Annotated in this window: 41 protein-coding genes and 1 pseudogene (1 of these 42 only partly in view); 5 read left to right on the forward strand and 37 right to left on the reverse strand. The window is 28.0% G+C overall.

Annotated elements, in window-relative coordinates:
• Nucleotides 1-297: the end of a hypothetical protein gene (locus GXK56_RS16270; protein WP_160689273.1), read on the forward strand. It extends 414 nt beyond the left edge of the window; 297 of the gene's 711 nt are visible here — the last part of the coding sequence; its start codon lies off the left edge, out of view; its stop codon occupies nt 295-297.
• Nucleotides 298-344: 47 nt separating this feature from the next.
• Here the strand turns inward: GXK56_RS16270 and GXK56_RS16275 are convergent, their stop codons facing one another.
• The 3 genes and pseudogenes from GXK56_RS16275 to GXK56_RS16285 form a co-directional block, all read right to left on the reverse strand.
• Complete coding sequence (locus GXK56_RS16275; RefSeq protein ID WP_160689275.1) at nt 345-1,145, reverse strand: leucine-rich repeat domain-containing protein; 801 nt, start codon at nt 1,143-1,145, stop codon at nt 345-347.
• A 63-nt stretch (nt 1,146-1,208) separates the two neighbouring features.
• A complete protein-coding gene (locus tag GXK56_RS16280; protein ID WP_160689277.1) occupies nt 1,209-1,844 on the reverse strand; it encodes a hypothetical protein in 636 nt (211 codons plus the stop codon).
• A gap of 333 nt (nt 1,845-2,177) precedes the next feature.
• Nucleotides 2,178-3,320: pseudogene (locus GXK56_RS16285) on the reverse strand (cell shape-determining protein); the annotation flags it as partial.
• A 595-nt stretch (nt 3,321-3,915) separates the two neighbouring features.
• Between GXK56_RS16285 and GXK56_RS16290 the strand changes: the two are divergent.
• A complete protein-coding gene (locus tag GXK56_RS16290) occupies nt 3,916-4,794 on the forward strand; it encodes a radical SAM protein (RefSeq protein WP_160689279.1) in 879 nt (292 codons plus the stop codon).
• A 30-nt stretch (nt 4,795-4,824) separates the two neighbouring features.
• On the opposite strand, the gene GXK56_RS16295 is transcribed toward GXK56_RS16290, so the two are convergent.
• Both GXK56_RS16295 and GXK56_RS16300 read right to left on the reverse strand, forming a co-directional pair.
• Nucleotides 4,825-5,793, reverse strand: coding sequence for a serine hydrolase (locus GXK56_RS16295; RefSeq protein ID WP_160689281.1), 969 nt, complete (start codon nt 5,791-5,793; stop codon nt 4,825-4,827).
• A complete protein-coding gene (locus GXK56_RS16300) occupies nt 5,790-8,156 on the reverse strand; it encodes an excinuclease ABC subunit UvrA (RefSeq protein WP_160689283.1) in 2,367 nt (788 codons plus the stop codon). Before GXK56_RS16300 ends, GXK56_RS16295 begins: the two co-directional genes overlap by 4 nt.
• A 566-nt stretch (nt 8,157-8,722) precedes the next feature.
• On the opposite strand from GXK56_RS16300, the gene GXK56_RS16305 reads away from it, so the two are divergent.
• Entirely contained in the window at nt 8,723-13,804 is a 5,082-nt protein-coding gene (locus tag GXK56_RS16305; protein WP_160689285.1) for a diguanylate cyclase, read from the forward strand.
• 64 nt (nt 13,805-13,868) lie between these two features.
• Here GXK56_RS16305 and GXK56_RS16310 read toward each other — a convergent pair whose 3' ends face one another.
• The 9 genes from GXK56_RS16310 to GXK56_RS16350 form a co-directional block, all read right to left on the reverse strand.
• The gene (locus GXK56_RS16310) at nt 13,869-14,222 is read right to left on the reverse strand and encodes a DUF1667 domain-containing protein (RefSeq protein ID WP_160689287.1); all 354 of its coding nucleotides are present in this window, start codon (nt 14,220-14,222) and stop codon (nt 13,869-13,871) included.
• 1 nt (nt 14,223) lies between these two features.
• Complete coding sequence (locus GXK56_RS16315) at nt 14,224-15,477, reverse strand: FAD-dependent oxidoreductase (protein ID WP_160689289.1); 1,254 nt, start codon at nt 15,475-15,477, stop codon at nt 14,224-14,226.
• A gap of 15 nt (nt 15,478-15,492) precedes the next feature.
• Nucleotides 15,493-16,920, reverse strand: coding sequence for an NAD(P)/FAD-dependent oxidoreductase (locus GXK56_RS16320; RefSeq protein ID WP_160689291.1), 1,428 nt, complete (start codon nt 16,918-16,920; stop codon nt 15,493-15,495).
• Between the two features lie 237 nt (nt 16,921-17,157).
• Nucleotides 17,158-18,657: a glycerol kinase GlpK gene (gene glpK, locus GXK56_RS16325; protein WP_160689293.1), complete on the reverse strand. Its 1,500-nt coding sequence runs from the start codon at nt 18,655-18,657 to the stop codon at nt 17,158-17,160.
• A 303-nt stretch (nt 18,658-18,960) separates the two neighbouring features.
• Nucleotides 18,961-19,518 (reverse strand): glycerol-3-phosphate responsive antiterminator, encoded by a 558-nt coding sequence (locus GXK56_RS16330; protein WP_160689353.1) that lies wholly within the window; start codon nt 19,516-19,518, stop codon nt 18,961-18,963.
• A 201-nt stretch (nt 19,519-19,719) separates the two neighbouring features.
• Complete coding sequence (locus GXK56_RS16335; RefSeq protein ID WP_160689295.1) at nt 19,720-20,424, reverse strand: MIP/aquaporin family protein; 705 nt, start codon at nt 20,422-20,424, stop codon at nt 19,720-19,722.
• A 728-nt stretch (nt 20,425-21,152) separates the two neighbouring features.
• Entirely contained in the window at nt 21,153-22,682 is a 1,530-nt protein-coding gene (locus tag GXK56_RS16340; protein WP_160689297.1) for a PAS domain-containing sensor histidine kinase, read from the reverse strand.
• Nucleotides 22,683-22,741: 59 nt separating this feature from the next.
• The gene (locus GXK56_RS16345) at nt 22,742-24,100 is read right to left on the reverse strand and encodes an FIST N-terminal domain-containing protein (protein ID WP_347707962.1); all 1,359 of its coding nucleotides are present in this window, start codon (nt 24,098-24,100) and stop codon (nt 22,742-22,744) included.
• Nucleotides 24,101-24,343: 243 nt separating this feature from the next.
• Nucleotides 24,344-25,639, reverse strand: coding sequence for a homoserine dehydrogenase (locus GXK56_RS16350; RefSeq protein WP_160689299.1), 1,296 nt, complete (start codon nt 25,637-25,639; stop codon nt 24,344-24,346).
• 421 nt (nt 25,640-26,060) lie between these two features.
• Between GXK56_RS16350 and GXK56_RS16355 the strand changes: the two genes are divergently transcribed.
• Both GXK56_RS16355 and GXK56_RS16360 read left to right on the forward strand, forming a co-directional pair.
• Entirely contained in the window at nt 26,061-27,143 is a 1,083-nt protein-coding gene (locus GXK56_RS16355) for an LCP family protein (protein ID WP_160689301.1), read from the forward strand.
• 199 nt (nt 27,144-27,342) lie between these two features.
• On the forward strand, nt 27,343-29,034 hold the full coding sequence (locus tag GXK56_RS16360) for an ABC transporter ATP-binding protein (RefSeq protein ID WP_160689303.1): 1,692 nt from the start codon (nt 27,343-27,345) through the stop codon (nt 29,032-29,034).
• 21 nt (nt 29,035-29,055) lie between these two features.
• Here GXK56_RS16360 and GXK56_RS16365 read toward each other — a convergent pair whose 3' ends face one another.
• The 23 genes from GXK56_RS16365 to GXK56_RS16475 all read right to left on the reverse strand — a co-directional run bounded on the left by GXK56_RS16365 (nt 29,056) and on the right by GXK56_RS16475 (nt 51,428).
• Complete coding sequence (locus tag GXK56_RS16365; protein ID WP_160689305.1) at nt 29,056-30,006, reverse strand: hypothetical protein; 951 nt, start codon at nt 30,004-30,006, stop codon at nt 29,056-29,058.
• Nucleotides 29,994-30,515: a lasso peptide biosynthesis B2 protein gene (locus GXK56_RS16370; RefSeq protein ID WP_160689307.1), complete on the reverse strand. Its 522-nt coding sequence runs from the start codon at nt 30,513-30,515 to the stop codon at nt 29,994-29,996. Before GXK56_RS16370 ends, GXK56_RS16365 begins: the two co-directional genes overlap by 13 nt.
• Nucleotides 30,490-30,765, reverse strand: coding sequence for a lasso peptide biosynthesis PqqD family chaperone (locus GXK56_RS16375; RefSeq protein WP_160689309.1), 276 nt, complete (start codon nt 30,763-30,765; stop codon nt 30,490-30,492). The genes GXK56_RS16370 and GXK56_RS16375 overlap by 26 nt, the downstream gene beginning before the upstream one ends.
• Before the next feature lie 91 nt (nt 30,766-30,856).
• Nucleotides 30,857-30,994 carry a hypothetical protein gene (locus GXK56_RS16380; RefSeq protein WP_160689311.1) on the reverse strand — a complete coding sequence of 46 codons (138 nt, stop codon included), beginning with the start codon at nt 30,992-30,994 and terminating at the stop codon, nt 30,857-30,859.
• 24 nt (nt 30,995-31,018) lie between these two features.
• Nucleotides 31,019-32,983, reverse strand: coding sequence for an asparagine synthase-related protein (locus GXK56_RS16385; RefSeq protein ID WP_160689313.1), 1,965 nt, complete (start codon nt 32,981-32,983; stop codon nt 31,019-31,021).
• A gap of 149 nt (nt 32,984-33,132) precedes the next feature.
• Entirely contained in the window at nt 33,133-34,326 is a 1,194-nt protein-coding gene (locus GXK56_RS16390) for a nucleotidyltransferase family protein (RefSeq protein WP_160689315.1), read from the reverse strand.
• A 52-nt stretch (nt 34,327-34,378) separates the two neighbouring features.
• Nucleotides 34,379-35,056 (reverse strand): CpsD/CapB family tyrosine-protein kinase, encoded by a 678-nt coding sequence (locus GXK56_RS16395; RefSeq protein ID WP_160689317.1) that lies wholly within the window; start codon nt 35,054-35,056, stop codon nt 34,379-34,381.
• A 47-nt stretch (nt 35,057-35,103) separates the two neighbouring features.
• Complete coding sequence (locus GXK56_RS16400) at nt 35,104-35,832, reverse strand: Wzz/FepE/Etk N-terminal domain-containing protein (protein WP_160689319.1); 729 nt, start codon at nt 35,830-35,832, stop codon at nt 35,104-35,106.
• A gap of 478 nt (nt 35,833-36,310) precedes the next feature.
• On the reverse strand, nt 36,311-36,820 hold the full coding sequence (locus tag GXK56_RS16405; protein WP_160689321.1) for a VanZ family protein: 510 nt from the start codon (nt 36,818-36,820) through the stop codon (nt 36,311-36,313).
• 12 nt (nt 36,821-36,832) lie between these two features.
• Nucleotides 36,833-38,290, reverse strand: coding sequence for an oligosaccharide flippase family protein (locus GXK56_RS16410; protein WP_160689323.1), 1,458 nt, complete (start codon nt 38,288-38,290; stop codon nt 36,833-36,835).
• Nucleotides 38,291-38,307: 17 nt separating this feature from the next.
• Nucleotides 38,308-39,420, reverse strand: a complete 1,113-nt coding sequence (glf, locus tag GXK56_RS16415; protein WP_243156151.1) for a UDP-galactopyranose mutase — start codon at nt 39,418-39,420, stop codon at nt 38,308-38,310.
• 102 nt (nt 39,421-39,522) lie between these two features.
• Nucleotides 39,523-40,518 (reverse strand): glycosyltransferase family 2 protein, encoded by a 996-nt coding sequence (locus GXK56_RS16420; RefSeq protein ID WP_160689325.1) that lies wholly within the window; start codon nt 40,516-40,518, stop codon nt 39,523-39,525.
• 55 nt (nt 40,519-40,573) lie between these two features.
• A complete protein-coding gene (locus GXK56_RS16425; RefSeq protein ID WP_160689327.1) occupies nt 40,574-41,674 on the reverse strand; it encodes an EpsG family protein in 1,101 nt (366 codons plus the stop codon).
• A 159-nt stretch (nt 41,675-41,833) separates the two neighbouring features.
• Complete coding sequence (locus tag GXK56_RS16430) at nt 41,834-42,976, reverse strand: glycosyltransferase family 4 protein (RefSeq protein WP_160689329.1); 1,143 nt, start codon at nt 42,974-42,976, stop codon at nt 41,834-41,836.
• Nucleotides 42,977-42,993: 17 nt separating this feature from the next.
• Nucleotides 42,994-44,097: a glycosyltransferase family 1 protein gene (locus tag GXK56_RS16435; protein ID WP_160689331.1), complete on the reverse strand. Its 1,104-nt coding sequence runs from the start codon at nt 44,095-44,097 to the stop codon at nt 42,994-42,996.
• Nucleotides 44,098-44,114: 17 nt separating this feature from the next.
• Nucleotides 44,115-44,870, reverse strand: a complete 756-nt coding sequence (locus GXK56_RS16440; RefSeq protein WP_160689333.1) for a WecB/TagA/CpsF family glycosyltransferase — start codon at nt 44,868-44,870, stop codon at nt 44,115-44,117.
• A 17-nt stretch (nt 44,871-44,887) separates the two neighbouring features.
• Nucleotides 44,888-45,538 (reverse strand): SIS domain-containing protein, encoded by a 651-nt coding sequence (locus GXK56_RS16445; RefSeq protein ID WP_160689335.1) that lies wholly within the window; start codon nt 45,536-45,538, stop codon nt 44,888-44,890.
• 34 nt (nt 45,539-45,572) lie between these two features.
• On the reverse strand, nt 45,573-46,859 hold the full coding sequence (locus GXK56_RS16450; RefSeq protein WP_160689337.1) for an HAD-IIIA family hydrolase: 1,287 nt from the start codon (nt 46,857-46,859) through the stop codon (nt 45,573-45,575).
• Between the two features lie 110 nt (nt 46,860-46,969).
• Nucleotides 46,970-47,953 (reverse strand): kinase, encoded by a 984-nt coding sequence (locus GXK56_RS16455; protein WP_160689339.1) that lies wholly within the window; start codon nt 47,951-47,953, stop codon nt 46,970-46,972.
• A gap of 217 nt (nt 47,954-48,170) precedes the next feature.
• Nucleotides 48,171-48,785, reverse strand: coding sequence for a sugar transferase (locus GXK56_RS16460; protein WP_243156152.1), 615 nt, complete (start codon nt 48,783-48,785; stop codon nt 48,171-48,173).
• Nucleotides 48,786-48,870: 85 nt separating this feature from the next.
• Nucleotides 48,871-49,662, reverse strand: a complete 792-nt coding sequence (locus tag GXK56_RS16465) for a CpsB/CapC family capsule biosynthesis tyrosine phosphatase (RefSeq protein WP_160689343.1) — start codon at nt 49,660-49,662, stop codon at nt 48,871-48,873.
• A gap of 143 nt (nt 49,663-49,805) precedes the next feature.
• On the reverse strand, nt 49,806-50,573 hold the full coding sequence (locus GXK56_RS16470; protein ID WP_160689345.1) for an alpha/beta fold hydrolase: 768 nt from the start codon (nt 50,571-50,573) through the stop codon (nt 49,806-49,808).
• Between the two features lie 159 nt (nt 50,574-50,732).
• A complete protein-coding gene (locus GXK56_RS16475; RefSeq protein ID WP_160689347.1) occupies nt 50,733-51,428 on the reverse strand; it encodes a DUF554 domain-containing protein in 696 nt (231 codons plus the stop codon).
• Nucleotides 51,429-51,608: the final 180 nt, after the last annotated feature.

A 51,608-nucleotide genomic window follows, 5' to 3' on the forward strand; every position in this document is an offset into this window, starting at 1 on the left:
TTAAAAGATGCCAAGGATAAGATAGATATATTAGAAGACAAAATCGCAAACTTAGAAGAAGGTATAGCAAATTTAATATATCAAAGCCAAAGTCCAAATAACTCTTTAAATAATATGATGAATTTATCAACATCAACAGATAGTATCTGTTATGATGAATTAAAACATATGTTTGATAATACTAATCGTTTTGAAAGACTTAAAAACAACTCTGAACAACAAGTTGAAGGTGTTATTAGCATAGACGAAATAAATAGACAAAAAAGATTAAAAGAATTAGAAGAAGATGGATTTTAAAAAAAATGTATGGTTTTATCTAAGACCATACATTTTTTCTTAAGAAACTAATAAATATTACATTCAGGTAAAGCATTTTGCAATGCTTGTTTATCAGCATCACTTATTTTGTTGTCAGATAAACCGATGCGTTGTAAATTAGTTAAATTTTTTAATGCATTTATATCTTTTATTTGATTATTTCTTAAATCAAGTTGTTTTAAATTAGTTAATCCCTTTAATACACTTACATCACTTATTTTATTGTTCCTCAAATCAAGGTTGTCCAATTTGGTTAAACCTTTTAATGCACTTATATCACTTATTTGATTGTCAGATAAAAAAAGCCATTGTAAATTACTTAAACCTTTTAAGGCATTTATATCTTTAATTTTATTGTTGCCTAAATAAATATTTTGGACATTAGTCAATCCTTGCAATGAGCTTATATCATTTATTTGATTATCAGATAAAAAAAGAATTTGTGCATTAACTAATCCTTTTAATGCATTTATATCATTTATTTTGTTATTACCTAAGTTAATAATCTGCAAATTGGTTAATCCTTTCAATGAACCTATATCACTTATTTGATTTGCACTTAAATCAAGAGTTTGTAGATTAGCTAAATTTTCAATGCCACTTATATCTGTTATCTTTTGAACTTTTAAGCTTAACGAATTAATACTTTTAACATCACTTTTATTAATATCTCCTTTAGATTTATTCGCTTGTTGTCTTATAGCTTGTTCTAAATTCTTATCCTTAAATGTTACTGTATTTCCCATAGTAACTTGACTCCCACAGCCTGAAAGAGATAGTATCAATATTACTGTACATAAAATAGTTCCAAGCTTTTTAAATCCCATAATAAATCCTCCTTATTTATCCCTCAATATATATTATTAATTATTTAAAAACTATTTATTTTCCTACTTATTATAACCATCAGTACCTTTTCTTATAAATAAAATTGTTCCTTGTGTATTACTTGAAATAGTAAATTTATTTTTAGTATAAAAACTCAACGTACCATTAATAGTGTAGTTTTCGCTTTTATTATTTAATTTTATAGTGTCTTGGTCAATACTATATGTACCAAGCACTTTATCGTTATTATCTGTAATTGTGCCATTGTCAAGAAACTTAACACTGTAGAAAATTTCCTTATTAGTATTAACATCCGTACCAACCCATTCACCAATGATTGTTATAGGTGCATATGGTAAATACCCATCTAAACTTCCATCTTCCTTATATACAAGTCCTTCAATTCGTTTTCCATCTTTATAATAACCATCAAACATAAGCTTTCCATTGTCCCAATACGTTTTTGTATATCCATTTAAGTCAGGTTCTCCATTTTTGAAATTGCCTTCAAAAAATAAAACCCCTTTATCATAGGCTATTCCTTTTCCATTAGGCTTACCATCTTTTAATTCTCCCTCGTAACGTAATTTACCATTTTTATCATATAATTTGTTAGAATCAACTTTATTTTGACAACCTATAAAGTTTAACAAGATTACTGATATAAAAATTGCTAAAAATATACTTGCTTTTTTCACATTACTCTCCCCCAAATACATAAAATTCATCTTTCATATTTTTTTATTATAACGCTTTAATTAGCGTATAAAGTAAGTAAACGTTCATAACGATACAATAGTTTTATTATACCATTATATTCAATATATATCCATTTAAAGCATTATCACCAAGTGGAACGTTTTTATATAATGAGTTATACTTAGGTTATAAATTTGAGCAAAAAAAAAAGACCTTCTAAGTCATATTTATTGTTTTATTCAACACTTTTAAATTCATCAACTGTCGAATACTTACACACACTTGATATACACTTATATTATTAAATTCAACACCTCATTGTCAATAACATTATATTGTTGAACTTTACCCTCTGCTGATTTCATGCTTGCTTCTTCTGTGGCACCGGAAGTCTTATATAACTTTGTTTCACCTGTTCTTGTATTAGTTAAAGTAAATCCAACAAGTGATTCATCACTTCCTACAGAAGTTATTCCAGTATAATAATAACACTTTTCTTTATTATAAATTATATTCATACCGCCTGTTGATTTTAATTTATCTTTATCAGTAAAATTCAAAACTCCATGAACTAATTCTCCCCATTTATTTATATATCTATCGATATATTTCATTGGTTGTATTCTATCTACCCAGCTTGGCAAATTATTTATATCATATACATTTGATTCTCCAGTTTGTGCGTCCATTATTAATGCTCCAACTGCCTTAGCTTCTGTAATTCCAATGCCAGTATCATATCTTGTAATCACCCAATATGGTCTTCCACTATCGTCTAACTCAAAAGTAAAATCAGTATGTCCAGCTTTCATATCTCTAAAATAAGCTGCCCTATTTAAATCACTTAAAATATATGCTGAATTTAAATACTTAAGTTTAATATCTTTTTCACCAAGCTTAGTTACTAATTGAACATCATTTTGATTTGTAGCACTTACCTTAATATATCCTATTGTGCCTTCTCTATTTGTAAGCCATTTAAGAAATGATGAATGTTCAAGAGGCCCTACATAATACAATTGTCCATTTACACTTTGGAGGTCTAATTCTCCAACAGTGACTTGGCTTCCAAGGCTAGATATTTCACCTAATTTCTTATCTGCCAGCTTATTTGCAAGTTCTTCATCTATTATAGGAAGCTGGTTAATATCCATATATTCTATTTGACTCGAAAAATCAACTTCTTCAATATTGCCAATTAAATTTCTATGTTCTTTGTAGCTTATTAATGGGCTAAAAAATATTGCAAGTAATACATATATTATTGCAACACCAATGGCTGCAGTAATATATTTTCTGTTTCTAATAAATATACCATATCCAAATGTACATACTGAAAATATTCCTGTAATTGCCATTGCATTAAGACTCAAATCGAAAATTAATGCACTATTTAGCAATGCAATTAATCCTATTACAATGTATGTTCCTAATAATATTTTTAAATATTTAATCAAATTTTCCTTATTATTCATGCACTCTGCCTCCTTAATAATTTAATTTAAAGATACAAATGTTTTTATTTGATTATAACACAAAAAAAGTCCTCTGTATTTTGAAGCTATTTAAAATACAGAGGTTCAATATATTATTAAAAGGTAATATTCTAAATAATATAGTGGTTAATGTGTGGAAACTATATTATAAGGATATTAAGAAATCCATGGCATAGAATCTCCCATTATCTTAGAAATATTCCTTTAGGGGCTTATTTAATCAATAATGTTTTAATAATTTTAAAAACTCATTGATACTGATCTAAAAACAAAATAGAGATAATAAGGCCTTGTTTTATGCGAGACCCCATTATCTCTCTTACTAATATATTTGTATGATAACAAAGATTTCATTTGTGTTCAATATTTAAGAAAAATTCTTAATAAAAGTAAGTAAACTTATTCCTTAACTAAATAATATTAATTTTTTTCTTAGTTTTACCTTAAAATATAAATATTTTTTTGATTTTTATGTTATAGATTAATCTCAAATTCCTTTATAATTTGAATTTTATATAATAACATCATTATATTTGTAACTTATGATAAAATATTACAGAAAGAGGTGTTATTTATGTCAAAAGAAATTGAAGCAAAAGTTTTGCTTTCAAAAAACAAAAAGCCTTCTAGTTGGTTTGGAACAAGCTACCTTTTTAATATTTATAGAGGCTGTGAACATGGCTGCATTTACTGTGATTCCAGAAGCTTATGCTACAAATTAGATAATTTTGATGAACTCATTGTAAAAAAGAATGCTGTAGAACTACTCAAAAAAGAGCTTAAGACTAAAAGAAAAAAGGGATGTTTAGGCACTGGAGCAATGACAGATCCTTATACTTTATCTGAGAAAAAATATTCACTTACCAGAAGATGTTTAGAGATAATTTCAGAATATAATTACCCAATTCACTTAACTACAAAAAGTAATCTAATCTTAAGAGATATTGATATTCTTCAAGAAATCAATAAAATCTATGCATCTGTAGCTATAACAATAACTACTAATGATGATAGTTTAGCTAAAAAAATAGAGCCTTATGCACCTTCATCTACAGATAGATTTAAAGCCCTTGGAATTCTTTCAACATTAGGAATAAACACAAGCATAACCATGATGCCAATACTTCCATTTATAGAGGATACTGAAGAAAATATTATTAGTATAGTTGAAAAAGCAGATTATTATGGTGTTAAACATATTGTTCCTTGGATTGGAATGTCTTTAAGAGATAGGCAAAGAGATTATTTTTACGAAAATTTAGATAAAAATTTTCCTGGCATAAAAGAAAAGTACGAAAAACGCTTTGGAGATAGGTATAAATGCTCTGGAAGAAATATTACTAAGTTAAATTATGCGCTTAAAAATGCCTGTTTAAAGTATGGAATTACTCTTAAAATGCCTTCTTATGAAAACAAGTCATCATCTATTCAACTAAATTTACTAAGACAATAGATAGTTTTTACTATCTATTGCCTCTTCATACTAGCACTGCAAAATCAAACTTTTTATTATTTCCTTGCTAACATCACCATATAATTTACTAGATGATGTTGGTGTTGCTTGAATTACTGTAATAAGATTATTTTTAGGGTATACGTTAATTTCTTGTCCACCAAATCCTCTGGCTGCATATCCTTCTTCAAAAAGCCACCATAAATACCCATACTCTGAACTTGCTTTACTAGCTAATATTGCTTCTTTTACATATTCCTCAGATACAATTCTCTGCCCATTAAAAAGTCCATTATTTAAAAATAATAATCCTATTTTACCCATATCCCTTGCAGATAAATCTGAATTTTCTTCACCTTCCTGTATTGTATATGATACATTATCTGGGCTTTTAGGCCATGCTCCACTGTTTATTTTAAGTGGAGTATACAAAAATTCTTCACATACTTCATAAGCAGTTTTCCCTGCTGCTTTACCAATAACTGCTGAAAGTAAAATAACATCCCATTCTTTATAAACAAATTTAGTTCCTGGATAATCATTCATTGCAATATCTGATAAATGAGATAACCAGCTACCAGACCTCATCATTTGGTTCAGCATTGGGCAATGATAATGCTTTCCCGGATTCCAATATATACCTGAGGACATTGTCAATAAATGCTTTATAGTTAGTGCTTTATGATACATATGATTATCTTCAGCAAATTCAGGAAGATATTTTTTAATAGGCTCATCAATACTCTTTATTATTCCTTTATCAATACAAATTCCCAGAGTTATTGATAAAATACTTTTCCAAACTGATTTAATATTATTTTTGCTGTTTTCATTAAATTTATTGTAATAATGCTCAAAAATTATCTTTTCATTTTTTATAACGAGTATACTGTTTATAAGCCTATATCTCTTTTGTTTTATATAATCATCAATATCATTTAAAATATTACTATTCATACCTTCAACTTCTGGTGTTGAAAACTTCCACTCATAACTCATAATAAGTACCTCCCAATAATTGATTTTTCATCCATTTTAAGTTCAGCAGGTGTCCCCTTTGCAATAATATATCCTCCATCGCTTCCTCCTCCTGGCCCCATTTCAATTATGTAATCACAATTACTGAGTACTACTGGATCATGTTCAGTTACTATAATAGTATTACCATTATCACAAAGTTCATGAATTAGGTGAATAAGCTTTTCTGTATCAGAAATAGACAATCCTGTAGTAGGCTCATCTAAAATGTATAAACTGCTTTTTACTTGCCTTTTCCCCAACTCTTTTGCAAGCTTTATTCTTTGAGCTTCTCCTCCTGAAATAGTTGGAGTACTTTGTCCAAGCTTTATGTAGCCTAATCCAACTCTGTTTAGTGTCATAAGCATATTATAAACACTTTTATCAATGTCCTTGAAGAAGTCGATTGCCTCCAAAACACTCATTTCAAGAATCTGTCTTATATTTTTATCCTTAAGTTTAACTTCCATTGCTTCTTCAACAAAACCAGTTCCGCCGCAATATTCACACTCAAGATCTATAAAATTTCCATAACCAACATAATGATGAATTACTCCATCACCTTTGCATGCATGGCAGCCTCCCTTTGAATTTACACTAAATAATCCTGCGGTATAATCATTTTCAATTGCTTCGGGTGTATTTGCAAGGAGTTTTCTTATTTTATCGAAGATACCTAAATATGTAGCTGGACATGAAGTTCTGCTTCTTCCAATAGGCTTTTGGTCAACTACTATACATTTATTTATATGTTCTGTTCCTATAATCTCAACATTATCATTTTCTTCTTTATTATCTTCCTCATCTAGTTCATCGTCCTGAGAAAATTTTGCTTTTAAAATCTCTTTTAATTTAGGAACTAAAGTATCTGCAATCAAACTTGATTTCCCACTTCCTGAAACTCCTGCTATCCCAACAATAAGTCCCAAAGGAATATCAGTAGAAACCTTTTGTAAATTGTGAAGACTAGCATTATTTATTGTTAGAAACTTTTGTGTATTATTTATTCTATATTTCTTTGGAATAGGAATAAGCTTTTTGCCAGATAAATATGGAGAAGTCTTTGAATTATCACACAACATAAATTCATCATAAGTACCTTGAAATATTCTTTCACCACCAAAACTTCCTGCCTCTGGTCCTAAGTCTACAATATAATCAGCAGCCTTCATAAAATTTTCATCATGTTCAACAGCAACTACTGTATTTCCTCTATTAACTAAATTTTTAATAATATTTATAAGCTTTTCTTTTTCTATTTCATGTAAACCAATTGTGGGTTCATCAAAAATAAATATAATAGAATCCATTTCTGCTATTATAAATGAGGCTAAAAATAAACGCTGAATCTCCCCTCCAGAAAGTGTTGGAACAGGACGTGAAAGCGATAAATGATGAAGCCCCACATCAACCATACATTCAAGTTTAGTTAAAATCTCACCAATTAAATTTCCTCTAGATAGTTTATTTTTTTCTACCTTTAAAAATTCTACAAGATCTTTTATGTACATATTTTCTAGCTCTGTAATCGTCTTTCCACCAACAGTTGTATTAATAGCTTGTTCACCTAATCCAGTTCCATTGCATTTTGGGCAGATTCTTAAACTCAAGCAGTTATCCTCCATTAATAAGTATCTTAATCTTCCACTATCTCCGCCTATAATTTGCATTATCCAAGGAATAAATCCTGGAAATATTGTTTTTCCTCCGTCACCATATACTAAAGCTTGAAATTGTTCTTCTGTTAAAGTATTAACTTTTTGAGATATGGATAAACCATAATATTTGCAAAAGCCATCCATCAATCTTCTTGTACTTCCACGCTTTGCCACACCAAAAACTAATTCATCTATGGCTTTTGTCCTATCTCCAAAAAGCTTTTCTTCATCAAGCTTATATATCTTTCCTTTCCCTAAACATTTAACACACATTCCCTTTGCTGAATTTTTTTGAAACATTTCCATTGAAAGTGGAAGTCCATCATCATAATCTGAATCACGTATGCCAAAGGCTGAAAAAAACATAGCAAGCATGTTGCTTATTTTAGTACGTGTACCAACAGTACTTCGAGGATTTGATTGACGAATTATTCTTTGTTCAACTGCAACTGTAGGCGACATACCAGTGATGCTATCAAAACTCGGTGCAGTTTCCACCATAAACTGGGTTCCAGAAAACAATAAATACCTTCGCTTTCCTTCTTCATAAAGAGTATCAAAAGCAAGACTAGACTTTCCACTTCCTGAAACTCCTGTAATAACAGTTAATTTGTTTTTAGGAATCTTAATATCAATATTTTTTAAATTGTGAATTTTAGCACCTTTAATTTCTATAAAGTTATTCATGCTTTACCTCATTTAATTGAGTAACCAAAATTTTTTTAGCTACTATTTAAAATCTATTTTTAACTATGTAATTATTTTATACTAAACTACAGCATATAGCCATATTAAGTAATATTTTCTAGTTTGCCAAGTAAGTACGTAAGTAAATTAATTGAAATATGTTATTGTATGTTGTACTATTATACTAAAATATAATGTTCTTAAAAATATCATAATTAACTATGTACACCATAGACATATTATGGTAACTTGTTGTGCTTATTAAAAATATACTTAAAGTATTTTTAATGTGACTTACCATTAATATTCTGAACCATATAACCATATATATTCTTCAGAATATGCACATATTAAAAGAGCTGCTATGCCGCAATTCGGAACTTATCACCTATAAAAATAGCAGCTATACACTCATAAAAAGAGTGGCTATTCCACAATACAAATCTTTTCTGCAATTCAGAACTTTTTATGCCTAAAATGCAGATTTAGAAACTTTGGTTGTAAAACTAAACATATTTAAGTAGCACAATACCTTATGTTATTAATTTTTTATTGGAGGTTGTAATATGGTTAATATCCCTGGCTATCAAATAAACTCAAAAATATATGAGGGAAATAAAACTATTATTTACAATGGAATTAGACTAAATGATGGCGTTTCAGTTTTATTGAAATTTCTTTATGCTGAATATCCTGATTTAAATGATATAGATAAAGTTAAAAAACAATATATCTTAAATCAACAAATTCAGAGCAAAAACATTGTAAAAATCTATAATATAGAATATTACGAAAAAACGCCAGTACTTATTTTAGAATATTTTGATGGCGTTTCTTTAAATAACATCTTAAATACCTTTGAAAAAATGAAACCTATGGATTTCCTAAAAATAGCTATTGAACTATCACAAGGACTAATTGATATTCATTATAACAATATTATCCATAAAACCATTATTCCAAGTCACATTATTGTAAATAAGAAAAATAATATAGTTAAATTTACTGGCTTTGAAAATTCTACTCTTTTCTCCAACAAAATAAATATTTTAGATAAAATAACAGATTTAGAAAGTATAATTGGTTATATTTCTCCAGAACAAACTGGAAGGATGAACAGTTCTATTGATTATCGTACAGATTTTTACTCTTTAGGAGTAGTTTTTTATGAAATGCTTACTGGGTCTTTACCTTTTGATGCTGAAGATAATTTAGGTATGATTCATTGTCATCTTGCAGTGCACCCCATTTCTCCATTTGAAAAAGACCCTAATATTCCACAGGTTATTTCTAATATAATAATGAAATTAATGGAAAAAATGCCTGATAATAGATACCAAAGCGCTGTTAGTTTGAAATGGGATTTAGAAAAATGCAAGAACCTACTTGAAGGCACTGGATCAATAACAAATTTTAAAATAGCTGAAAGAGATATTTCAGATGTTTTTGAAATTCCCGACAAACTCTATGGAAGAGAGCAAGAAATTAAATTGCTAAAATCCGCCTTTAAGCAAATTAATATAACTCAAAAAGAAACTATTTTGATTTCTGGTTATTCTGGGGTAGGAAAATCTGAATTAGTTAATAAGTTTAAAACTTCTATAAAAAATAAACCCAGTTATTTCATATCGGGAAAATTTGATCAATTTTATCATGACATTCCTTCTGCATTAATTTATTCTTTTAGTGACTTAATCAATCAAATTCTCAGTGAAAATAAAGAGCAAATTAAGAACTGGAGAAATAAACTTTTAAACTCCTTAGGATCTAATGGCCAGGTAATTATAGATGTAGTTCCTCAAGTTGAAAAATTAATTGGAAAACAAAAGCAAGCTCTTGAGTTGTCTCCTCAAGAAACAAAAAATCGTTTTTACAAAGTTTTTAAAGATTTTGTAAAAACCTTTTGTGAATCAGATCATCCTCTAGTCATATTTTGGGATGATTTACAGTGGGCTGATTTATCTTCCCTAAAGCTTATGGAAACCCTAATAAGTGATTTTGAAATAAAAAATATATTGTTTATTGGAGCTTATAGATATAATGAGGTGGATGAACTTCACCCTCTAAGACTAACTATAAATAATATTCAAAATAATAATGTACTTGTTAATACTATTTTTCTTAAACCTTTAAAAGCTGTTTATATACAACAGTTTATTTCTGAAACATTCCATTGCAATATAAATGAAGTAATTTCTTTATCTGAAATAACCATGAAAAAAACAGATGGTAATCCATTCTTTATGAAACAATTTTTATATTTATTATATATAGAACATTTGATTTGGTTTAATAAAAAAGAATGGAAATGGGAATGGAATTTATCTGAAATAAAAAAAGTAAATATAGCCGAAAATGTTGTAGAACTGATTACGTCTAGAATATCAAAATTCCATAAAACTACTGTTGAAATATTAAAATTAGCTGCTTGTATAGGGAGCCAATTTGACTTTAACTTATTGTCTGTGTTAAGCAAAATTATATACAAATATACTAATGATGACCTTCAAGCTGCTATGTATGAAGCTTTAAAAGAAGGCATTATATTACCTGCTTTAAAAGACAATATTAATAATGAAACAGGCAAATTAATTCACGATAATTATATATTTCTTCATGATAGAATACAGCAGGCAATATATTCATTAATTGATGAACATCAAAAGCAAGAAATTCATCTTAAAATAGGAAAGCATATGTTAGCCAATGAAGATTGGTTAAAACAAGAAGGAACTATTCTAGATATTGTATCTCAATTAAATCTTGGTATTGAATTGATACATAATGCTTCTGAAATATTTCAAATAGCTGAATTGGAGCTTCTAGCTGGAAAATTTGCAAAGAAATCAACTGCCTATGACACAGCCTATAAGTATACTTTGATTGGGATTAAGCTTATAGAACCTTTTGGTTGGCAAACCTCTTATGAATTAATTCATTCCTTATATGTTCAAGCTGCTGAAATAGCTTGTTTAAATGGAGATTATGAAGCTGTAGAAAAATATACTCAAGTTGCATTAATTAACAGTCAAAATGATTTAGATAAAATTGAGTTATACGAAATTAAAATCATAGCCTATACTGCACAAAATAAAAAATCAGAAGTTTTAGATACTGCTATATATGTACTGAAACTTCTTGGAATGAATTTTCCCAAAATGCCTACCACAGCTCATGTTTTATATTCATTTATAAAAACAAAGCTTATGCTATTTAGAAATCCGCCTGAAAATTTAGTTGAATTACCACAAATGACCAACTTATTTTTATGTGCGGCTTTGAGAATAATGGTTAAAATGGGAATGTCTACTTATATGCTTAACCCTAATCTTTTTCTTTTAATAACATTAAAAGCCGTAAGATTGTATGTAAAACATGGAAACTTAAGTAGTTCACCAATTGGCTATGCTGCTTATGGCATGCTTTTATGCTCTATAGGAGATATTGATTCTGGATATAAATTTAGTCAGTTAGCGTTACAATTATTAGATAAATTTGATGAAAAAGAATATAAAGCTCAAACCTATGTACTTATAAACTGCTTCATAAATCCATGGAGAAAAGACATTAATAGTACATTAAATAAATATGTAAATGCTTATAATGTTGGATTAGAAACAGGTAATATAAATTATGCTTGTACAGCTGCATGCTTATATGGAATATCCTCTTATTATTCAGGTAAAAATTTAGCAAATTTAGATGTTGAAATGTCCGATTTTTCAAAAATTATGAATAAGCTAAAAAATAAAGAAGCTCTCATTACTCAATCAATATTTCAACAAGCAATTAATAATTTAATTGGTGATTCTGAAAATACCTATAAATTAAAAGGGAAAGTATATAATGAAGATGAAATGATATTGATACACCAAGAAGCAAAGGATATTGGTACTCTTTGCAGTGTTTATTTAAATAAATCTATTCTTTCATATTTATTTGGCAAATATGATGATGCTTTTGATAACTCTCAAATTGCTCAATCTTATTTAGAAGGTGTAAAAGGAACCTTAAGTTTTGCTATTTTTTATTTTTATAATTCATTAATTATGCTCGCTTGTATTAACACGCAAAATTCACTACTTGGTAAACAGCAAATAATGCATAAAATATCGTCCAATGAAAAAAGATTGAAAAAATGGGCGCAAGATGCACCAAATAACTTTTTGAATAAACTATATTTAGTGAAAGCAGAAAAAGCAAGGATTTTAGGACAAACTTCTAAAGCTATTGATTATTATGAAAAAGCTATTAAAATTGCTTCAGAAAATAATTATATACAAGAAGAAGCTCTTTCAAATGAACTAGCAGCAAAATATTATTTATCATTGGAAAACAAACGTATAGCTAAAATGTACTTTGAACAATCAATATATTGCTATAATTTATGGGGTGCTAAAGCTAAATCTAATAATATAATTCAATCATATTCTAATATTTTCAGCTTTGATAAACTTAATAATTCTTTTATCAAAGATAGATCTACAGCTTTAGATAATAGTATATCCAATCCAATTGGACTCGATATCGCTTCAATAGTAAAAGCAACTCATGCAATTTCTGGTGAAATAAAATTAGAGGAGCTATTAAAAAAGCTGCTATATATTTTGCTTGAAAATGCAGGTGCTCAGAGAATCTGCTACTTAATTAAAAGAGAAGAAAAATATATTATACTTGCAGAAGGTAATATACGGGAAAAACAAATAGATGTTATGAAAGAAGAGGATTTTGAAGCCACTAAGGCCTTGCCTAAGAAAATAATTTATTATGTAATACATTCAAAAGACACTATAATTTTAGATTCTTCTTCTATTTCAGAAAAATTTATAACAGATCCTTACATTTTAAATAAAAATCCAAAGTCTATTATGTGTATGCCTGTATTAAACAAAGGAAATTTAATTGGAATACTTTATTTGGAGAACACTTTAATAGATGGTGCCTTTAATAACGAACGAATTGAGATAATTAAAATAATTTCTTCTCAACTAGCAATATCATTAGAAAATGCAATTCTATACAATGATTTAGAACGTTCTGAAAAGCAACTTAGAGAGCATCACAATAAACTTGAGGAATTGATAGAACAAAGAACTTCAAAATTAAAAAAAGAAATTAATGAACGTAAAAAGGCTGAAAAACTATTAGAAGAAATGGCCTCTCACGATTATCTTACTGGACTAGCAAATAGAAAATTGTTTCAAAGCGAATTAAATTATTCGCTTGATTTTGCAAAAGCTAATGATCTTTCTCTTGCAATTTTATTTATAGACCTAGATGGTTTTAAAGCAATAAATGACGCTTATGGTCATAACTGTGGAGATACGGTTATAAAAACCATTGCTGCAAGATTAATAAAAATAGTAAAACCTTCTGATGTCGTTTCAAGATTTGGTGGAGATGAATTTGTAATTATCATCAAAAACATTTTAAGTATAGATTTTATTAATGAGATCTGCAATAAAATTATTAATGAAATTTCACTTCCAATTGATTTAGGCAACTACAAAGGTTTGGTTACTGCAAGCATTGGTATCTCGGTATATCCAACTGATGGTATTACTATAAATCAATTAGTTAAAAAAGCAGATAATGCTATGTATGAAGCAAAAAAATCTGGAAAAAATAAATTTGTCTTTAGTAAATAAGAATAAATAAGTCGAACCATATATATTTTTGAAAATATATATGGTTCAACTTCATATTCTTAAATTAAGCTTCTTTTACATTTCTAGTAACAACAATATCAGCACCAGTCCCAAGCACATTTTGAATTACAATATCTCCAATTTTAACAGGAGCCTTAATAATTGCTTTATTAATTTCTTCCATGCATTTAAAATTAAGTCCTTTTGGAATTGGATTTGTTGTTTTTACAGGTACTACAGGCAACTCTCCATTTTGAACCTTAACTGTTGAAGTTATTACTCTTACTGGATTTGTAACTTCATTTATTCCATATTCAAACCCTCTAGGACAACCATTTCCAGTTACGCTTTTAGCTTCTGCATCTACTTTTAAATGACATCCTTTAGGACAAACTATACAAATTAATTCTTTTTCCATTTTATTCACCATCCTCTAATGATATTGTTATATCACCTTTAACTTTATCTAATAATACCTTACTTAAAACTACTTTTTCCATTTCAGAAGGTGCTAAATGAGCTCTTTTAAATTTACCTATAACTTCATCATTTGATCTTACAACTAAGGCTTTATCATGATAAATATTATTTACTCTCATAAATATAGTTAATTTATCTGAAACATCTTCTATGCTAAGTTTTTGAGGCACTGTGTAATTAACATTTTGCCCATTAATTATATTTACATATTTATCTTTCTTAAGTTCACCTTTAATGTATTTTGACGCTGAAAGGCCTGCATGTTTTGATTCTTGAGTAACAAAGTCAACCAAGTCATGAACGTGAACAACATTACCACATGCAAATATTCCCTCAACAGAAGTTTCCATACTTTCAGTAACAATTATTCCATTTGTTCTTCTATCACCTTCAATTCCAGCATTGAAAGATAATTCATTTTCAGGGATTAATCCTACTGACAATAATAATGTATCTACATCAAACTCTTTTTCAGTTCCCTTAATAGGTCTCTTATTTTCATCAACTTGAGCTATAACTACCTTTTCAAGTCTTTCCTTTCCTACAATATCTACAACTGTATGAGATAAATATAGTGGTATATCATAGTCGTTTAAACATTGAACTATATTTCTATTTAAACCATTTGAATATGGACAAAGCTCAACTACAGCTTTAACCTTTGCTCCTTCAAGAGTCATTCTTCTTGCCATTATAAGTCCAATGTCTCCTGAACCTAATATAACTACTTCTTTACCTGGCATATATCCTTCAACATTAATATATCTTTGAGCTGCACCTGCACTAAATACTCCTGCTGGTCTGTCCCCAGGAATATTAATTGCACCTCTTGTTCTTTCCCTACAGCCCATTGCAAGGATTATAGCCTTAGCCTTTAACTCCATAAAACCTTCTTCAGTATTTATTGCATAAACTGTTTTATCTTTTCCAATTTCTAAAACCATAGTATCAAGTTTTACTTCAACATCTGTATCTTCAATCATTTCAATGAATCTGCCTGCATATTCAGGTCCTGTAAGTTCTTCTTTGAAAGTATGAAGTCCAAAACCATTATGAATACATTGATTTAATATTCCACCTAATTCCTTATCTCTTTCTATAATTAATATTTTTTTAATTCCATTATTATATGCTTCATATGCGGCTGCAAGACCTGCTGGTCCTCCACCTACAACTATTAATTCGTAATTCATAATCAATCTTCCCTTCTACTTTGATTTCCCCACTAGAATATAAGAATTATCTTTTTCTAAAACAACACTTTCAAGTGGAACATTATGTTCTCTTGCAATAATTTCTTGAACCTTTGGTCCACAGAAACCACCTTGGCATCTTCCCATTCCTGGTCTACATCTTCTCTTTACTCCATCTAATGAAATTTCTCCAAAGCTTCTCTTTATTGCATCAACAATTTCACCTTCAGTTATACTTTCACATCTGCAAACTATTCTTCCATACTGTGGATTTTCTTTTATAAGTTCAGCTTTTTCTTTAGCTGATAATTCCATAAAATGTACTTGTTTTCTTGTTCCTATGAAATTTTCTTTCTTTTCTAATGAGCATCCTGCATTATGTAAGATTTCAACAACATCTATTGCTATTGCTGGTGCAGAAGATAAACCTGGTGATTTCATTCCTGCTGCATCAATAAATCCCTTAACTTCATCATTTTCTTCTACTATAAAATCATCTGTATCTGAAATTGCTCTAAGACCAGCAAAATTTCTTATCCCTTCTCTAAAATTAACCTTTTTAGTTGTACGCAATGAGGCTTCACGTACTGCGTCTAATCCATCTCCAGTAGTTTTTAACGAATCTCTTTCATCTATATCTATTGCATCAGGTCCTACAAGTAAATTTCCATGAACAGTTGGTGTAACCAAAACTCCTTTTCCAAGTTTAGATGGACATTGGAATATAGTGTGACTTACTACTTTACCTTGATTCTTATCCATTACATAATATTGTCCACTTCTTGGAGTTATTTTAAAGCTTTCCTTACATATTAAGTTATGAATTTTATCTGCATAAAGTCCTGCTGCATTAATTACATATTTAGCTTCTATAGTTTCTCCATCAGAAGTTGTAATCTTAAAGCTTTCATTTTTTTCTATTGAAACAACTTCCTTATTTAATTTAACTTCTCCCCCATTTGTTACACCATTTTCAACTAAGGCAATTGTATATTCAAATGGTCCCACTATACCTCCTGTTGGTGCATATAGTGCTCCTTTTATATCTTCATTAAGATTGGGTTCCTTTTCTAAAACTTCTTCTTTGCTTAAGATCTTTAAATCCTTTACTCCTATTTTGGTTCCATTTTCATATAGAGTCTTTATAGTCTTTAAATCTTCATCATCAAAAGCCAAAATTAATGAACCATTTCTCTTAAAAGGTACGCTTAATTCTTTACATAAGTCTTCAAACATTTCGTTTCCACGCACATTATATTTTGCCATTAAAGTTCCTTCTTTAGGATCATATCCAGCATGGACTATAGCTGAATTTGCTTTGCTAGATCCCATTGATACATCTTTTTCTTTTTCTAAAATTACTACCTTTAAATTGTATTTTGTTAGTTCTCTAAAAATAGAACTTCCAATAACACCTGCTCCAATTATTGCTACATCATACATATTAAATCCCCCTTTAATTCAGTTAAGAGCTTATTAAAATATCTTTTAACTGTATAACTTTCCATTCTTTGTTTTTGCACAAAAAAAGGTCAAGCTAAAAACAGGTGTTGGTTCACCTCTGTTTTTATGCTTGACTCTATATTCTCTCAGCATTTGTATTCAATTACATTCTTATTTTACCTTGAAAATGTATTCTTGTCCAGTATAAATTTTATATTAATAGATAAAATTTGATTTTTATTCTTCTTCCCAGCTTTTTGCTCTTTCTACAGCCTTTTTCCACCCTTTATATAATTTTTCTTTCTTATCTTCAGCTAAATTTGGTGTATAAGCCTGACTTACAGCCCAAGCCTTAGCAATTTCTTCTTTTGATTCCCAGAAGCCTACAGCTAGTCCTGCTAAATACGCTGCACCTAGTGCTGTTGTTTCTGTTATTATAGGTCTTACAACTTCTGTTCCAGTTATATCTGCTTGGAATTGCATTAATAAATTATTTCTACTAGCACCACCATCTACTTTAAGGCTTGTAAGATTACAGCCTGAATCTTCTGCCATTGCATCAATAAGATCTTTTGATTGATATGCAATAGATTCAAGTGCAGCTCTAATAATATGATTACTATTAGCTCCTCTTGTCAAACCAAATATAGCTCCTCTTGCATACATATCCCAATATGGAGCTCCAAGTCCAGTAAATGCTGGAACCACATATACGCCACCATTGTCTTCAACTTTTTGAGCAAAATATTCCGTATCAGCTGCTTCAGTAACTAATTTAAGTTCATCTCTAATCCATTGGATAACAGCACCGCCAACAAACACTGAACCTTCCAATGCATATTGAACTTTATTATCTATTCCAACTGCAATAGTTGTTAATAATCCATTTTTACTTTGAATCATCTTATCTCCTGTATTCATAAGTAAGAAACAGCCTGTTCCATATGTGTTTTTAACGCTACCAGCTTCAAAACAAGTTTGTCCAAATAATGCACATTGTTGATCTCCAGCCATACCTGCTATTGGAACTCTAACTCCGCCTGTGCCTCCAAGATTTGTATATCCATAAACTTCTGATGAATTTTTAACTTCTGGAAGCATTGACTTTGGAATATTAAGCTTTTCTAGGATTTTTTCATCCCATTTTAATTCCTTTATGTTATAAAGCATTGTTCTAGAAGCATTTGTATAGTCAGTTACATGAACCTTACCATTTGTAAGCTTCCATACTAGCCAAGTATCTACTGTTCCAAATAATAATTCACCTTTTTCTGCTCTTTCTCTTGCACCTTTTACATTATCTAAAATCCATTTTATTTTTGTTCCTGAAAAATATGCATCTAATAATAATCCTGTATTTGCTTTTACATATTCTGAAAATTCACTGTCTTCTTTAAGTTCTTCTACTATAGCTGCTGTTCTTCTGCATTGCCATACTATTGCATTATATACTGGTTCTCCAGTATTTTTATCCCAAACAATTGTAGTTTCTCTTTGATTTGTAATTCCTATAGCAGCTACTTCCTCTTGAGTTATATTAGTTTTTGCCATTACTTCTTGCAAAACTCCATATTGGCTTGCCCATATCTCTAAAGGATTGTGTTCTACCCATCCTGCATTTGGATAGATTTGAGTAAATTCCTTTTGACTTACATCTAATATATTTTGATCCTTATCAAAAATTATTGCTCTTGAACTTGTTGTTCCTTGATCTAATGCTATTATATATTTTTTCATAATATGCCACCTGCTTTCATAAATTTCACAATTTTGTTCTTTCCTATATTGACGGAAGTCAGCTAAATCATAACTTCACATATTTTTTTACATACTTATAGAAAACAATTTACTTTAGAAATAAGAATTAATAAAATTTAATTTTTCAGAAAATTATAGCCACACAAAACCTCAACTTACACTTTAAGCAACAATATACTTAATAAATTGCAGTCAGTATAAGTTTTAAATTTACTTAGCTCAAAATAATGGATTCTAAGTAAATTTAGTTTCATGTAGCTTTATTCTCTAAATCTCTATAGCCTACATTTCCCAAATCTCTTTTTTAGTTGTAGATATACATGTTGCACCAGAACTCAGCGCCTGCATTACCTCTTCTTTAGTTTCAATAAGTCCACCAGCAACTACTGGTTTATTTGAGTGTTTTGAAATAATTCCAAGTACTTTTGGAATTATTCCAGGTAAAACCTCTATTGCATCACATTCTGAAATCATGTGGTTTTTAACAGTATTTAACGAAAGTGTATCAAACACAAAAACTCTTTGGACACCTACCAAGTCATATTTCTTAGCAAGCTTTACAACTTGAGGTTTTGTACTAATTATTCCATCAAATTTTGTTTCTTCTTTTATATATCTTATAACCACTTCTTTATTGGTAAAGCCTTCAACTAAATCTATATGAATTATTCCTATCTTGTTATTAGATGCTATAATTTCACTTATATTTTTTATATTTAAAACATCTCCATATAAGACAAAAATAATTTGAGCAGCTGAACTTATTGCTCCATTTAGTTGCTCTTCATTTTTTACTGCTGCTATAACTGGATTTTCTTCTAATAATTCTTTTATCTTCATTTCTTCTCCTATGTAACTGTTTTCTTTTTTTCTCAGTATTACATAATTATCTTCTAGTGTCAACATTACTGATATATTTCATATGTATATAATGAAATATTTACTTATTTTTTCATATTTGATAATCAAATATTTAAATTACTAAATTACTAAATTCAATAAATTAATTTTTCTATTTCCACAATACTTAAATTTTATTTACTATAAAATAATTGTAGAAAATACTGCTCCTAAAGTTCCCCCTATTATTGGTGCAATTACTGGAATCCATGAGTATCCCCAATCTGAATCGCCTTTATTAGGTATAGGTAATAGTGCATGTGCAATTCTTGGTGCTAAATCTCTGGCTGGATTAATTGCATACCCTGTTGTTCCGCCTAAGCTTAGACCAATTGCCCAAATTAGTAATCCTACAAATAACGTTCCCATTCCATTTGTTAAATTTTGTGCTCCCATTCCTAAGATTCCAAAAACCAATACAAAGGTTCCTACAACTTCACAGAAAAAATTCATTAGGTTGTTTCTAACAGCTGGACCTGTACAAAATACTGCAAGCTTGTCTCCTTGATTATCAGTAGTTTTAAATTGATCATAATTAAAAATAAATACTAAAACAGCTCCTAAAAATGCACCTAAAAATTGTCCTGCAAAATATATTGGTACTTGACTCCATGCCACTTTTCCTATAACTGCAAGGGCAATTGTAAGTGCTGGATTAAAATGAGCTCCACTATAACTTCCGAAAATTAAAGCTGGAATTGCTACCGCAAACGCCCATCCTGTTGTAATTACCATCCATCCTGAGCCATTTCCTTTTGAATTTTTAAGTACAACATTTGCTACTACTCCATCCCCTAATAGAATAAGAAGCAACGTACCTACTAGCTCTGCCAAAAATATTGTCATATCACTTTCCCCTTTCAATATGGTTATTTATTTTGTTTTCTCATAGGTTTATAAAATCACAATCTTTTTTTGCATACACCTACTCTCTTAATTTATACTCTCACATATAATTGCTAAAAAACTATACATTAGATAATTATGATTTTAAGATTTATCTACATAAGGCTTTAATTATTAAAGAAGCAAATAAATATACTCATGGAAATTTGGGCATAACAATAGCCACACAAAACTTCTTGAAATTTAAGCAATAATTATTCTATACTACTTAAATTTTAATTTACCTAGTACCCAAAAAGCTGTTCTAAGTAAATTTAGTTTTATGTGGCTTATTCTCTAATTCTCTATAGCCTACATTAAAAATCTCTTTCAAAATCACAATGTAATTGTTTTCTTGCTGTTCTTAGTATCACACATTTATTTTTCAATGTCAACCTTAGTTAATAATATAACAGTTTTAAAATTATAAAAACAATCCTCCTATTTCTTGTAATTCTTTAATTTACATTATATTTAGATTCAATATTTTCTTAATATATTTATATTTTTTATTTAACGTTAGCATATATGGGCTTATATTGTTAATATTTTATTTAACATATCAAAATCATTATTGAACCTAAATACTCTTTAATCTTTTCAAATTATAATTATTATATCTAACTTATACCTATTATTTTATATATGAAAATCATCAACTAAAATTATTTTTTACTCTAAATATACTTTTATTTATATATATCAGAAAATTCTAAATTAATTCGTTCAATTAAATTTTGTCCTATAGATTCACCAGAACGGTTTTCTTCGCAAATATCCTCAGACAATCTACAAGGAATATTTATTATGAACTCAGTACCTTTGCCTAACTCACTTTCAGCAGATATTGTTCCATCATGTAATTCCACTAAACATTTTACAAGTGAAAGTCCGATACCGCTTCCTTCACAATCTCGAGTAAGAGATTTGTCTACCTGAATAAAGCGTTTAAATATATCGTCTATCTTATCTTCTGGAATCCCTCTTCCTGTATCTTTTACTCTTATACAAATATTCTCATTAAAATCCTCTATATTAACGGTAATTTCGCCTCCAGAAGGAGTAAACTTAACTGCATTTGATAATAAATTTAGTATAATCCTTTCAATCTTTTCTGGATCACAAGTAATATTTTTTTCTTCTATCTCTGTGTCAAATATTAGAGATAATCCTTTATTTTCAATGTAATCTGCTACAGATAAAGTGATGTTTTCAACAAGGTTAATTATATCTACATTAGCTTCATTCATATCAAAATAACCCGAATCAATTTTTGTTATGTCTATTATGTTATTAACAAGCCTTAAAAGCCTATAGCAATTTTGCTTCATTATATTAGTATATTTATAAAAATTACTATCTTGAAAAGAACAATCTCTAAGCTTAATCTCATGCATTTGAAGTGCTGAAAAAATAACATTTATAGGTGTTCTTAATTCATGTGAAATATTAGAAAAAAACTCTGTTTTAATCCTATCATATTCTTTTATTTCATATATTTTTTTTCTTTCTTCTTCAACACTCTTTTCTAACTCTTCCATGTGCTTTCTTTCAGTTATATCTATTGCAACTCTCATAAGCAATTTATGTCCATCCTGCATTTTTCCTATATAAGCAGAATAAAAATTCCAAATTCTAGTTAGCCCATTTTTTGTTTTTACATAGTATTCCCCATTATTTTGTCTTCTATGTAAGCTAAATAGCTTATCAACATCTTCATTATTCAACTCTTCTTCAAACACCTCAGATATAGCTGACCATTTTGATATTGTTGGAATATCCTCAATTGAATATCCTGTAAATTCAGTCCATGTCCTATTAATCTTTTTTACTTCTCCAGTTTCTGTATATAACATTATAGGCAGTGGGGCCTCTTCTAATGCGTATCTAAACTGTCTTTCACTTTCTTTTAGAGCTTCTTCTGTCTTATTTCTCTCTGCAATTTCCTCCTCTAACATTAAGTTGAAATCTTTTAATTCCAAAGTTATTTCCTCAATTTGCTTATATCCCCTATTGGCCTTTTCTTCTAATCTTTTATTTTCTTTTATAAGTAATTCATTAATTTTTTTTATTTCTTCATAATTATGTTTATATTTATCCAATTCTCTGTTTAATTCTTTTTGAGAATTCTTCACTTGATTAAGTTCTTTTTTTAGTTGTTCAATTATTTCTTCTTTATAATCATTCACTTTATTTTTGTTTTTTAATTTATTTTCCATTTATTTATAGCCCCATTTCAGAAAATTTAAATATAATCAATAAAGTTGACTTTATACAACTATTTTGTTTTAAATACTAACATGGCTGAGGTCTGATTCATATGACCTATAAACTGCTCTCCATACGTAGAAAATCCTATTGTAGGAATATTATTAAAAATTTCTCCATATTCCTCTTCTAAATGCTTTCTCTCTAATTCAAGGATTCTCTCAACACAGTCAAAATTAATGATTCCATCTATTCTTCCCATTTCTGTTATTTTATTTCCAATTGCTTTTTTAGTATCTTCAATAATATTTGTGGATTTTAGTAATCTAACTTCCATTCCCTCTAATATATTGCAATAAAACAGCATACTAGTATCCTTAGTTCTTTGAGGAGTTCGTATGAACATGTTATCTTCTCCAACAGTTAATCCTAAAGGGTTTGTACTAAAATATTTTGATACTTCACTAATCGAAGTTGCACCTACAGCCTGAGCATACTCGTATACAGCAGGCCTATTATTAAATTCAATTACTTCACGTTTTTCTTCATCAACTTTATTAGCAATAAATACATGGTTTAACGGAGTAAAACTTTGTGTTTTAATAATGTCAAATTCAGCATTATCATTTATTTTCAAAATTAATAAAGCAGCTGAATTAGTATATGCTATGCCTTCAGCAAAAATATATGTTTTCAGAAATTTATGATCGTCTCCTGCAGAACCACCAACAAAAAATATATTAGTTCTATCTCCAATTAAGTCCATTATCTTTTCTTCTTTCATGCTTATACCATCAATTAAACTAACACCGACAAATTTTCCTGAATCCATAGTATATAAACTTTCACCATAATAATTTTCAAAAGAAGCAAATGTATCATCTAAATTTAAAGTTTTATTCATATTTTCAATTACTTCCAGCTTAACATCTGCAATTATATTAGAATTAATAGCCATTGCTACAACAGAATTCTTCAATAATTTCCCACTCACAAGTTCTCCAGCAGTAGAACACCCCACAACAACACAATCTGCAAAAGCCTCCTTCATAAGTTTACTGAGCTTGTATTGATCGTATGCATTAGATGAAAAAAATACCACTAGCTTTATATTAGAAATATTCAGTTGACTTTTTATTTCTGCAACCGCTTCCTCCTCTAGGAATTTTGTTGAAAATGCAGATTTTATATTTAGTTCCTCTTTATCAAAGCTTTTCACGTTCAACTGTTTAGCAATATTCAAAAGTTTTTCAATTATTATCACATCATCTGGTGAATCTTCATCAAACTTATTAGGATTTATTCCTTTCAAAATAAGCTTAGCTATAGTCATCTCTTTAATAGCTGGATTCCCATTAGCTCTTTCTTCAATAATATTATCAATAATGCGCTTTATTTGACCGCCCAATACAATCACCCTTTTTTCCATAAAATCCACAAAAACAATTTCCTCTTTACTAATAGAATTTTATACTTAAATTCTAAAATAATTATAACATATTGTTACTATATTTCGTTTATTTACAAAATAAATATTTTATTTTTTCCCATAAAAACAAGACATCACCTTTTATACTAATTAATACAAAAAGTGATGTAGCCTTAATATCTTAAATTGTAAATTAAAAGCACAATTTTTAATAACCTTATAATTAATGCTTTATTTCTGAACTTATTTAAAATCTTCTATTCTTATTATATTATCTATTTTATCAACTGATTTTAATGCTTTAATTTCTTTAATTGCATTATCAATTTTAGCTTCATTAGTCTTGTGAGTAACTAATACAATGGTTACCTGACCATCTTCTTCATCACCCTTTTGTATTACTGAACGTATGCTCACATTATGCTTTCCAAGTATTGCAGTTATTTCTCCCAATACTCCTGATTCATCTAAAACAGTAGCTCTTATATAAAACTTACTTTGGATAGCACCCATGTCTAAAATTTCTCTTTCCCATAGGTTGTTTTTTACCACTGGGTTTGGATTTTCTGTGTCAACATTGCTTCTTACTATAGAAACAATATCGCTTACTACAGCGCTTCCCGTTGGGAGGTCTCCTGCGCCTCTTCCATAAAACATTAAATCTCCAACTGCATTTCCTTTTATGAATACAGCATTATATGAATCATAAACATTTGCAAGAGGATGTTTTTTAGGAATCATCGTAGGGTGAACCCTTAATTCCACTTTTCCATCAACTTCTTTTGCTATTGCAAGTAGCTTAATTCCCATTTTAAATTCTTTAGCATATTTCATATCTACAGCTTGAATTTTTGTAATACCTTCTCTATATACATTTTTCACATCGATTTTTGATCCAAAAGCTAAAGCAGAAAGTATTGCTAATTTATATTGAGCATCATACCCTTCAACATCTGATGTAGGATCTGCTTCAGCATAACCTTTTTCTTGTGCTTCCTTTAAAGCTTCATCGAAATCAGCATCTTCAAGTTCCATTTTACTTAAGATATAGTTAGTTGTTCCATTTACTATACCGTAAAGATTTTGTATTTTATTTGCTGTTAAGCTTTCATCTATTCCTTTTATTATTGGAATTCCTCCAGCTACACTTGCCTCATATTGGAACATTATGCCCATTTCATCAGCTTTTTCAAAAAGCTCATCTCCACCAGTTGCAAGTAACATTTTATTTGCAGTTACTATATGCTTTTTCTTTTCCATACATCTAAGCATATATTCTCTTGCTGGTTCCATTCCTCCCATAACTTCAACAACTATTTTAATAGAATCATCTTCTAATACTTCATTAAAATCTGTTGTAACAAGTTCATTAGGAATATCAACACCTCTTGGCTTATTCTTATCTCTTACAAGAACCTTTGCAACTTCCACTTCATAACCGCATCTTTTCATGATTTCTTCTTTATTAGAATTTAAAATCATCCAAACACCACGACCAACATTCCCCAATCCTAGCAGTGCTATTTTTACTTTTTTCATATTGTGCCCCCCTTAAGTTCAACTATTATAGCTAATAGTATACCTCTTAATTATAATTGTTATCTTAATTTTTGGCTATATTTTTTTGCTTAATAACCTAAATTTAGTTAATGTGCTACCATTTCTTATGAGCGCCATGAAAAAAACATAATATAATAAACACTATAAAAAAATAAATTCCAATTATCATTTTCGCCAACACCTAACTTTCATTTATTATATTTTGTTTTATTTTAACAATTTATATCTTTTTAAGTTTTAATACACATAATATTACAAATGTTTGGTTACCTATTATATTTTATTCATATAATTATATAAATAACACAAGTCATATATTTAATTTTTTAATAAAAATATACATATATAAATTTACTTTATCATATAATCTTATGATTATAATGATTGGAGTAGTTATACATTGTTTAAAAAGAATAAACCTTTAGAATTTGATAATAACCCAACTAAAGATATTTTCAATAAAAAAAGTAAAATTACTTGGAAAAAAGTAGTACTTTCAATATTTTTTTTATTTTGTATAGTCTTAATTGGTGTTACTTTTATCTTAAATAGTTATTTAAACAAAATTAATAAAATTGAAATTGACAAAAATGATCTTAGTATTGAAGAAAATATATCTGACAGAGAACAGACTGAATTACAAAATAGTGAGGCCTCTACTCTACAGAATAGTGAAACTGATGCCCTAGAAAATAACAATATACAAAACATTGCTCTATTTGGAATAGATGAAACAGAAGGAATTGCAGGACGTTCAGATTGCATTATGATATTAACAATTGATAATAAACATAAAAAATTAAAATTGAGCTCAATAATACGGGACTCTTATGTTGTAATACCTGGTAAAGGAAAGAAAGATAAAATAAATCACGCTTACGCTTTTGGAGGACCACAGCTTGCCTTAAAAACTCTTAATGAAAATTTCAAATTAAATATTAATCAATTTATTTCTGTGAATTTTTCTTCTTTACCTAAAATAATAGATAGTATTGGTGGGTTACAATTAAATATAACTACTGACGAACTTAAATATATAAATAATTATATAGAAAATCTAAATAATCTAAATGGCACAACTTCTCCTGATATTACTATTTCTGGCCTTCAAAAAGTTGATGGGACTCAAGCCTTAGCCTATTGTAGGATACGCTATACAGATGGTGGGGATTTTGAGAGAACCCACAGGCATAGAATTGTATTAAATCAATTATATGAAAAATGTAAAGCGCTTTCAATTAATCAATATACTTCTATTTTAAATCAGTTGCTTCCTCTTGTTGATACTAATTTAGAAAAATCTGAAATACTTTCACTTGCTTTAAATTTAAATTCATTTAGAAGTGAAACAATATTACAAGATAGATTTCCAAGAGATGAGGATGGTAATGGAAAAATCATAGATGGAATATATTATTATGTTCATGATGAAGATGCGACAATAAAAAAAATCCATAATTTTATTTTTGAAAGTAATAATTAAAATATTTTAAAAGTAATATATCATATTTGTCTAATAATTTATCGATATGTTACTTTTATTTTCTATATTACTTTTGTAATACAATTCATTTTTCAATATTAAACTAAATACACATAACTATATAACAAATTTACTAATCACATTTCACAAATAAATTGCTTAAAGCCACTTATCATTAATCGAATAAAAGGAGTTAGTTATGAAAAAGTTTTTTTTTGCTGTTCAGTGGATATATAATAAATGTAATAATTCAATTCCTTACATTATTTTATTGACAATCATAGGATCTATTGCTTCTCTAATAAGCGTAAATATTGCACTTATTACTAAATCATTAATTGATTCTACTACTACCTCTAATACCTATAATATAAACAAATATATTATAATTATGGCTGTTTTGCTATTACTAAATTTAATTTTAGATTGTGTAAAAACTATGTTAAATACTTTAGGTTTGGAAAAAACAAGAAATCAAATGCAAAAAAGTATTTATAATCATTTAATTTTAACTCGTTTATCAGATAGCTCAAAATACCATAGCGTAGAATTATTAACTAGGATGACTAATGATGTTCAAACTATAGTTAATGTTCTAGTTACCATAATCCCTAATATGTTCTCATTTTCTGTAATGTTCATTTTTTCATTTTTTGCACTTTTAAATCTTTCTCCGCAAATGGCTTTAATAGCAATGATTATTTTTCCTGTTTTGATATTTTTAAGCAAAATATATAGTAGAAAGCTTAAGCATTTCTATTTGGAAGTTCAAAAAAACGAGACTGAATGTAATAGATTTTTGCAAGAGAGTTTAAATAATATACTTATAATAAAAAGTTTTTGTTTAGAGAGTGTTAGAATGAAAGATTTATCTATTCTTCTAAATAATAGACTAAATATATCATTTAAAAGGAGCTTCTTTTCTTGTATCTCTAATGGATTTTTTTCACTCAGTTCAGTATTAAGCTATTTTTTTGTATTCATTTGGGGTAGTATTAATTTATCTGCAAATAATGCTGCTACAAATTTTGGTAGTTTAACTGCTATGCTTCAACTATTTTCAAATATGCAAACTCCAATCTCAGTACTAGCTTCCTCATTTCCACAATTAATATCTGCAATATCTGCTATAGATAGATTAAAAGAGCTTGAAGAATCACAATTAGAAAATACTGTGCTCTTACCAGTTAGAAATATAAATAATGCTAATTTAACAGAAGATTTAATAAAATATATTAATCCATATATTTTATTAAAGAATGTCTCTTTTGAATATGTTAACAACAAAATAATTTTAGATAATATATCTGTAAGTATAAATCCAGGTGAAACTATAGCACTTATAGGTCGTTCTGGGGAAGGTAAAACAACTTTAATTATGCTTATTTTATCTCTCCTCTATCCCACAAAAGGTAACTTATATATTAACCAAGATAAATTATCCCCGTTTCATAGACATCTTATTTCATATGTTCCACAAGGAAACACGTTATTTTACGGTAGTATTTTAAGTAATTTAACTTTTGGAAATGAAAATATTGCTTATGATGAAGTGATTACTGCATTAAAAATGTCTTGCGCCTATGACTTTGTATCTGCACTAGATAATAAGTTAGATACTATCATTGGAGAAAAAGGTTGTGGATTATCCGAAGGACAAGCTCAACGGCTAACAATTGCAAGAGCATTATTAAGAAAGAAGCCAATTCTTATACTGGATGAAGCTACTTCTTCTTTAGATCCTCAAACAGAACTAAATGTTATTAATCAAATTAAAAAAATACAACCTAAGCCTATATGTATAATAATTACCCACAGACCATCAGCTTTATCTATTTGCGATAGAGTATTTAATTTGGAAAATAAAAAATTAATACTTGTTAATACCTAAAATAAGATCCCAAATTGAAACTTATGCTCCAATTTGGGACCTTATTAATTTTATTTGTTCATTAACTGTAAATGAATTTTGGGGTCTTATTATTTTATAATATTTAATTTGCTTAGCTATCCTCACAATATTATTAAAATATTCGCTTTTAATTCCAATTATAGTTGCAATTTCTACTCTATAAATATTCTTAATTAATAAATTAAGTTTCTCTACACCAACTATTTCTTCTATTGTTACCTTATAATCTTCTATTGATTCATTTTCTCTAACTGTTACTTCCGCAATATAACAAAGTTCTTTAGAATTATTCATAAAATTATCTTGAGAAGGTATGGCAAATTTATCTCTCCCTTCATCTATTCTCACAAAATCCTTTATATTTAATCCAAGCTTAATTGCAGCATCTCTACAAAGTTTTTGCTGTGGATATGCTGGATTTACTATAAATTTCCCATTTAAATTCATACTAATTGCTGAAACATCATCAGCTAAAAATTTATAGCCTTGCACTCCAAATGCTAATGTTAATGTTGATTTTCCAGTTCCCATATCCCCTGTTATAATTAGACCCTTATCATTTACTACTATTGTTCCACCATGAATTGCAACTATATTTCTTTGAATTAGCAAAGTTCCAAATGCACTACCTAACAAAAATGTTTTTATGTCTTGTTTACTTCCACCTTTGCACTCAATAAATATCTTTTTACCATCACATATTCTAAATATTGCAACTCCATTAATCATAAACCAAAATTCATTTTCATTATTTCCAACATAAATTCCATTATTTATTTTGTCTTTAATTTCGGTAGTCATTTTATCATACCTTACAATTACATCAATATTTATTGTTTCAGTATTCTCATCTTTTTTTATAATCTCAATTGCCTCTGGTAATTCTATTTCTGATTCTATAATTAGCCCATATATTTTATATAAATAATAGTTTCTATCTATTTTATACAACCACCTTTCTTAAATCTTGCAACTATAGCAAATCCTTCCCCATTTCCTCCTGTTACATAAAGTTGACCACATCGTATCCAAGAATGAGCAATTATATTTTTCCCCGAGCTCTTGTCCAAAGATATTTCCTGCGTATTGTCCTTTTTTAACAAGATTTCTTCTTTTGCTACTCCTAAATATATTGTTGATTCTATTTTTTTATGGCTTAGTAAATATTGTGCTGTCAAAGCTCTAACAAAACATTTACTTTCCCAAGGAGTATGATTAGATACTTTTTCAATAGCCCATCCTATTTTTCTTGCCATATTGTATTCTTCTTGACTAACAGCAAAAGTGGATTCTTTATTCAATTCTCCAATATATATTTTGAGTTTCCGAAATGGTATTATAAGTATTGCTGCTCTAGCTACTGCCGTTAAAATAACAATACTTATAATTAATAACTTATCATTTAATCTAAAAAACATAAATTCCTTAATTCTTTTAATCCACTGTAATAAGTTCTGCATCTTTTAATCGCCTTAAATAATTAATAACACTTTTTTCACAGCTTTCTTTATCAATATCATATTCATTCAATAGAATATTTATTATTTCACTAACACATATTTCATTTTCTACTATATCCCATATTCTACTTCCAACAGAATTTAATGCAAAATATCTACCTTTATCTAAATTCATCATCACTTTTTCTTCATTTAATTCTGTAGCATCTATATCTTTTGATTGACATATCTTTGAATTAACATCCAACATATTATTGGCAATCTCCTTTACTTAAAATTCTAATAATGATAGTAGTCCTTTTCTTATAAAGGACTACTATCATTATTGTTTCGCTTTACTTTTAGCTATAAACCCAGCAACCATATGAGCTACAATCCCACCAGCTAGAAGACTTTTTGTGCCATGTTCCATGAGATCGTTCAGTGAATTTAACTGATAAATCCATAATTTCTGGTTCTGCCCATTTCATTTTTCTCATAATTTCCTCTCCTTAATTTTACTATCATAAATTAATTAAATCAGCATTAAATTTATTTATAAACTTTGCAAAAATCAAAGTTTGTAACAAAAATACTATTTCTTCATTGTCTCTTTCTGTTATTCCGTTTTTAGTTGTATTTAGTACCCTTCTTACTTTATTAATATTAATATACTTTTCAATATCTTTTTCATTCACTGCTTTTTCTATTTCTACATAAATTTCTTCCCATATTGGTATTAATCTTTGAATCCAATCTGCTGCTTGTAATCCGCTTTTGTTCATATTCATTCTTATTTTTTCTGGTATTAATCCTTTCATAGAATTTCTAATCAACCTTCTATCTACACCATCTTTAAAGTATTGTTCTGTTGGTAGGCTTAAGCAAAATTCTATAACACGTATATCTGCAGTAGGATCTCTAAATATAATTCCATTTGATAATGCCATTTTATTTATTATATCTAATACTTCTGAATCATGTATTGGATCAATTAGAATTTCTTTAGCTTTATTTAGTACCATTGCTTCATCTATTATTTCGTTTAATTTTTTGTCATTAAACCTTTCATATACATTCCATTTTTCTATTAATTCATTATTTACTGGTAAATCTTCAAACATATCATAATTAGGATTTTTTCTATAAAATATATTCTTTTTAATTTTATGTGGTAAAAGATATTTTATTACATCTTTAATAATTCTTTTTCTTGAAATATTTTTATTTTTACTAAAATAATTTATTTCCCTAATTAATTTAATAATTTTTCCTTTGGAAAATAATGTTTTTTCATGAATAAAAAAATCTCCAAACGATACTGTTAGATTTCCATATGCTCCATTCATAACTACTCTGCAATTTTTGCTTATTGCTTTCTTTAATAAATTATTTAACCAGTATGAATTTTGTACTATCTTATATGGACGTTCAAATATACTTATTAATTCATCTATAACATTAAAACCATTACTTTCTTGAAAAGCATAAAAATTCGTATCCATATTACCTATGAATTCACTTAGCAATCTTACATTATTGCTTTCATCTCTAATTCTATTATCAATTTTATCATCTTTAAATTGCTTCATTGGTACTGCAGAAAAAGTTTTTAAAATCTTTCCTTGATTTTTTAATAATTTTGAAGCTATTGCTGCAACTGATGATGAATCTAATCCCCCGCTAATCCATAATCCTATCTCATCTCTTCCACGTAGTCTACACCTTATAGCCTCTGTATATATATTCAGAAAAGCATCTATATATTCTTTATCTGTACTTAGCTTTAATTCTTTTATTTTTTCTACTGGATTCCAATATATGTGCTTTTCAAATTTATCATTAGTGATTACGAAAGTATGAGCAGCTTGCAATTGCTTTATTTCCTTATATATAGTTTCCTCATCTTCAGTTACGTGGCCACCATCTAACGCAAGATAATCTACAATCCATCGCTCATTTAATTCTACTTTTCCTTCTATAAGATTTATTAAAGGACTTGAAACTGTGCAAAAAGCAAATTTATTACCATTGTAATAGTAATAGTAAGTTCTAGTTCCAAGATGATCTCTACCACAAAATAATTCTTGCTTTTCTTCATTCCATATAGTAAAACAAAAGTTACCTAATAAATGCTTAGGGCATTCTTTTCCCCACTTCTTATAAGCCATTAGTATATATTCACTATCTGTAAAATCTTCGACTTTATTTTTCTTTAATTCAAATTCATCAAGAAGTTCTTCCCTGTTATCAATAATTGCATCGGCCGTTATAATTAACTTACTTTCAGTATCATAATATGGTAATCTCTCTCTTAATGATTCTGTAGTAATGTATTGAATACCGCATCCTACAAAAACATTTTTTTCAAGTATATATTTATAACTATCAATTTTATACTTTTCCATTGATTTGATCATAGATTTACCCAATTCTTCTGAAACCTGTTTCTCGTCTAAGTTTATTATCCCCCAAATTATTCCACTCATTTTGCCCTCCTCCTAGAGCTTAGCTTTCTTATCTTAAATCTGTAATTTACTATACTATATTTATTTAAAATCATATTCCATTTTTTAATTCTACTCTAAATTATAATATCTTTATTTTTTCTATAATTCTCTTTTATAATAAAGCTGCTCTATAGGTTAAATATATTGACTATCTCGCGTTTCTTTTCTCTAATATTTATTTCTTGCTTTGTATATCTAAATATCTTTATTAATCCGTATTTTCTTATGGCTCTAAATATTCTATGAATCCATGCTACTGGAAGCAAGCAAAAATGATTTTTTACATAACTATATTTAACTGACAACTCTTTTCTATTTTCAAATACTATTGGTATAATTTTCTTAACTTTTATATAAAAATTATCATTCTTATATAAAAGTTTTAAATCTATTCTTTCTTTACGACTAACTCCTAAATTAATAATATTTTCTAATAGTAAATTTATATGCTCTTCTTTTAAGATTGTATTATTTAAATAAAAAAAAGGTGCTTTTATTTCAAATAACTTATCACACAATGCATAAAGCCCTTCTGTAAATGTCAATATCCCATATTTAGTAATTCTATCTTTAAAATTCATCCAATCTATGTCTTCATACTTATTTTTTGTAAATAGTGCCAAGTCATATAATTGTCTTATACCCAATCCACTACACTTAGCATGAACTGCCATATGCATACATAAATGTATTAAAAAATCTTCATCACTAAGTGTTTTAATTTTTAAATCATATATATTAATTTCTTGAGCATTTTTCCAAATACTTTTTTCAAATTCCTTTTCATTACCAATATAATAATCTTTATTTACAAGTTCCCAATGAACTTCGACAATTGGGTTACTTTCGCTATAAAACACTGCATGTATTGGATTTTTCTCATTTTTACAAGTATAACCAATTCCAAGCAAATATTTTTTTACAGAAATATAATCTTTAATATCAATTAATATATCTAAATCACACATTGTTCTAAATTCCTGTCTTGGATAGAAATTTTTTAATATTAAACCTTTTAAGGCTAAAACATTAACTCCTTTTTGTTGTAATCCTAAAAGTATTTTTTTCGCAGAATTTAGAATATGGATTTGAATAATATTAGATTTTAAAATACTAACTTTCCATTTATTTAATATATCCTTATCAATTTGTCTTAACGTCTCCTTATCTAATGAATAATATATAAGTGCACTTATATCATGTTCTCTTGCTTCTTCTATTACTTTTTCCCAATCTATTATTCCCTCACTATTACTATTAAATTTTTCATCATTTATTGATTTTTGCAAAATATTCAGCAATTGTATTTGATATAATTCCATAAATGCCTCCTATAAATAAAAGAAACTATGCACACATTCTATATTACTTTTTCTATGCTTCTGTAACTACTCCTTTATCGTCTGTTCCATAATAGTAATAGTAATTCTTTTTTTTCTTACTTACCTTATTTATGACTATGCCTATTACATTAGCACCCACTTTATTCAAAAGGTTTTTTGCTTCTTTTACTGATTCTATTTTACTTTCTCCAGATTTCAATACCAGAATAGTTCCATCAACTTTTGTTGATAAAATTTGACCATCAGTAACAGCTTCTAAAGGCGGACTATCTATTATTACAATATCATATTGTTTTTTTAGTTCCTCTAATAAATTACTCATTGATGTTGAATTTATCATTTCTGCTGGATTAGGTGGTATTTTGCCACTTGATAATATGTGAAGATTGGATTTATACTTTTGAATTGCATTATCTAGTATTTCTTTTCCTATCATTACTTCTGAAAGACCACATAAATTTGACACATTAAATTTTCTATGAATCGAAGGCTTTCTCAAATCACAATCAATAATTATTACATTTTTTCCATTCGCTGCAAATGATAGAGCTAAGTTTCCTGATACCGTTGATTTTCCTTCCTTAGGACATGCACTTGTAACAACAATACTTTTAATATCTTTATCTATAGACGAATACTGTATATTGGTTGTTAATGTTCTATATGCCTCTGCTTCTATTGATCTTGGTTTATCTTCAACTACTAACATTTTATTATCCTCCTACCTAAATAAGTTACTCCTCCCATCTGAGTCATTTAAGCTATTATAGTTGTTTTTAGATGCTTTTCCTTACTCCTTGTATTGTTCTTATCTTCACAAGGTATCATTCCTATCACAGGAATCTCCATTATTTTTTCAGTTTGTTCTTTTGTTTTAAGTGTATCATCCATGTAATCTAAAAAGAGAGCTATAATACTACCTATAATAAGCCCTAATAAAAAAGCTATTGCTATGTTCTTCACTTTATTTGGACTTGTTGGATATTCTGGCAACTTAGCACTTTCTATAACTTTTACTTTTGCATTAGGAATAAGCTCTTTAGTATCTATCATAAACTCATTAACTACTGATTCTAATATATCTTTAGCTAATTGATTATTGTTGTTCTTATAACTTATTTCCATTACTTGAGTATCAACCTTAGGGGTAACTTCCAAACCATTAATCAATTCTTCTGGTGTTATATCTAAACCACTCTTGTAAATTGCATTTTCAATTAAATCAGTGCTTTTAATCACTTCTGAATATGTCTTTAATAAATTTTGATACATCATCACATCATTCATTTCATAATCTTGATAATAATTATGAATTTGGTCTTTACCTATAAAGACTTTTGTATTAGTCTCGTAAACAGGCTTAATTACAAAAAAGGTAATCACTCCTACTAATAATGTTACAGCGCTTGTTATTGAAGCTATAATTTTCCACTTGCTTTTTAATATTACACATATATCTTTAATTCTGAAATCTATTTCTTCCATGCTTTTCCTTCCTTCTTTTCTTAAATTTTCATTATGTTATATAATTTTAATATTTTTAAAAAGACATGCTCCAATATAAATTCATATATATTCTGTGCACCATCTATCATTTTCACATCACTACCTCCTGTGTATTTATGTTTTTCTTTAAATGCACATATCAAATTTCATCTACTATATTACATCTTATATATTATATATATTTACCTATATAATATTTTAGAAGTTCACAAAAATCATATCTATAATTTTATATAAAATATTCAATTTAACATTATTTTTATATATAAAAAAGCAAGCTTTGATTTTATCAAAAAACTTGCCTTCTAATTTATACAATTTTCCATTAATAAATGTTGATTAAAAAAACTTTCACTATACTGAGATTATTCCTGCACATAAATTTTCTTATATTATTTGTCTATTTAAGCTTAGCTTTATAATTACTACTGCAAAAATTCTGATTCTGTATATAATACTATTTTTTTGAAGACAATGATTTAAAATTACTTATTTTTATGTGCTTGTAATAGGCTAGATAAAAAATTGTTAATCCAACTAAACTTCCTAAAAAATCGATTAGAATATCACTAACTAAAGAAGTTCTTCCTGGTATAAAAGATTGATGAAATTCATCTATTACTCCATAAAGCAGGCAAATTAGCAGTATATTACCTATTGCATCTTTTCCTCTTTTATCATTGGCAAAGAATGCTCCACTTACTAAAACAGCTAATATCATATACATAAATGCATGGGCATTTTTTCTAATTATATAATCTAATTGGTTTTGTTTCATTTGTTCTTCTTTAATATTTTTTTCATTTATTATTTCATTTTTAGCATTAATTTGTGGGTTTGTTTCAGTATTTTTAATTATATTGACTATTTTATTACTTTCTTGATGTGAGATTTCTGCGTCAATACTTGACATATAAAATATAAACCCCATCCAAAATAAGCATAAAAGTATAGCAATTTTTTTCAATTTATCGCCCCTTCATATTATTTTATTTTTAATTTGAATTGCTCTTATCTTATCAAATATATAACTCAACAATATTTCATTATTTTTTTCCCTCAGCATTATTAATATCATAATATAAACAATAGCCCCTATTATAGATTGTACTATTGTAGTTATTATTTTAATACCCATAGTCATACCTATTATTCTTACAACTGCAAACATTATAACTGCAGCAAATACATATTTTGCAAATAGGTTTAAATATTGTTTAATATTTATTTCTTGTCTTAAACAGAAACACTGAACTGCAGTGACAGAAAATTCTGCCATTATTGTTGCCACACAGGTGCCAATTGCATGAATCTTAGGGATTAGTATTAAATTAATTATTACATTTATTACAGCACCACATATTACCGATACTGTAAATTCTTTTATTCTATTAGCTGGAGTTAGATATTGCATACCCATTACATTGCTCATTGCTATTAAGTACAATATAGGTGCAAGTGCAATAATTATATATTTTGCCGATTCGAAACTATTACCAAAGAACCACGGAACAAATTCGTATGATATTCCTGCAACTCCAATAGTAATAGGCACTGATATATATGCTACCCATGCTAAACTACTATTTAAATAATTATTCATGCTTTTTGTATCACCTTTAGCAAAAATATTGCTCATTCTAGGAAGCATTACTATTCCTAGTGCCGTCACTAATCCTAGAACCGTTTGTATAATTTTATCTGCTTGTTCATAATAGCCTAACTGTTCCACATTAGAGAAAGCTCCTAGCATAGTTTTATTTAGAACAGCATAGATTTGAATAGCTATTTGAGGTATGAATAATTTAATTGAAGGTACTAGGTGAACACTAATATCTTTTAATTTTATTTTGACTTTAACTACTGTGCTAGACAAATAAGCCCACATCAAAGCATTCCCAATTAACAACATTAATACGTTAATAAATACATATAATTTTAAATCTCTTGAACTATTTACAAATGTAAAAATAAGTCCAACACCAATTATTTTCACCAATAAATTCCTTATAACTACTTTCTTAAAATCTTCAATCCCCATATATAACCATGAAATATCTAATGTGGCTGCAATAATATTAAGCATCTGAATCATATAGATTTCTTTGTATATAGCTACTTTTGAAAATATTATATAATAGAGTAATATAGCAATTCCTGAGGTAATTGTTCTAAGAAAAAATATAGACCAAAACGTTTTAGACATTCTTACCTTATCATCTCTTATATAGGCAATTTGCCTATTTCCATACATTGATAATCCCAAAGTTCCAAATATTATAAAATATTGTGTAATTGATAAGGTAAAACTATATATACCTATTCCGTCAGCGCCTAAAATTCTACTTGTATATGGAACTGTTATAAGTGGTAAAACTAATGTGACTACTTGAAGCAACAGGTTATACATTAAATTTCGGGTTATACTTCGTTCCATTGCATAATTCTTCCTTCTTAAATTTCTTCCTCAACTTTTTTCAGCGCCTGTTTTACTACCTGATGCATATCATAATACTTGTATTCTGCCAATCTTCCTCCAAAAATAATTTTTTCATCTCGTTTGGAAAATTCCTTATATTTAGCATAGATAGCATCGTTTTTAGGATTATTTATAGGATAATAAGGTTCATCTCCCTTATTCCATTTTACTGGATACTCTTTTGTAATTACAGTTTTAGGTTGTGTCCCATACTCAAAATGCTTATGTTCAATGACACGAGTATACGGCACATCAAATTCTGTATAATTAACTACAGCATTGCCTTGATAATTTTCCATATCTAGTATTTCATGTTCAAATTTCAAACTACGATATTCCAATTTTCCATAACAATAATTGTAAAATTCATCTATCATTCCAGTGAATATGATCTTGTCCCCAATGCTCTCTAATTCTTTTCTATTAGCAATGAAATCTATATTGGTTCTTACCTCAATTCCTTCAAGCATTTTTTCAATAATATGTGTATAACCGCCAATTGGAATACCTTGATACTTATCATTAAAATAATTATTATCGTAAGTAAAACGAATTGGTAATCTTTTAATAATAAATGAAGGCAGCTCTGTCGCTTTCATCCCCCACTGTTTTTCAGTATATCCTTTTATTAACTTTATATATATCTCTTCACCAACTAGAGTTATTGCTTGTTCCTCTAAATTCCTTGGAACTTTAATATTAGCTTCCTCAATCTGCTCTTCTAGTTTTGCTTTAGCTTCTGAAGGTGTTTTTACTCCCCACATTTTATTAAATGTATTCATATTGAATGGCATATTATAAATGTCATTCTTATAAATAGCAATTGGTGAGTTAGTATATCTATTAAACCTTGCAAAAGAATTAATATAATCCCAAACTTCTTCATTGTTCGTATGAAAGATATGTGCACCATATTGATGAACATTGATTCCTTCTATCTTCTTTGTATATATATTTCCACCTATATGGTTCCGTCTATCAATAACTAAACACTTTTTCCTTTTTTTATTCGCTTCATGTGCAAAAATACTACCGTATAAACCTGCTCCTACTATTAAGTAATCATATCTGCCTAATATAATCTTCACCTACTTTCAGTCTAATTGAAATTGTAATATTTATCTTTTTATTCATATACTTAATCTCATTTATTTTAAACTCTAAAACTTTTTGCTCTAACAAAATTCTAATTATTTTCCTGAAATATTATGATATAATTTCAAGAGCCAATAGGACATAAACTTCGTTTTTCTAAGTAATTTTACATTAGTGAAATTATTACTCTCAACATATAGCTGATAATATTTCTCTTTAACTCGTTTGTCAAATTCTAACATTTCCTCAAAAATAGTTTTACTGTATGGAATACGAGTAAAAAGATTATATTGTTTTGAAATCATTTCAGCAATTCTATATATAATTACACTTTTGACATTGTTAGAGATAACTTCACATCTACTGTTAAAAAATTCTGAAAGTGAATAGCAAACTTTTATATGATCCTTATAATGCTTTGTTATTCCATTAATACCAACACTTTGGCCATCCATACCTATTCTATAAACATAAATTTTAGCATCAAAAAACTCTACATTATTAACATAAATCAAAGGAAATAAAACGTACTCTGTATCAGTGTAAAAGCAATTTTCATCTATAATTATGTTATTTGCCTTAAGAATTGATGTTTTATACGTAATTCCATGCATAGCTAATACAGATTTATATGTATTAGCTATTTCATTGAAATTTAATAACTCATTTTTATTAATATTTGGCAAACTAATAACATTAATATTATTATTTTGAACATTAAATGTTTTATAAGGTGTAATAACAATGTCAGCATCACAGTCTCTTAAATGATATAATGCCTTCATTAATTCATTTTTATCAAACCAATCATCGCCGTCTAAAACTTTAAAATATCTTCCTGTAGCTTCTCTAATGCCAGTATTTATAGTAGATCCATATCCATTATTTTTTTTAGAAATCACTTTGAAAATAATTGGATATTTTGTCTCATATTCTTTTGCTATCAATTCTGTTTTATCACGTGAACCATCATTAACAATCAAAACTTCAACATTATCAAATATAAATGGATCTATAAACGAATCTAACGTTTGTTTTATCCATTTTTCTACATTATAAGCCGCTATAGATACAGTTAATAGCTTATTCATTTTATAATCCTCTCTTCAAAATATATTTAAATAATATGATTATGAATAAATTCAGTTATATCAAATATGAATATGGTACTATTTCACCATTCATTTTTATAAAAGTTTCATAAATCCAAATTCCAAGCAGTCCTATGAGCATAAGCCAACCTACATATAAAGATTTTTTTCCCTTTAACTTTTTAAAGGTTGCTGGGAAAACTACAATTATTGAATAATGCAAGTAAAAAGCCATTCTCGCAATTTCAATTGATTTCATATAAGCAGCAAGCATACCAATACATCCGCATACTAAAAATGCGCAATGCAACTTTAATTTTTCTACATTAAAGATTTTTCGATAAAACGCTAATGGCAACAACAAGTATATTACATATTTAAAAACAAAATATGGGCTGAACGAAAGCTTGTCTATATTAGACACATATCCATAATAATGTTGCATACTACTTAACTTTAGAATTAATGGTGAAAATATATTTTTAAAATTTATGAAAACCAACAATCCTAAAATGATAAGCGCTTTTTTCCAGTATTTATATTTTTCGTTTGTAAAACAATTATATAAAAAATACATTGGAATCATTATTATTGCACCAACATGAAAACCAATAGCTATCATAATCCAAAAAAAGTATTTCATTAACTTTCTTTCATTTACATATTTTAAAGCAAAAAAAGCTATAGCCATTGACAATGCTTGACGAAGAATATTATAAGATTGAAAATAATAGGTAATCAAATAAGTAAAAAAAGCCAATGGGAAACTAATTTTATCAGCATATTGTTTTAAACCTAAATACATAAAAGACAAAGTCAAAAATGCCATAACAAATAATACACACTGTAAATTTCCATTAAATCTAATTATAATTTTATTTAGTAAGACATATAAAATTTCTAGACGAGATTTATATGAGGAAGACGCCATTTTAACAAATTCAGGCAAATAAGTATAATTGTAATCTGTACCTATGCCACATCTTATTCCTGCAAATAATGATGGTATTAGTATTGTTAAAAATGAAAATATTTTTCTCTTATATTTTTCATATATGGAGTACTTCCCAATACTTAAATATGAAAAAATAGTTGTAGATAAAATAATAAATATATATAAAAATATTGTTTCCATAACTGAAAGTGTTTGCCTCATTCAAATCTCTCCTAATATTAGAATTTTAATGCTATCTAACATAATAACTAATTAGTATCATTATTCACCAAAAAATTACATTGTTATTATTTCATCTTGTATATTATTACTTTTATTTTTTAACACAATTAAAACAATCCATATCTCAAAATATTATATCTAATTAAACATAGTATATAATTCTCGAACAACAAAGCTACACTCATATTTCAAAAAATCATTTGTCATCTTTATTTCTCCATTAAAAATTCTATTTATTGCTTGAATACTTGTTTTAATAATTTCATCATTAGTAGTATTGTTAACTACTATTCCATTACAATTATCATGAACAAATAGATTTATATCACCCGAATTCGTTGAAACAACTGGCACTCCACATGCAACTGCTTCTAGACTTGAGGTGCAAGTTCCTTCAAATCTTGAAAGATTTATATTAATATCTGAACTATTTAGGTAATTTACCAATATTTCACGATCTTCAATATAACCAATGTCAATGTAATTACGTTCCAGTCCTTTTTTAGCTATCAAACTTTTCAACTTTTCTCTGTCACTACCATCCCCCACCAACATTAGATAAATATTTTTATGTTCATCCAATAATCCATTTAATATATCAACCAATATAAATATACGTTTAGGATTATCTTCTACCCTTCCTCCATACATTATAATTTTACCGTCTATCGGTAAACCTAATTTTCTTCTGCATTCATCTTTATCTAAATTTTTAAATATAGTAGTATTAACAGGTATTTTCCCATAAAATATTTTATCCTTATATTTTGAATATTCGGCTTTATAATATGGGATTCCAAATTCTTTACGTAATAAAACAACTAAGGTCTTACTTGCTGTTCTAATAGATATCCTTTCCATCAAACAATACACCTTGGTTTTAAAACTCCCCCAATTTAATGTGGTATATTTACTAGAGCCATGAACTATTTGTATTAACTTTTTTCTACTTTTACTAAATATGAAAGGTAAACTATACTCTATGCGCTGTGCATATATAACATCAAACTTTTTTAATGAAGATAAATATTTAATAATATTGAATAAATAAAAGATACACAAGGGATGCCTTTTATCATCAGATATTGGTATATAAGTATATACTTTCCCACACAATTGACTTTTATATTTCTTGCCTATAATTTTCATTTTATGAGGGGATGTTCCATAAACAACTATTTCATCATCATTACTATATCTAATAATATTTTTTATATATTGATCTACTCCTCCTAATGATAAATTTTCTAAATCACCAGAATGTAGTATTGCTATTTTCATAAATTTTACCTCTCAAATTAAAAATTATTCATATGATCAATAATTTGTAACACTTTATTGGCAGATGCTTTAAAATTATATGTTTCTCTTTGGTATTTTGAAACGCCATACTTACTATTTTGCGTTATAGTATCTAACCTAATAAGCTTATCAACTAAATCATTTTTTATATTACTTTCAAAAAAAATTGCTTTGTCTTCTAAGACTTCTGGTAATGAAGCTGCATTTGATGAAATTACAGTTGTCCCCATGCTTAGAGCTTCTAAAGGAGGTAATCCAAATCCCTCATATATTGAAGTAAAAACAAAACATTTTGCCATTTTATATATATAAGGAAGATCTTCATCTTCAATAAATCCTGTTAAATGAATTCTATTTTTTATTTTTTCTGATTTTCGCAGAAATTCATTAACCTTCCAGCCCTTTCTTCCTACTAACACTAAATCATAATCTACTTTATCCAAGACCTCATTATATGCTTCCAATAATAAATTCATGTTTTTTCTTGGTTCAAGAGTTGACAAGCATAAAATATAGTTTGAAGGTATAGCATATTTTTCAAATAACATTTGGGGATCATTCTCTTTACATACATTAAATAATGTAGATATTCCACTTGGAACTATATGAATCTTGTCATTATCATATTTTAATAATTTTATAATTCTTTCTTTTGTAAACTTAGATACTGTAAAGATTCCATCACTCACTCTAGCTGCATTAATATATGAATATTTAAAATAAATTTTTGAAAGTTTTTTCATTGTATAAGGTACATCCCATGCACCCATGTCATGAATTGTATTAAAAATGCCTTTCCGTTTAAATAAAATTGGACTAGGAAATGCAAAGAATAAATACTTGTTAGCCTTTATTTTATAAAGATGTTTTAATAAAACAAACTGATTAAATATAAGTTTATTTTTTCCTTTTAAAATATGAAATTCTATATTTTTTCTATTTTCATACTTCTTAAAATCTAAATGGATTTGATTCTTAAAAATTAATACATATCTATTCAAGTAGTCTATATTTAGCATTTCTTGTGTTATGCAAAGAGCATATCTTTCAATGCCAGATAAATTATCAAACAAACTGGTCAAATCTATTGCATAAATCATAGTATTCCCTTTCTAATTCAATCTTTAGCTCTGTATTTCCATGCAAGTTTAAATATCTTCATGTCATTAACAAAATAACGTTTGAATAACCTTTTAGGTTCTTGTGTAAATCTATAAAACCATTCTAGTCCATAAGTACTCATCCATTTCGGTGCTCTTTTAATATTTCCTGCCAGAAAATCAATTGTCGCACCAGCACAGATTGAAACTTTAGCATTATATTTGTCTATATTTTCATAAATAAATTTTTCTTGTTTAGGACATCCAAAACAAACAATTAAAATATCTGGTTTAACTTCTGAAATTATGCAATTAATTTTTTCTAGTTCTTCTTGATTTTTATCAAATCCAAATGGTGGAGCATAAGTTCCTACTATTTTTATTTGGGGATATAAATTTTCAAGTCTAACTTTAGCTTGCTCTGCAACACCATCTCTTCCACCAATAAAAAACAGGGTATACCCTTTATCAGCTGACATTTTGCAAACTTGTGGAACTAAATCAGATCCAGATATTTTTTCTTTTACAGGAATCTTAAACAATTTAGATAACCATACAAGTGGCGTTCCATCTACTAAAACCATATCCGCATTATCTATTATTTTCTTTAAATAGTTATCTTCCTCTATTTGAGTTATTACATCAACATTAACTGCTACGATATAAGATTTTCTATGATTCTCCTTGATGTAGCTATCTAAGTTTAGTAAAGTTTCTTTCATAGATAGATTATTTACATATGTATTTAATAATCTCATTTTATGATTATTCATATTCTTAAAATCTCCTATTAAAAAAACTTATCTTCTAACATTAAACACAAGCAATGATAAATCGGCAAATGTAATTCTTGAATCATGTATGTCTCAGTTTTAGGAACTATTATTGATACATCTGAAATACCTTTAAGCTTCCCACCATCTTTACCAGTAAGAGAAATAACTTTCATACCTTTAGCTTTAGCAGTAACTGCAGCATAAAGCACATTCCTTGAATTACCTGATGTAGATATTCCAAGAAATACATCTTTAAATTTTCCATATCCATTTACTTGCTGTGCAAAGCATAAAAGTCCATCAACATCATTGAGATAAGCTGTAGTAAACGCTGTATGATTATTCAAAGCGATAGTTGGTAGTGCACCCTGCAATTTCTCAGCTAGTTCTTTTCCCCATTCATGGTCAATAGCTATAATCTTTTTTGCAAATTCATCAGAAATTTTTCTCTGCTTCTCAAAACCTTTCATCAATTCACCCGTAATATGATCCGCATCAGCTGCACTACCACCATTACCAGCTATTAATAGCTTCCCACCATTTTTATATGATTCCTCCAGCACAAAATAAGCATTAATAATTTGATCTTTAATTAATTCTAATACTGGATATCTTTCTATTAATAGATCAACATGTTTATTCAATTTTATTTCTAAAGTTTTCATTTTTATTCCTCTCAATAATATATTTTTAACCTATCTAAATCTCTTTAAAAATGCTGTCTACAAATTCAGTTAAATTCTTATAAGATTCATATATATCACTCTCACCTATTAACGCGACATTACACCCAGCATTTAAACCAGATTTCATATCAATTTCATTATCTCCAACCATCCAGGATTTCGATAAATCAATATTATATTTTTCAGTTGCTTTTAAAATCATACCTGCCTTTGGTTTTCTGCACTTACAATCGATTTTATATTCTAATCTTTCACCTTCAAATCCTTTGGCAGGATGATGAGGGCAGAAAAAGATGTCATCTATATAAGCCCACTTTTGGCCAAGAAGTGTTTCCATTTTATTATGGATTTCATAAAGTTGTTCAAGGCTAACCTCTCCCCTTGCTATCATAGGTTGGTTAGTAACTACAATAGTGAGGTATCCGCTTTCATTGATTTTCTTAATGGCATCAGCTACTCCGTAAATCAATTCAAAGTCATCAATGTTTTTTAAAAAACTAATATATTTATTAATTGTACCGTCTCTATCTAAAAATACTGCTTTCTGTTTATATGACAAGTTTTTTGCTTTTACTTTTCCTCTTTTAATATCTTCTATTACAGAATAGAATCGATCTGGTGTTCCCATATCTTTTACATATTCAGGTGAACCATAGGCAAAAAGTGATCCAGATGAAATAAGAGGTTTTAGCACCTCTCTATCAAGATCAACTTTTTTCAATTCTTTAAATATATCAAGAATCTTTGAAGAAAACATATGAATACCTGCATTAACACGATTCTTATACCAAAGTCTTTCATCTTCTTTGTGAAGCCAATTAGTCACTTCTCCATTATTATTACATTCAATAATACCACTATCATATGGATGACTATTCGGATGAGTAAACAAAGTAGCTACTCCACCTTTATCTTTATGGAACTTATAAAACCTGTGAATATTAATATCAAAAATAATATCTCCATTTAATAATAAGAAATCATCAGTTAATTCATCTTTTAAAAAATATAGAGCACCAGCTGTTCCTAGTGGTTCCTTTTCTTCTATATATTTAATATGAACATTAAAAGGTTTGCCCGTATTTGTTGATATATTGCTACCGTCTCCAAAGTAATTTTTAATAATATTTCCAAGATGTCCTATAACTAAAATTATCTCTGTAAACCCCTGCTCCCTTAAACAATCAATCTGATATTCAAGAATTGGTTTATCTAAAACTGGAATCATGGGCTTTGGAACCTCTGAATTAACAGAAGTTATTCTTGTTCCTTTTCCACCAGCCATAATAACTATTTTCATACTATTTAGCCTCAAATCTTCTATTATTAATTTTAAGCAAATTGCTTTCAAGTATTAGAATCTGTTACCAGAGGTCCTAAGTAATTTTCTATAGTTAATTCATGTGACACCTAATATTCTGATGTGTAATGGATAACTTTAGTCCCACTGTTTTCAAATTCAAACGGAACATATAATAAATCTTTCATTGCCTCTTTTATGGCTTTCCTTTTATCTTCTTCAACATAAAATAATAAAAACCCTCCACCACCAGCTCCTAATAACTTTCCACCAATTGCTCCTATTTCTATAGCTCTTGCATATAATGAATCAATATCATCATTTGTGATCTTATTAGTAATTCCACGTTTCAATTTCCATGTATAATCTAGAAGCTTCCCAAACTCCTTTAAATTACTTTTTGAAGTTAAAATTTTTTCTGCTTCATCTACTAGGCTTAACATTTCCAATAATTGCTTTGTCTTATCTTTCATAGTACATTCTTGAACTTTAGAAATATCTGAAGAAAACCTTGAAAACCCAGTAAAGAAAAGCATTAAATTATCATTTAATTGTTTTTTCCGTTCAGCAGAGATAATAATAGGATTAACCGTAAACCCATCTTCATTAAAGTTGATTCTATTTAATCCACCAAAAGAAGCTGCTATTTGATCCTGAACACCTCCACTTTCTTTGCAAAGTGTTCTTTCCAAATATATAGCTTCATCTGCTAATTTTTTCTTATCTGCATACCTTCCTTTTAATCCATAAAATGCGTTTAACATTCCAACAGCAAATGAACTACTCGTACCTAATCCAGAACGGGCTGGAAGATCCGCTTCATATGTAAGACGAATCTTCTGCATATCCAAAAACTTCATTGCCTCCCTTATAGCTGGATGTTCAATACTTCCTACAGATGTTACACGTTCTATTTTGGCATAAGAAAGTTCAGTAGAATAATCAAAAAATCTTGGTAGATGTCTAACATTTACGTAACAATACTTATCAAAAGTAGTTGAAATAACTGCTCCTCCGTACTCATTGTAAAATCCAGGAAAGTCTGTACCCCCGCCAAAAAAAGATATTCTAAAAGGTGTTTTTGTTATAATCATTAATTAGCTTACTCCTTCTTGTTAATGTTAAAAAATCACTTCTGTAATCATATCTTTGTCAAATCCATTTTTCCATCTTTTCAGTATTCATTATTGAAATCATTTCATCCTTATTAAGCATCTTAACTTTTTCTGTATTAATTAACTACATCTAAATTTATACATTTAGTTACTCACTATATTTTCCATTTAGGTTGACTTTTTATATCATTACTTATTAACTTGCATTTTTATCTCCAAATAACACAAAAAATGTCTTAAATATAAGTTTTACATCTATCAGAAGATTTCTCTCTTTAACATATTTAATATCTAATTCCATCCATTCATTAAATTCAATATTATTTCTTCCTGACACTTGCCAATAGCAAGTTAATCCTGGTTTAACACTCAATCTTTTCAGCATCCATACTTCAAAACTTTTTACCTCATCAGGAAGAGATGGTCTTGGTCCAACAATAGTCATTTCGCCTTTTAATATATTAACTAGTTGTGGTAATTCATCTATACTTGTCTTTCTAATAAACCTTCCCACTTTTGTTATTCTCGGATCATTCTTAATTTTAAACATAGGACCAGTTCTTTCATTTTCACTAGCTAACTTTTCTTTGAGCTCTTCTGCATTGCCTACCATTGATCTAAATTTATACATTTTGAATACTATACCATTCTTGCCCACTCTATCCTGAGAAAAAATTATAGAACCTTTTGATTCAATTCTTATAAGAATTGCAACAATTACTAGTATTGGCATCAAAACTATTAATCCTATTAAAGAACAAATTATATCCAAGGCTCTTTTTATAAACTCATAAACTTCTCTATGTTTCATTTGTTCTTTTAAGATCGAGTTTTGCACGTTAATCCCCCTTATTAGCATTAATAAAATTCATTCTATATTTATTTCTGCACCCTTCTCAATATAATACGCCCTTCTTTTTAGTTTTATTACAAAAGTAAAATATAGATTTCTTTTCTTTAAGCTTTTGCCCACAAAATTCTATATCCTTGTTTTCAAGCAATTTACTTGCACTGTCCATAAAAACTTTTTCACTTTTAACATTTATACTATTTGATATATTAATTGCTTTTGATAATACTGTAGTTCTATTTACATTATTATGTGCATCTGATCCAATAAAGTTATAAATCCCATTTTTTAAAAACAATTCAGCTACTGCTTTTACATTTCTTCCAAACGCCCCTTGTATACTTCCGCTATTCATTTCAAATAAACATCCACTTTCTATAAATTTATTTATAGATAAGACATTTTCTATAATTGGGACATATCTTTCTGGATGAGCGATTATTGGAATGATTCCTCTAATTTTAAGTTCATATATTATTTCAAATATATAATCGCTAAATTCATATATTGAGCATTCAGTGAGCATATATCTAGAATCGTTAATAGTGCCAATATTACCTTCTAGATAATCCTCTATTGTATGTTCATTTAAGTATACTTCTTGTCCACTATAAATTTGAATTTTTAGATTCTTCTCCCTTATAAGATAATTTAGTTCAGTTACAAAATCTCTTACTTCTGTAATTGTTGTTGTTCCATATCCAATAAAATAATGAGGAGTTGCTACTATCTTTTTAGTACCATCCTTAACTGCATCTTTTAACATTTCCAGTGTTATATCTATATTTTCAGCACCGTCATCTATTTGAGGTAATATATGAGAGTGAATATCTATCATATATTTAATTATCCTCCTTATCATTTTTTATATTTTTATTAAATTTTTATTAATCTTATGACAATTAGAATTGAATAAACAAAAAAATAAGGTAAGTATTTACTAATTTCTTCGTAAAATACTTACCTTATTCTTATATCTTATTATTTTAATAAAAACTCTAAAACCCATGGCGAAACTATACATGCCTCAGTTACAAGCTGATCATGATTTAACTCTTCAAATACTTTTAATGAAATACCATTATTTAATAATTCCTGTTGATTATTTAATATATCCTCTTTAACTAAAGGAATATCTTCTTCCCCAGTGAAAATAGCTAGATTCCCCTCAATCTCATTTATATTTACTCCAGTCCATTTTTCCATGGCTCTTAGCTTTGCAATTTTGGCTTCTAAATTAGTATTCTTTAACCATTCAATATCTTCCTCAGTGAAACCTTCTTCATCAAATATATTTCTGTCTCTTATTGCCTTAAATTTTTCATAATCTGCAATTATATCTGGTACTATTGTTTTAAAGAATTCATTTCCAAAATTAGTTCCTGCACAAACAACTTTTTTAACATTTCTATTATTTTTACAAAGCTTTAAACCTATTGTTGCCCCGTAAGAATGTCCAAAATAATTATAAGTATTAAATCCGCATTTCTGTACTACTGCTTCTATGTCTGAAATAACTTTATCTTGTGAATAAAAATCTATTTCTGATGATACATCACTTTCACCATTTCCTCTAAAATCTAATGCTATAACAGTAAAGTATTCTTTTAAAATATCTGTCCATCCACTTTTCTGCCATATCTCTTTTGTTCCGCTTAAGGAATGACCTAATACAATGGCTGGACCATTTCCAGTAATATTATATACAATTTTAGCTTTATCTTTTGAAATTATGTAATCTTTATTCATAAATATGTACCCCTGTCATAATTCTTTTTCTATCTTAACTTAATATATACTCTATAATAATAACATCACTCCATGAACTTGTTAATTTACGAAACCATGATGCAATAATTTAATATCTATTTTATATGCTTCTATTAAATTAATAACTAAATCTAAGTTTTAACTAAAAACTCCAAAAATAATAGGTATAAATATAGCTGGTAGTAAGTTAGCTACTTTAATTTTGCTCACTCCAAGCATATTAAGTCCAAGTCCTACAATTAAAAGACTTCCAACTGCTGACATATTATTAATTATAGTTTCTGTTAGTACAGTTGAAAGACCACCTGCAAGAAGAGTTATAGTTCCTTGATATATTAATATTGCAATTGAAGATAGCATTACTCCTATTCCAAGTGATGATGCAAATATTATTGAAGATATTCCATCCAATATTGATTTAGCAAAAAGAGTTGAATGATTTCCTTTCAATCCACTTTCCAAAGATCCAACTACCGCCATAGCTCCAACGCAAAATAGTAAGCTTGATGTTACAAAGCCTTCAGCTATAGAAATTTTATCATGTATCTTATTTTTTCTTTTACTATTAATTTTTTCTTCTATCAGATTTCCAAAATCATTTAATCTTTTGTCAATGTCTATTATTTCACCAATTAATGCTCCTATTGCTATAGAAATTATTATTTGTAATGTATCTTGCCCCTTAAGTGTACCTGAAATTCCTATGTATAGTACACATAAAGCTAATCCATTCATTATAGTTGTACTAATCTTTTCCGTCAGCCTTCCTTTTACTACTAATCCAATTAAACATCCGCCTATTATAGCTAATGCATTTACTATCGTCCCCAACATTTATATAATCCTCCACTCTAATGTTTTATATTATATTTAATTATAATACGCTAATTAAAATTTATCTAACAATTAAGCGTATTAATCTTCCTATAATTATATCTGCTTAAATTTCTTGTGCTCATTAATCGAGTAGGAGCTAAATAATTATTTTATTTAGCGTCCTCTCACACCACCGTA

The organism is Clostridium sp. C2-6-12 (assembly GCF_009928485.1).
In the GTDB taxonomy this organism is placed as follows: Bacteria; Bacillota; Clostridia; order Clostridiales; family Clostridiaceae; genus Clostridium.

Bases quoted from the DNA above. Each gene is read 5' to 3' on its own strand.
- GXK56_RS16290 (WP_160689279.1), top strand. From the start codon at position 3,916: ATGTCAAAAGAAATTGAAGCAAAAGTTTTGCTTTCAAAAAACAAAAAG.
- GXK56_RS16310 (WP_160689287.1), bottom strand. From the start codon at position 14,222: ATGGAAAAAGAATTAATTTGTATAGTTTGTCCTAAAGGATGTCATTTA.
- GXK56_RS16455 (WP_160689339.1), bottom strand. From the start codon at position 47,953: ATGATTATAACAAAAACACCTTTTAGAATATCTTTTTTTGGCGGGGGT.
- GXK56_RS16460 (WP_243156152.1), bottom strand. From the start codon at position 48,785: ATGAAACATAGAGAAGTTTATGAGTTTATAAAAAGAGCCTTGGATATA.
- GXK56_RS16305 (WP_160689285.1), top strand. From the start codon at position 8,723: ATGGTTAATATCCCTGGCTATCAAATAAACTCAAAAATATATGAGGGA.
- GXK56_RS16380 (WP_160689311.1), bottom strand. From the start codon at position 30,994: ATGAGAAAAATGAAATGGGCAGAACCAGAAATTATGGATTTATCAGTT.
- GXK56_RS16430 (WP_160689329.1), bottom strand. From the start codon at position 42,976: ATGAAAATAGCAATACTACATTCTGGTGATTTAGAAAATTTATCATTA.
- GXK56_RS16400 (WP_160689319.1), bottom strand. From the start codon at position 35,832: ATGGAAGAAATAGATTTCAGAATTAAAGATATATGTGTAATATTAAAA.
- GXK56_RS16335 (WP_160689295.1), bottom strand. From the start codon at position 20,424: ATGACAATATTTTTGGCAGAGCTAGTAGGTACGTTGCTTCTTATTCTA.
- GXK56_RS16425 (WP_160689327.1), bottom strand. From the start codon at position 41,674: ATGAGGCAAACACTTTCAGTTATGGAAACAATATTTTTATATATATTT.
- GXK56_RS16320 (WP_160689291.1), bottom strand. From the start codon at position 16,920: ATGTATGATGTAGCAATAATTGGAGCAGGTGTTATTGGAAGTTCTATT.
- GXK56_RS16445 (WP_160689335.1), bottom strand. From the start codon at position 45,538: ATGAAAACTTTAGAAATAAAATTGAATAAACATGTTGATCTATTAATA.
- GXK56_RS16450 (WP_160689337.1), bottom strand. From the start codon at position 46,859: ATGAAAATAGTTATTATGGCTGGTGGAAAAGGAACAAGAATAACTTCT.
- GXK56_RS16385 (WP_160689313.1), bottom strand. From the start codon at position 32,983: ATGAGTGGAATAATTTGGGGGATAATAAACTTAGACGAGAAACAGGTT.
- GXK56_RS16315 (WP_160689289.1), bottom strand. From the start codon at position 15,477: ATGAATTACGAATTAATAGTTGTAGGTGGAGGACCAGCAGGTCTTGCA.
- GXK56_RS16475 (WP_160689347.1), bottom strand. From the start codon at position 51,428: ATGTTGGGGACGATAGTAAATGCATTAGCTATAATAGGCGGATGTTTA.
- GXK56_RS16350 (WP_160689299.1), bottom strand. From the start codon at position 25,639: ATGAAAAAAGTAAAAATAGCACTGCTAGGATTGGGGAATGTTGGTCGT.
- GXK56_RS16360 (WP_160689303.1), top strand. From the start codon at position 27,343: ATGAAAAAGTTTTTTTTTGCTGTTCAGTGGATATATAATAAATGTAAT.
- glpK (WP_160689293.1), bottom strand. From the start codon at position 18,657: ATGAAAAAATATATAATAGCATTAGATCAAGGAACAACAAGTTCAAGA.
- GXK56_RS16435 (WP_160689331.1), bottom strand. From the start codon at position 44,097: ATGATTTATGCAATAGATTTGACCAGTTTGTTTGATAATTTATCTGGC.
- GXK56_RS16410 (WP_160689323.1), bottom strand. From the start codon at position 38,290: ATGGAACGAAGTATAACCCGAAATTTAATGTATAACCTGTTGCTTCAA.
- GXK56_RS16345 (WP_347707962.1), bottom strand. From the start codon at position 24,100: ATGGAAAAAAGGGTGATTGTATTGGGCGGTCAAATAAAGCGCATTATT.
- GXK56_RS16340 (WP_160689297.1), bottom strand. From the start codon at position 22,682: ATGGAAAATAAATTAAAAAACAAAAATAAAGTGAATGATTATAAAGAA.
- GXK56_RS16465 (WP_160689343.1), bottom strand. From the start codon at position 49,662: ATGATAGATATTCACTCTCATATATTACCTCAAATAGATGACGGTGCT.
- GXK56_RS16295 (WP_160689281.1), bottom strand. From the start codon at position 5,793: ATGAGTTATGAGTGGAAGTTTTCAACACCAGAAGTTGAAGGTATGAAT.
- GXK56_RS16390 (WP_160689315.1), bottom strand. From the start codon at position 34,326: ATGGAATTATATCAAATACAATTGCTGAATATTTTGCAAAAATCAATA.
- GXK56_RS16300 (WP_160689283.1), bottom strand. From the start codon at position 8,156: ATGAATAACTTTATAGAAATTAAAGGTGCTAAAATTCACAATTTAAAA.
- GXK56_RS16420 (WP_160689325.1), bottom strand. From the start codon at position 40,518: ATGAATAAGCTATTAACTGTATCTATAGCGGCTTATAATGTAGAAAAA.
- GXK56_RS16470 (WP_160689345.1), bottom strand. From the start codon at position 50,573: ATGAATAAAGATTACATAATTTCAAAAGATAAAGCTAAAATTGTATAT.
- GXK56_RS16330 (WP_160689353.1), bottom strand. From the start codon at position 19,518: ATGAAGATAAAAGAATTATTAGAAGAAAATCCAGTTATAGCAGCAGTA.
- GXK56_RS16375 (WP_160689309.1), bottom strand. From the start codon at position 30,765: ATGTTGGATGTTAATTCAAAGATATGTCAATCAAAAGATATAGATGCT.
- GXK56_RS16395 (WP_160689317.1), bottom strand. From the start codon at position 35,056: ATGTTAGTAGTTGAAGATAAACCAAGATCAATAGAAGCAGAGGCATAT.
- GXK56_RS16440 (WP_160689333.1), bottom strand. From the start codon at position 44,870: ATGAATAATCATAAAATGAGATTATTAAATACATATGTAAATAATCTA.
- GXK56_RS16370 (WP_160689307.1), bottom strand. From the start codon at position 30,515: ATGCAGAACTTATTACAGTGGATTAAAAGAATTAAGGAATTTATGTTT.
- GXK56_RS16275 (WP_160689275.1), bottom strand. From the start codon at position 1,145: ATGGGATTTAAAAAGCTTGGAACTATTTTATGTACAGTAATATTGATA.